Source organism: Candidatus Paracaedibacteraceae bacterium, from assembly GCA_019636055.1.
Classification (GTDB): Bacteria; Pseudomonadota; Alphaproteobacteria; order Paracaedibacterales; family Paracaedibacteraceae; genus Paracaedibacter.
In genome coordinates, this window is the sequence record JAHBYH010000001.1 from 1 (window position 1) to 57,671 (window position 57,671).

Here is a 57,671-nt window from a genome sequence, read left to right on the forward strand (position 1 = left end):
ATTGTAGCAAGAGACATCTGTCGTGCAACAATATCTCGATCATCAGAGATCTGTATAGATTCACTAGGGTTTTGTTCCATCGCCCAACTAAAAGTAAGGTACATGATATGTCTCAGCATTGATCTGCTCTCCTAAAATAAAAAATCCCCACCGATCGGCGGGGATTTTGTAAAGTCAGAAGTCACAAGACTATTATTTCTTGTGTTCTTCTTTTTTTGTTTCCTTTTCAGCGTGCTTTTCTTCTTTGTCAGCTTTTTTCTCTTCCTTAGCTGCTTTCTTTTCTTCAGCTTTAGCTTCTTTTTCTTCTTTTTTTGCTTCTTTTAGCTTTTCTTCAGCTTCTTTTTTATCAGCGTCAGCTTTTGCTTTATCGGCATCAGCCTTTGCTTTGTCAGCGTCAGCTTCTTTTTTATCAGCATCAGCTTTTGCTTTATCAGCATCAGCTTTTGTTTCAGCTTTGGTTTCTTCTTTTTTGGCATCGCCAGCAGCACCATGTTCAGAAGCATTAGCTGTTGCGAACAAAGCTAACAAAGCAGCAAGAGATAATTTTGTCATTTAAAAACTCCATAATATTGATCAATTTAATGGCATGAGGTATGTACCCATGATATATAAATCTAATAATATTAAAATTTTACCGTCAAGCCCTTTTGTTATTATTTTTTACAGGTTAACATAATATAAAATAGCAAACGGAATCCTTATAATGTTACAAGATTTACAAATGATGTACCTGATGTGTTCAAAATTATGCCATGACTTAGCCGCACCAATTGGCGCAATCTCCATTGGCCTTGAAATGCTCGATGAAAACCCGGAACCTGATAGCCCGCAAGCACTATTACTCCACAGTGTTCAATCCGCCATGAACAAACTTGAACTGATTCGATGCCTCAGTGGTTACGCAACTTATCAAAACAAACCAACCTTATCTGACATTAAAACTGTCCTCGATAAATGTATTGATCCCGACAAAACCAAAATTAATTGGCTCGCAGATAATATTGAGGCTGTTCAAGGTACACCTGCTCGACTTTACAATGCTCTTATGATTCTAGCGTCAGATGCTCTCCCACGGGGTGGCAGTATCACCTTAAACAAAGATTATACAATGACCGTGACAGGATCTTTGGTAAAATTCCCAGAAGCAACTCTAGAGGCAATCAAAGGGCGGGTCGCCTTGTCTGATATAGATTCACGTTCGGTCATAGGTTATTTTATTAAACAACTAGCTGATCAGTTAGATACGACTGTCATCATTGAGTTTACCCAACCAAACCTAGTGACGATCAAGTTTCACTAACTTATACCACCCCCAATTTTTAACTGATCCAAACAGTTTTATCGGGTCTCGGCCTGCGCACATATTTATAACGTGAGTTCGATATAAGAAAGATCAGAAACGCTCGTCATTTCCGACAATCAAAGCTAGGGGTTCGCCAGAAAACCTTAGCTTTGATTGATTGGAGATCTACGTTTTTTATGATTATATGGTTCCCCGATCAAAAAATCCTTGGCGTTTTCTTGCGAAAACTTAGAATTTCTAGTCGAGGATGACGGATTCTATTGCTGGATAGACCTTCTTATGTCGAACTCACGTTAATTATGTAGGATCCACGGGCCTTGCCTCAAAAACCATTCGCCTAAGTTAATTTGGGACTTGACCTTAAATTTACCAAACGTTTAACTAAAATTTCATCTTTATAGTTTATATTCACTAATAATTATGGTGTTTTAAGAGAAGTTATCGGATGTTACAGTCCCTATTTTTCTTATTATTTTTATTCTTTACACAATATACAAACGCATCTCCCATCCTTCAAATCGGTGATTTATCGACCCCTGTTGATAAACTTCGGAGCTGTAAATCTTTTGCCGGTTCACGAGCAACTGCACGCTGTGTTTGCTGCCTCTTAACAAGTAACCCAGATGGGTATTTCACAGACAAAGGTGTTACACATCTGTGCACAACTCAAAATGATTGCTCAGAGACTATTATAGAAAATTTAATCTCACAAACTAAGGCGAAAGATTTAGATGCTCTTGTTATAAAGCTAAAAGAACGACATATACAAAATCAAAATATTCCCGTTTCACCAAAAGCGCTATCTGATGGAGTATTTAACTCTCAAGGCCTTAAAGATTTCCTCGTATCAACATCCATGAACAATAAATTCAGGGCGCCTGATATCAACACTTATTTTAGAGAAGCAAAATGCCTTGAAATCAAACAACTTGGCGATGGAGGCAAACAAACTCTACAGATCTTTTTAATCTCGGCGATGAAAAGATGCGGATTAGGATTCAGACATGAACCACCACGATTCTGGGTTCTAAAAGAAACCAAGAAATTCGGTGAAGTTAAAAACCTTCAAACACTCATGGCATCGCCTGTTGCGGCTTTCGATATAAAAAAGACGAATAGAAACCCTCAATTCCCAGCCATAGCTTTTCCTGTAGAAACGTTCACTTATGTGGACATTAATCGTACACCCCACCATATGCTCTTGATGGATGCCGCCCCCGGCCTTCCGTTTGCAAAAATAATTCAAAGCAAGGATTTAGAAAAACTTAACCAGGCCAGCCAACTCATAGGTGAACGTCTTGGAGCTCTCCACAAAACCTTTATGCAACCAAGCAAAAATAAAATATTAGGACCAACGGTCGTTCATGGCGACTTACACAGCAATAATATATTCGTGGACCAGACATCAGGAATAGTAACCCTTATAGATGTTGAAACCTTCGTAAAATCATTTGATACGCTATCAACACCTGCGGTTGACTTGTTCATGCTCTATGGGTTTGCAACATCTCACATCCAAACAACTCAAAGGATTGCACATGGCCTAAGTCAAGAAGAATGGCATAACAATTTTTTCAAACCATTTTTACAAGGATACGTCTCGAATTGGCCCACGTCTAGTCGAAAGGAAATTTTGAAAGAGCTAAAATCCATGTTCAACTCAATTTTAACTCTTAATAAAATCTTTAAAAATCGCTTCATCGCAATTAGTTATCCTAATTTTATTTACGGTGTCAAACGATATGCGAACCCAGTCTTTGATCAGTTAATTCAACATCCCTCTCTCCCTTGAGCGAAGAGGGGTTTTGATAGATTTCTTGATAACCATCAGTTATGATGAGGCATGACATTACAATCAATACAATCCGGCGTTGCCATTATACAGAAAGTTGTCCGCAGTCTAACTGATCAGCCCGGTGTATACCGCATGTACAATGACCGTAACGACCCTCTGTATGTCGGTAAAGCAAAATCCCTTAAAAAACGAGTTGTCGCCTATACAAAACCGGATCAGCTTCCCATTCGTCTGCAGCGGATGATTGCAGAAACCGCACGCATGGAGATTGTTACCACTCACAGCGAGGTTGAAGCCCTCCTTCTTGAGAGCAACCTCATTAAAAAGCTACAGCCACGTTACAATATCCTTCTCAAGGATGATAAATCCTTCCCTTATATATTAGTAACACAAGATCACGAGTTTCCACGCGTTTTAAAACATCGCGGCCCCCAAGATATACCCGGCAAATATTTTGGACCTTTTGCTAGTAATGCCGCTGTTGACGAATCAATATTACTCTTGCAAAAGATTTTTCAAATTCGCAATTGTACAGACAGTTATTTTGCCTCACGCAAACGGCCTTGCCTGCAGTATCATATAAAACGTTGCTCTGCCCCCTGCGTTAACAAAATCTCCCCTGCCGACTATAAAGAGTCTGTTCAACAAGCATTTGATTTTATTGTTGGAAAATCATCAAAAGTTCAAGAGTTTCTATCCAAAAAAATGATGCAGGCAAGTGATGATCAAAACTATGAGCAGGCCGCTGAATATCGCGATAAAATTGCCATGATCACACGGCTCGTTGCCCGACAACGCATCAATATCGAGGGGATTAGTGATTGTGATGTTATTGCAATCCTGAATGATTCCGGACAAACCTGTATTCAAGTTTTCTTTTTCAGACATGGTCGAAACTTTGGAACAGAATCTTTTTTCCTCAGCCACAGTCAGGGAACAACTGAATCTGAGAAACTGGCAGCTTTCCTGAATCAGTTTTATGCAGATCGTGAACCACCTAAAATAGTTCTATTGAATAGCGAACCTGACGAATTTAACTTAATTAAGGCAAGTTGCCAGGAACATTACAATAAAACGATCAAGTGGGAGCTTCCAAAGCTTGGGAAAAAGCGAGAACTGATTGATCATGCCCTTGCTAATGCAAAAGATGCAATCAGTCGCAAACTCAATGACGCGCAAGCCATGACAAAAATCTATGACGAAATTGCCGCGTTATTTTCCATGGAGAACCGTCCGACACGCATTGAAATTTATGACAATAGCCATGTCCAGGGCACAAACCCTTATGGGGTCATGGTTGTTGCCGACGAGAATGGACTTAATAAAAAACTATATCGCAAATTCGCCATCAAGGCGGCACAACCGGGATTTGGCGGCGATGATTACGCCATGATGCGGGAAGTCATGAAACGCCGTTTTGCCCGAGCGAGCCAAGAAAACTGGACACTGCCCGACCTTATGTTAATTGATGGTGGATTGGGCCAGTTGAATGCTGTACTCAACGTTATGGACAACCTTGACATTCAAGGCGTGACTGTTGTTGGGATCGCCAAAGGAGAACAGCGCAATGCGGGGCGCGAGCGATTCTTTATGCCAGACCGTGAGGCTTTTACCCTGCCCCACAATTCCGCCGTTATGCACTTCCTGCAACGACTTCGGGATGAAGCTCACCGCTTTGCCATAGGATCCCACCGTGCCGGACGACAAAAATCTATGACCAAGTCAAAACTTGATGAGATCCCAGGTATCGGTCCAAAACGCAAAAAGGCCCTACTCCATCACTTTGGCAGTGTACGCAATATCACAGCTGCTAGCATTCAAGACCTCATGGCCGTCGAAGGAATTAGTGAGGCAGTGGCGACGATAATTTATAACGGATTGAGGGGGTAAACCTTACTTAGAAGATAAGGTTTTACACCTCTCCCCTTGTGGAAGGTCACCCTACGCCCTTAACTACGCGAAAGCTTTGTTAGCTAGGAAGGCTTTGGCGCAATTCAGTCGGTCAATGACTTGGTCAAGGGTAAATATTTTTCATTTAAATAAATTTTATTGAATTTTTAGGTAACATGTTTTAAGTCTGAAAAACAACTAACTTTAACTTCAGAATTAAACATGTCCTTATCTCTTATTCTTACAGAAATTATTGCAAAAAATTCCTCTGACCAACGTAAGAAAAAAATACAAGACACAATCCAGGATTTTACATATGGATTCTTTATTACCCTAATCGGTTATCTTGCAGCAATTGCGTTTTATACCCACCAATATCAGATTCCTATCGGGCTGATATACACGAATAATGGTTCAGGTGACTTTATACTATCATTAATAATAGTTCTCTGCTCAGGACTATTATTCCATTATATAAATAGCCGGACAATGATAGTTATAGAAAAACTAAAAGATTTTCAAGCTAGAAACAAAGGGCTAAAGGGATTCAAAAAGATAAAAAATTATTTTTATGGACTAGCTGTCAACACCTTGTTTTTACAGCTTATGATCCCTCTAATTATATCCCTTATATATATAATAATAATTAATATATTACTCTGTATCCCTACACACATTCAGGACTCATTTGATTCTAACGACATAAAAATACTTAATATTCTAGCGCTGGTTATAGCAATTATAATCACGATAGGAGTTGCATATAAAATCAATAAAGAATACACCATAGATATAGGAGATTCTATTGTTTTACTTTTTTTATACTTACTCCTAGCATCAATCCTAGCAATGAAATCTATATTCAATGTTTTCCAATTATTTATTACAGATAAGTCAGATCCACTCCTCTGGATGTTTACTTTTACCACACCAATAGTTCTATTCTGTATTATAGTATCAAATCGTAACCCGCAAAATCTCTCGACAAAAAAGATTAGATTGCAAAAAAAGATTGCTCTTGCAATATTATTATCCCTAACATTTTCAGCAATAATCCCTAATATATTATCGACATTTCAAATCATTCAAAAAAGACCAATTGTCCTTTTGAGTGCAATTGATAAAAAAATTATCTCTAGTAATCAGACTCTACTTGTTGATCACACAGATCACTTCGTCGCCTATGACCCCGTCGAAAAATACTCTAAAGTTTATCAGAAATCTCAATATGATTGGAAACCTGATCGGTCAGTTAAAACCACAGAATCTAAGTCAACGGAAAAATAGAAAAAATTATAAATACCCTAGTGCAAAAGGTTAAAAAGCATGGTACTGTTTGATAAAGTGGAGTTTTTCTAGGGTTTGAGGGAAATGGAAGGATATCTCCAAAATTATTTACCGATCCTCGTTTTTTTGGGGTTAGCAGCAGGTCTGTCTGTTGCTCTAATCCTTATTTCGTGGATTCGCGGTGTCAACAACCCTGACCCGGAAAAACTATCGTCCTATGAATGTGGCTTTGAACCTTTTGGGGAGTCTCGTAGCAAGTTTGATGTGCGATTTTATCTCGTCGCCATTCTCTTTATTATTTTTGATTTAGAAATAGCCTTTTTATTCCCATGGGCCATTACGTTGGGGAACATTGGTCTATTTGGTTTTCTATCAATGATGATCTTTTTAACGGTTCTGACTGTTGGATTTATCTATGAGTGGCGAAAGGGAGCGCTGGATTGGGAATGACAAATCCATCACAAGCAAATTTTGATGATTTTAAACAACATCTTCCGGCTGACATGCAGGATGAAAAACTCCTTTTTCAAACCCTAAACGACGAAATCAACAATAAGGGGTATATTCTGACTCAGGTTGATAAAGTTGTCGGTTGGGCCCAAGCCGGCTCCATATGGCCAATGACCTTTGGCTTGGCTTGCTGTGCTGTTGAAATGATGCATACCGCTGCCAGTCGTTATGATATGGATCGTTTTGGCATGCTGTTTCGCCCCTCTCCCCGTCAGTCAGATCTGATGATTGTCGCAGGAACATTAACAAACAAAATGGCTCCGGCTTTGCGTAAAGTTTATGACCAAATGCCGGAACCCCGTTGGGTTTTGTCCATGGGAAGCTGCGCAAATGGTGGCGGTTATTATCATTATTCCTATTCGGTAACGCGGGGATGCGATCGGATTGTTCCTGTTGATGTTTATGTCCCGGGATGCCCACCCACAGCCGAGGGATTGCTCTATGGCTTAATGCTGTTACAACAGAAAATCCGCCGTCGCGGCAACATTGTTCTATAGGGGAAATTAGACATATGGAAAATCTTGATAACCTTATAACAATAACACAAGAAGCCCTAGGCCCCGACCTTATTAGCGCTATCGTTCGACATGACGAATTAACCATCGAAACCTATGCCGGTTCTATCGTTCGCGTTCTGACAATCCTACGTGATCACCCAAAATGCCTGTTTCGTATTTTGTTAGATGTGTGTGGCGTTGATTACCCAGATGATTCTAAGCGTTTTCGCGTCGTCTATCATCTGATCAGTGTTGAGCTGAATCAACGAATTCGCGTCAAAGTTGCAATCCCTGACGGCATGGAAGTTCCAACCGTAACGGGTGTCTTTAATGCAGCAAATTGGTATGAACGTGAAACATTCGATCTGTATGGGATAGTATTTACAGACCACCCGGATCTTCGCCGAATTCTGACAGATTATAATTTCAAAGGCCATCCTCTTCGTAAAGATTTTCCGTTAACAGGGTATCTCGAGGTTTCCTATGACGCAGAACAACGAAAAGTTGTCGAAACACCTGTAAATCTGCCTCAAGACTTTCGTAAGTTTGATTATCTCAGCCCTTGGGAAGGGGCTTTGAGAAAATCCCATCCACTTCCTGGTGATGAAAAGGCCTCAGCATGAGCGATAAACGTACATATACCCTGAACTTTGGTCCACAGCACCCAGCAACCCACGGTGTTTTACGCCTTGTGCTTGACCTTGACGGTGAGCTCGTTGATAAAGCGGATCCTCATATTGGTTTCCTGCATCGCGGTACCGAAAAACTGATTGAGTACAAAACTTACCTTCAGGCCTTGCCGTATTTTGATCGACTTGACTATGTTGCGCCGATGAATCAAGAGCATGCGTATGTTCTGGCTGTTGAAAAATTAGCTCGGATCGATGTTCCCCGTCGTGCACAGTTTATCCGCGTCTTATTCTCAGAACTGGGCCGTTTGACAAACCACCTGTTGAATATCACCACATTTGCCATGGACGTCGGCGCGATCACCCCTCTTCTCTATGGGTTCGAAGAACGCGAAAAAATTATGGAATTTTATGAACGCGTTTGTGGTGCCCGTCTTCACGCTGCCTATTTGCGCCCAGGTGGTGTCCACCAGGATATGACGCCGGAACTCATTCAAGATATTTATGCTTTTACGGAAACTTGTCCTAAAATCATCGATGATATTGAGGAATTGCTGACTGAAAACCGCATCTTTAAACAACGTACAGTTGATATCGGGGTCATTTCAGCGCAAGACGCCCTTGACTGGGGCTTTACAGGACCAGTCCTCAGGGCTTCGGGTGTAGCATGGGATCTCCGCAAGGCTCAGCCCTATGAAGTCTATGATGAACTGGATTTTGATATTCCGACAGCAAAACACGGTGATTGTTATGATCGATACTTAGTTCGCATGGCTGAAATGCGTGAATCACTTAAGATTATTCGCCAATGTATAGAAAAAATGCCCGTAGGGGAGATTGTGACAACAGATCATAAGATATCCCCCCCTAAGCGCAGCGACATGAAGCATTCGATGGAATCGTTGATTCATCACTTTAAACTCTATACCGAAGGATTCAAAGTCCCGGCAGGTGAATGCTATACAGCAGTCGAAGCTCCTAAAGGGGAATTTGGAGTATACCTTATCTCTGATGATACTAATCGTCCTTATCGATGTAAAATCCGTGCACCGGGTTTTGCCTTCCTCCAAGCCACTGAATTTTTATCAAAGGGACATATGTTAGCTGACGTAACAGCAATTGTCGGATCCCTTGACATCGTATTCGGAGAAATTGACCGGTGACCAGTATGACTGCAAAGCACAAAGAACAAAAACAAGGATTTACTTTTACCAAAGAATATATGGAAAAAGTAAATTACCATATCGCAAAATATCCTCAAGGTCGTCAAGCCAGTGCTGTTATTCCCTTACTTGACCTCGGCCAACGACAAAACGGGGGCTGGGTATCACAAGACGTGATTGAAGAAATTGCTCGATTATTAGAAATGCCGGCTATTCGTGTTCATGAAGTAGCAGCATTCTACACAATGTTCAACCTTAAGCCTGTCGGGAAATACCATATACAGTTGTGCGGAACAACACCGTGTATGCTCAGAGGAGCCGAGGAATTAAAATCAGCCTGTATGAAAAAACTCAATATTGGTGAGGGCGGTGTATCGGCAGATGGTAAGTTCAGCCTTATGGAAGTTGAATGTTTAGGGGCTTGTGTCAATGCACCTGTTGTTCAAATTAACGATGACTATTTTGAAGATCTAACATCCGAGTCTTTCATCACAATCATTGATGATTTGGCAAATGGTAAAGACGTGAAAACAGGGTCAGCAATTGGCCGCCAGTGTTCAGCTCCGGCTCTCGTTCCGATGTCAAACACGAAGACAGAAGCGAAGCCAAAAGCACCGCGAGCCAAAAAGACAGATTCAAAAACATCAGACACCCCGAAAAAGCGCACAAGGAAGGTAAAAGATGCTGAGTGATAAGGATAGAATTTTCACGAATCTTTATGGTCAAGAACCAGCAGCTTTAACCGCAGCAAAAAAGCGCGGTGACTGGGATAAAACCAAAGATTTTATGGCCAAAGGACGAGAGTGGATCATCGAAGAAGTCAAAACCTCTGGTCTGCGCGGCCGTGGGGGTGCAGGCTTTTCAACCGGGATGAAATGGTCCTTCATGCCTAAAAATGATCCTCGCCCATCATACCTTGTTATTAATGCAGATGAGTCTGAGCCTGGAACCTGTAAGGATCGCGATATCATTCGTAATGAACCTCACAAGCTAATTGAAGGCGCATTAGTTGCAAGCTTTGCTATCGGTGCTCATGCCTGCTACATCTATATCCGCGGCGAATATTTCCGCGAAGCCGAAGCACTTCAAAAGGCCGTTGATGAAGCGTACGCAGCAGGACTTTTAGGTAAAAATGCAGCCAAAACAGGATGGGACTTTGATCTTTATGTCCACCGTGGAGCCGGTGCATACATCTGTGGTGAAGAGTCTGCTCTTCTTGAAAGTTTAGAAGGCCGAAAAGGCTTTCCAAGACTTAAGCCCCCCTTCCCTGCTATGGCTGGGTTATATGGCTGCCCCACAACAGTCAACAACGTGGAAAGTATTGCTGTTGTCCCGACAATCTTGCGTCGCGGTGCCAGTTGGTTTTCTGGTATTGGACGCCCGAACAACGCAGGAACAAAAGTATTCTGTATCTCCGGCCATGTGAATGCCCCCTGCAATGTTGAAGAAGCCATGAGCATTCCGCTGCGTGAACTTATTGAAAAGCATGCCGGTGGTGTACGCGGTGGCTGGGACAACCTCAAAGCCATTATCCCGGGCGGTTCTTCTGTCCCCCTTTTACCAAAAGATATTTGCGATACTGTCCTTATGGATTTTGATGCTTTAAAAGATGTTAGATCAGGCCTTGGAACCGCAGCCGTTATTGTCATGGACAAATCAACCGATGTGATCAAAGCAATTGCCCGTCTATCCAAATTTTATAAACACGAAAGTTGTGGTCAGTGCACACCTTGCCGAGAAGGAACAGGCTGGATGTGGCGCATGATGGAAAATCTGGTTATTGGTAAAGCAGATATTAGTGATATCGATAAGCTTGAACAAGTATCCAAGCAAATTGAAGGCCACACAATATGCGCACTGGGTGATGCAGCAGCTTGGCCAGTCCAAGGATTGATTCGTCATTTCCGTAGTGAACTTGAGGATCGGATTCACGCTTATGCAAAAAAGAACGCGGCTTAGAGGAACGAACCAATGCCAAAGATGACGATTAATGACATCGAACTAGAAGTTGAAAGCGGCCTTACCGTTTTACAGGCTTGTGAACAAGCCGGATTTGAAATCCCCTACTTTTGCTATCATCCAAAATTGTCCATTGCGGGTAATTGCCGTATGTGCTTAGTTGAGATGGAAAAATCCCCAAAACCTGTTGCCAGCTGCGCAATGCCAGTGGCTGATGGTATGGTCATTCGCACGAATACACCACTGGTTGAAAAAGCACGTAAAGGTGTATTAGAACTCTTGCTGATTAATCACCCCCTAGATTGCCCAATTTGCGACCAAGGTGGCGAGTGTGATCTTCAGGATATTACCGTTGGTTATGGGCCTGATTCAAGCCGTTTTGAGATGAACAAACGTGCTGTCTCGAACAAATATATGGGGCCCTTGATTAAAACCATTATGACGCGTTGCATTCACTGTACCCGCTGCGTCCGCTTTTCTAATGAAATTGCAGGGACACCAGAAATGGGTGGCATTCATCGCGGGGAACACACAGAAATCACATCCTACCTTGAATCAGCCCTGACATCTGAGTTATCAGGTAACTTGATTGATATTTGTCCTGTAGGCGCTTTGACCAACAAACCGTATACATTCCATGGTCGCCCATGGGAATTAACAAAAACAGATTCCATCGATGTGATGGACGCCGTTGGCTCAAACATTCGAATTGATACGCGTGGCCAAGAGGTCATGCGGATCTTGCCAAGGCTCAATGAAGATATTAATGAAGATTGGATTAGTGACAAGGCTCGTTTTTCTTACGATGGTCTATTCCGTCAACGTTTAGACAAAGCCTACGTTCGCAAAGAAGGAAAACTTGTTGCAGTCTCAATTGACGAAGCCTTAGAGACCACATCAAAAGTTCTAAAAACCTATAAACCAGAAGAAATTGCAGCCTTATCAGGCGACATGGCTGATTGTGAATCTGTTGCTGTCCTAAAAACATTGATGACTAAACTGGGCTCACCAAATATGGATTGCCGTATTGATGAATCTGTTCATGATGCTTCTAACCGATCAAGTTATCTGTTTAATACAACCATCAATGGTATTGAGGAATCTGATTATATCTTAATCGTTGCCTCAAATGTGCGTCATGAAGCCCCCCTCATTAATGCTCGTATTCGCAAGCGCTACCTGCAAAATGGGTTGCGTGTAGCCGTTGTTGGGCCTGATTATGATCTAACGTACCCTTATATTCATGCAGGCGACCAAGCCAGTGTTCTTAAAGAAATTGCGGATGGGTCACATCTAATCTCGAAAGAACTACAACACGCCCAACGCCCCATGATCATCATTGGCCAAGGCGCCTTAAATCGTCGGGATAGTCGCGAGATTCTTCGCTTATCCCAAGAAATTGCTAAAAAATACAACATGATTCAAGATGGCTGGAACGGCTTTAATGTCCTTCATTACGCAGCAGGTCGTGTTGGCGCTCTCGATTTAGGATTTGTGCCGGGTCAGAATGGTCTTGGAACCCATGAAATTGTCAGCGGATGCCAACGCGGACAGATTAAAGCGATCATTTTGAACGGTGTGGATACTATACCGGGCGGAAGTTTTGGTGAAGCGGCAGTTATTTACGTTGGCCATCATGGTGATGAAGGTGCCCATCGTGCGGACATTATCTTACCGGGATTAGCTTATACAGAAAAATTCGCTACTTATGTCAACACCGAAGGTCGTCCACAACAAACCCAAAAAGCCGTTGCGAACCCCGGAGATGCCCAAGAAGACTGGTGGCTGCTAGCAGAACTTGCTCGCAAGTGTGGGTTTAACTTGAACTTAAAAACACGCATAGATGTAATAGAATTAATGAAAGCGATTAATCCAATATTTGATCGAATGAATGAGATTGTGCCGACATCTTGGCAAATGATTACATCAAAATATCCGGAAACGTTAAGTCATATTGCCTTTAAGTCACCGATTGACAATTATTACATGTCCGATCCAATTAGTCGCCATTCATCAATAATGGCAGCATGTGTTAAGGAAATCGTCGGTCAATCTGGCTGTGGCAAGAAATGTGCATAGGGGGATAGAATGGACTTTACAGCTCTAACAAACCAACTCTTCCTTTACGGTTTAGATATGGCAATGATTGCTTTAAAAGCGCTGTTATTAGTGATTCCTTTGATACTCGGTGTTGCCTACCTAACCTATGCTGAACGACGTGTTATTGGCTTAATGCAAATGCGCAAAGGTCCAAATGTGACAGGCTGGTTTGGATTACTGCAACCGATTGCCGATGCGCTTAAGCTGATGCATAAGGAAACGATTATCCCTAACATGGCCAACAAATACTTGTTCATTTTGGCACCTGTCATCACATTTACCCTGTCTTTGGCCGCATGGGCTGTTATTCCCTTTGATTATGGCTGGGTTTTTGCTGATATTAACGTCGGAATTTTGTATTTGTTCGCCGTCTCTTCTTTAAGTGTTTACGGTATCATTATTGCAGGTTGGGCAACAAACTCACGATATGCTTTTTTAGGGGCAATGCGCTCTGCTGCACAAATGGTTTCCTATGAAGTCTCCATTGGCCTTGTCATTATCACGGTACTGCTGTGTGTTGGCTCTTTGAACCTGACGAAGATTGTCGAAGCTCAAAAGGGATTGTGGTTTGCCATTCCCCTATTTCCAATGTTTATCATTCATTTTATCTCAGCCTTAGCTGAAACCAACCGTAACCCGTTTGATTTACCCGAAGCGGAATCAGAACTGGTCGCAGGATATCACGTTGAATATTCATCATTGTCTTTCGCTCTATTCTTTTTAGGTGAATATGCAAATATGATCTTGCAAAGTGCGATTGCGACAATCCTATTCTTGGGCGGATGGTTACCCCCCCTCGATATTCCTCTATTTAATGCAATCCCTGGCGTTGTTTGGTTTGTCTTCAAAATCTGTGCCCTCTTGTTTGTCTTCCTTTGGGTACGTGCCACCTTACCGCGTTATCGGTATGACCAATTGATGAGATTGGGTTGGAAGGTATTCCTGCCTGTTACCTTGTTATGGGTTGTTCTTACATCTGGTTTCTTATTGTTTATGGGCTGGCTGCCAAAGTTTTAGGAGAATTACATGTCGGTCTTATTGAAAAGAATTCGCCACTGGGTCTTATTTGAAATTGCAAAGGGTATGTGGTTAACCCTGCGTTATTTATTCCGTCCAAAAGTAACCATCAACTATCCTTATGAAAAAGGAAGTCTGAGCCCGCGTTTTCGTGGGGAACACGCTCTTCGACGTTATCCTAATGGCGAAGAACGGTGTATCGCCTGTAAATTATGCGAAGCCATTTGTCCTGCTCAGGCTATTACCATAGAAGCAGAAGAACGTGAAGATGGTAGTCGTCGCACAACCCGTTATGATATTGACATGACAAAATGTATCTATTGTGGGTTCTGCCAAGAAGCTTGTCCGGTTGATGCCATTGTCGAAGGGCCAAATTTTGAATTCTCTACCTTCACCCACCAAGAACTTTATTATGATAAAGAAAGACTTCTTGCCAATGGTGAGCGTTGGGAACGTGAGATCGCTGAAAACTTAAAAAAAGATGCACCGTATAGATAAGAGGATTCATAAATGATTGGTGAAAGTATTTTATTCTACACATTTGCATTGACGCTTTTAGGATCTGCAAGCTGTGTAATCTTAGCCCGCAACCCTGTACATTCCGTCTTATTCCTAATTCTTGCCTTTATGAATGGGTCGGGATTGTTTTTACTTCTTAATGCAGAATTACTCGCCATGAGTCTTGCGATTGTGTATGTTGGTGCGGTTGCTGTTTTGTTCCTCTTTGTTGTTATGATGCTAGATGTTGACTTCACGACCTTACGCCAAGGCGCGAAACGTCATGCTTCCTTCTCGGTATTAATTGGGCTTATTCTTGGTGCAGAGTTATCAATGGTGGCCTATTTATGGAAACCAACGGGACACGCGACTCAAACAGTCAAAGTTGTAACCCAAAATATTACTAACACGCAAATGATTGGTTCTGTCCTGTACACAGATTATTTATTGCCCTTTCAAGTTTCAGGATTAATCTTGCTTGTGGCCATGATTGGTGCGATTACGCTCACCCTTCGCTTTAAACCTGAAACGCGTCGTCAGGATATCAACACCCAAATGCGTCGCACACCAGCAGACACCCTAACAATGAACACAGTTGAATCGGGTAAAGGAGTAAAAATCTAATGTTAGATCAAATCTTTACAATCACGCTGCATCATTATCTGATCTTATCCGGATTACTCTTTACAATCGGTGCAATGGGTATCTTTTTAAACCGGAAAAATATCATTTTGATGTTAATGTCAATTGAGTTAATCCTCTTGTCAGTCAATATCAATTTTGTTGCTTTTTCTAATTACTTGAATGATCTAGCAGGCCAAATCTTCACCATATTTGTCTTAACCGTCGCCGCCGCTGAAGCAGCCATTGGTCTTGCAATCCTTGTTGTTTTCTTCCGTAATAAGCAAACGATTCAGGTTGATGACGCAAGCGTGTTAAAGGGTTGAATCCTGTAAACTATAGTTATACCCCCCCCCCTATTCCTTGTTGGTTAATAAACTTAGATCACAATAAATTAGTAAAAAACATTATCGTTCAATCTAATAGGAAGAGTCAGTTTTTTTCAACCCACTCTCCTTGGGGATTTTTTTCATATTTTTGTTTTACGGCTGACCATGCCACTTTGTGAGCAACTTCTTCTTGACTCTCCGCTTCGTTCCTTCTTTGTTTTTTATCCTCATATTCTTTATAGGCATTATTGAAGGCTGATAAATAGATCTCCTGAGCATGAAGCGGCAAGACGTGGCGCACAGATTCAGGCAACTCTTTGGTATTATGATAGGGCATAAATATCTCCTTGGAAGTATAGTTATTCCAATCTTAAATTTGTTTGTAACTATAATTCGCACAATACTCTTGAAAAAGATAATTAGAACCGGAAAAAATAATTGGAAATAACTTTGCGTAGAGAGTCATCTAGTTTTATCAATCACAAAGTTTAATAGTGTGTGACGGTCCTGAACAGGAACGCCCCCCTCAATTGAAATTGTAATAGTCGAGAAGTACTGCGTAATAATACCAGGAGAGGTCAATAAAATTGAAACTATACCTTAACTTCCTCAATAGGAACGCCAGGAAGATGTTTTGATGTTCTGACAACCAATTTACTTTTGACATTACGAACATTCGGAAAGGATGTTAATTCATTTGATAGAAAACGTTGGTATTCATCCCAATTACGGGCAACAATCTTTAACAAAAAGTCTGCGTCACCAGCAACCATATGGCACTCACGAACCAAGGGCCACCCAGCAATTTGGGCCTCAAAGGCCCTTAAATCACTTTCATTTTGACTGTGCAAGCCCACTTGGGCAAAAACAGACACACCAAAGCCTAAAATAGAAGGGTTAACATCAGCATGGTAACCCTTGATAACCCCTAGTTCTTCTAAACTACGAACGCGACGAAGACAAGGTGGTGCAGAAATACCGGCACGACGAGCTAACTCCACATTTGTTAAGCGTCCATCTTCTTGAAGATCATTCAAAATTTGGAGATCAATTTCGTCTAAATTTGGCATAATAAAAATCTGCTACCCACTAAAAGAGTCATAACCTTTTATATTAATAGCATTATTAAGTAATTTTCGAAACGGATTTCTTTAAATTTTTTTTTTTATCTAAGCCAAGTGTTGCAGCCAAGACATATTAATACTTTACAAACCCTTTTGTTAACTCATGATTAACCAATGCTGGGCCACAATAAAATTATACAGACAATTAAATTCGGAGGAATCAATGGGAGCAAAAATCATGCTTGCCTATACGGCGATCATTAGCCTTGCAACAGCAACTAATTTTGAAAAACTAAGTGTCTCCCACACACAAGATTCCACCACCGTGACCCTACGTGCTCATATACCAACAGGATATCTCCAGCCGAGACTTATAAACTGCGTGAGTACGGGGACCAATTTAACGTGTGATTTAAAAGCACAAAAACCCGAAGCAGGGTTACCAAGCATGGGAAACCCTATTATTAGCCATGTTCTTGAAGCTAAATTACCGTATAAAACAGATATATGGTCAATAACAGTACAATATGATGGACAAAAATATAAAGCTTAGTCAACCGTTGATAATTCGCCTAAATAGCCAAAAGAAATTCCCTTTTTAATGCACCATGTTGAAAAGGGTATTGTCATCCAAGCATCCGGATCATTACGATAGTCATGAAAAAACTTCACAATATTATGGCGATCAACACTAAGTCTCAACTTCCATTCATGACCTTTTTTTACTTTTTTGCGTCCCAGATCAACCCCGCCAAGCAGTTTATGACGCTGTAAAATATCATCGACTGGTACTTTGGGGTTTTGAATAATATCAAACAATGTCATAAAAGTTGTCGTCCGACCTTTGCCGCCACGACATTTCATATGAATCCAAGCATCTTTTGGTAGATCCTTAACCCAGTCAACAAAATTATCAACATCTGTTGTTTGCGGTCTGAAATGATCGGTTACTGCCAATCGCTTATAGTTTGCCCCAAGACTTTTTACAGCCTCTTGCTCTCTCATCACAACGTTAACCGGCAGGATAAAAACTTGCTTAGATTCAGCGACACCCCTGTCAGATTTTGTGACCTTATAAATAAAGGCCATAGGAAACGCTCGAATTTGATTGACTCGCATCAACTCCGAATGAACAACATCTGTATCACTTTTATTCTGCTGATAGGACAAGGGGCCATAGTGCCAAGAAACCGCAGCATCATTAAAAAAACCATGGGGTTCTTCACGCAAATCTAAGACATAAATTTTATTAAAGGGAACCCTGTGACGTTTATGAATATGCTTAACCATTTCTTGCAATTCAGGCCAAGAGTACTGGGCGCTTCCTGAAATTGTCAATTGATTAAAACCAGCATTGTCAACGTCTTGTGATTTTGCCGGTTTATAAAAAATAGGACTTCTATAGTTTTTTGGAATTCCGGCAGGACGATCCGAGTCATAAACCATATCGTAAGGTGCCAAAACGTAGTCATCAATAACCCCACGCCCGATGTACCCTAGTAAGGATGACGGAGAGAAATTAACCTGACAATTCCCGTTTGTCACAAAGATTATAATCAGTAATAAATAACGCATAAGCAATAAGTCATAATATTATAATTGAGTCCAGTTTACCCCATAAATTATGGATAAAAAATTAATTATATATTCAATAGATTAGATTCAATTCCCCATTTAGCAAGAAAAAATACGGGAATTGTTAATATGGTCACCCACAAAAGTTTCTTTTTAACATTCGGATTAACAGGCGCACTCGTTGCCATTCCAATCTCAGTTTGTTCCGGAACACGGATCCCAATCGGTAGAATAATGAATAGCATCACCCACCAAATAACACTAAACGTAATAAACCCTGTATACAATCCCATGATATTTACCCCCGTTTCTTTAAAGGATATAAAAAAACGTCCGAAGATACGAGTATTTTATGCCACTAATCAGAAATAAACACTACAGATAAACTCAAATTCGAAGAAAGCCTTAGTTTTGCTTGATTGGAGGTCCACAATTTCCTCTGATTTCCAGGATCTTCCTGATCAAGAAACTCTTATTGCTTTCTTCGCAAACTGAGAGTTTCTAGCCGGTAATGACGGATCTTGCTGTCGACTTATAAAAAATCGGCTATAGATTTATCTACTTCTATGTCTTTTTAACCTTTTAGGGTTTGGCAATTTTCTTTTGATGTCCACAGCATGTCTAATGTTACCTTTAATTTTCTTCAATTGGAATGTAAGTATATCATGAGAACTTAGCTTAATTTCAGAAAGAACAAGATCCCATTCCCGCACATCAAAAGTGCTACAAAACTTGAGCAACGCTTTTAAATCGCTAGCATCAACGATATTCTTCGCTAAATTTAAATTTGCACTCAAATAGCCAAAAAACAATTTTACACTTTTCATGCTCCAGTGCTGAGTTACCTTGCATAGCATCGATAAATCTTCTACATTTCTAATTATGCTACTTACCACTTTATCCTGTAATAATAAAGATGCTAGATCTGGGTTCCAGCCTAAGCATAAAATGCTTTTTTGAACGTCCTCTACGAGCTGGTCTGCATATTGCTTTACTGTTTCCGGCGTCCCTAGCTCATCACGAAAATCAACCCAGAATAAATTTGTCCAAGATACCTTGATAAAGGACTCATATGGCAAAATCAAATCATGACGTCTCTTTATAACTTTTAGAATTTCCGAAACTATAAAATAATATCGTGCCGGTTTTATTATATGGTCCCTCATTAGTCTGACTGGTTCAGATACCTCACCAGTATAACGATCTAGATAATGTTGACCAATTACGCGTAAAGTATCATTGTTAGATTTGCACAAATATAAAGCTGCATACCATGTTTTGGGTGTTTCCCTTAACATGTCACCATCCAAAAATGCAAAAACCCATGGTACAATACAAACAGATTCATATTCAGATGGGCAACCAAATATTTTTTTTATGTTTTGTGAACTTACAAACAAATCACCCTCAGCCAAGGATAGCTGTTCGTGAAGGTAATTAAATAATATATCAATATTAATAATATCTGGATATTCAAGGACTGCAGATCTCAATCTTTGAGAAAAATTGGTATAGCTAAAATCAAATGAATAAAATAATAAGTGCGCAAAATCGTGCTTAAAAAACTTTGTGGCTGATACTTTTCCATGATCTCCTTCAATATTATCTTTTTCCAGGGGTAACCCCGCCAACCAAATATTATTTAGGGCCGCATAAAGAATTAGTCCTTTAGAAATTAGCCCTTTAGGTGTGGCTATTGCCAGGGGCAAAAACTGTTTTGTTTTACCTTGAGCTAACCTGCTGTACTCTATATAAAAAACCACTGAATTATATTTTATAGTTTGAGGATAGGTTACAAGCGATTGTAAATTATCTCGCTTCTTTAGCCATGTATAACATGATTCAATATATCCCCAAGCATCAGACAGATTTGCCTCCCACATTTGAGATTCCCTCAACGAGTCCGGCCCAAATAAAGGTCTCAACTCTAACTCTGAATGATCATACTCTGCAGATGGATCAAAGGATTTGAAATCAAGCCCTTCATAATCGGGATTTGCTTTAGAAACTCTCTCTCCAATAGTCTCATAGTATGCAGCGAGAACATCCCTAGTATCCAAATCTCTTTCAAGAATTCCGGCAATTTTCTGAACAACCAGAAAATCAGGATCATTTTGATCTACACCTAACTTTTGAGCTAATAAATCATTGGCAAAACAAAAACCTAAATCGGCGAAAGCCAAACAAATGAAGAACGTCTTAATCATTTAATCTCTAAACATTAAAAATACTTATATCAGAAATAGAATTCTCCCTCACCTTATTCAATACTTTTTTCTCTTGATTTATCATCGCTAATTCATACATAGTGTTTAGATGTATTAAGGAATAATAACAATGAAATTTCTCGACCAAGTTAAAATTTATGTAAAAGCTGGTAACGGTGGCAATGGCTGCTGCAGTTTTCGTCGTGAAAAATTCATTGAATATGGTGGACCTGATGGTGGTAATGGCGGTCGTGGCGGCAGTATTATCCTAGAGGCTGCAGATAACCTCAACACCCTTATTGATTATCGTTACCAACAACATTTCCGTGCCCAAGGGGGCCAAGGCGGATCCGGTCGTAACCGGACTGGTGCCGATGGCGAAGATACAATTCTTAAGGTTCCTGTTGGTACACAAATCCTAGATGATGATAAAGAAACACTTATTGCTGACTTAATTGAACCGGGACAGCGGTTTACTCTGGTTCGCGGTGGCGATGGTGGTTATGGTAATGCCCACTTTAAAACAGCAACAAACCAAGCTCCACGCAAAACAATTCCCGGTTGGGAAGGCCCTGAACTCTGGGTTTGGATGCGCTTAAAACTTATTGCAGATGCAGGGCTTGTTGGGTTGCCGAATGCCGGAAAGTCAACTTTTCTATCTTCAGTTTCACGAGCAAAAGCAAAAATCGCCGATTATCCGTTCACAACATTAGCTCCACAATTAGGGGTTGTCTATGTTCATGAAGAAGAATTTACTCTTGCTGATTTACCGGGCCTGATTGAAAATGCCCACCAAGGAGCAGGTCTTGGCACACGCTTTCTAGGGCACGTTGAACGGTGTGGTGTGATTCTCCACCTTATTGACGGAACCCAAGAAAATGTGGCCGAAGCCTATACAACTATTCGCCATGAACTTGAAGCCTATGGCTATGGCCTAGAAGATAAACCTGAAATTGTTGCCTTAAATAAGTGCGATGCTCTGACAGAAGACGATATCGCTGAAAAACTAGAACAACTTAAAAGCGTTGTTTCCCATCAAAATCTATACACAATTAGCGGTGCTTCCAAACAAGGAATTACCCCTGTATTGGCTAAAACACTTGATTACATTCATCAACACCGACGACGCGGCGACGCCGCTGTAATTGAAGATAAACCCTATCATCCATTAGGTTGAGCACATAGACTCAGACCCGTCACCGACGGGCTCTCCACTTAAATTTACGATTAAATCACAATAGGATTTTATGATGAAAAAACTACTAAGCATTGCTTGTACAGCATTGGCCGTCATTTCATGTAATGATGATACTAAAAAAACAGACTCTCAATTAACCGTTGGTGTATCAGCTGATTATCCACCCTTTGAATATTTCTCAAATGGAAAAATCGTTGGCTTTGACATTGAGCTTCTTGAAGAAATTGCCAAACGACTGCAATTAGCCATTGAGTTCAAAGACATGAATTTCGATGGTATTATTGCGGCCCTTCAATCGAAGAGAATTGATGCCGGCGTATCAGCTATTTCCGCAACAACAGAGCGTAAAAAGGCTGTGGATTTTAGTGATAATTATTTTGCCGGATCCATCGTAATGGTTTGTCAAAAAGATTCAGACATTAAACAAGCATCAGACTTATCAGGTAAAACTATCGGCCTTCAATCAGGATCAATATATGAACCTTATGCCAATTCGGACCTAAGTCAACAAGCGCCCAACTTGATTATAAAAACCTTACCAAAAGTACCAGATCTTATTCAAGATATGAAAAGTGGACGTTTATCTTGCCTAATTATGGGAAAAACCGAAGGCGATTTATTGGTCAAACAACAATCTGACTTCAAGGTTATCCCGCTTATTGGTTCTGAAATTGAAATTGCCATTGCCTTCCCCAAAGGATCAAACCTGCGCGATAAGATTAATACCGTCCTTAGCGACATGAAAAAAGATGGTTCTTTAGATCAATTAATTACAAAGTGGTTGAACTAAGATGCACTTAAATTTCGAGGCTATTCTGCCATCCTTACCAGTAATTCTTCAGGGATTATTGGTAACCCTTAAGTTTACAAGTTTATCCCTGTTATGTGGCCTGCCATTAGGGTTATTTCTAGCCTTAGCAAAACTAAGCAACAAAAATTGGTTACGTTGGCTTGCCAGCGCCTATACATCGGTTTTCCGTGGTACCCCCCTATTAGTTCAATTAGGTCTGATGTACTATGCAACACCCCAATTAACAGGCTATACAATATCAACATTCGAAGCAGGAATTTTAACTTTTGCTCTTAATTCAGCAGCCTATTCATCTGAAATTATCCGTGCAGGCATCCAATCTGTTGATCAAGGGCAGTGGGAAGCTGCACAAATGCTTGGTCTCAGCCGTACCCAGACCATCATTGGAATTATTATGCCACAAGCTATTCGGAATACGCTACCCGCATTAGTTAACGAGATGATTGATCTTTTAAAAGAGTCTACATTGGTCTCAACCATTGGCGAAGCTGACCTTTTAAGGCAAGCCCAAAAGGTGGCCAGTGAGAAATATTTATACTTTGAACCTTTAATCATTGCTGCGGCATGTTACTATGTAATTGTAATGATCATTGCTTTCGGGGCAAAACAACTCGAAAAGAGGCTTAGATATGCTTAAACTAAAAGAACTAACATTAACATCCAATGGCAATAAAATTCTTGATCAAATCACCTGCGAATTCAAAGCAGGTGAGATTACGGCTCTTCTCGGTCCATCTGGCAGCGGGAAAACATCCCTCATGCGCTGCATTGCACGTCTGGAACCCAGTGACCCTGGTGCAATTATCATGGACGATATTCCAATCCAAGCACTGAAACCAACGGATATTGGCATGGTTTTCCAACAGTTTCATCTGTTCCCACACCTGACTGTTCTGGAAAACCTATGCTATTCCCCAGAGCACCTTGGTTTAATGACAGACCAAACATGTAATCCAAAGGCAATAGAAATGTTACGCCGTTTTGGTCTTGAAGATAAAGCCAAGGTTCACCCCCACTTACTTTCAGGTGGTCAAAAACAACGGGTAGCGATCGCACGTGCATTGATGATGGAGCCAAAAATTCTGTTATTTGATGAACCTACTTCTGCCCTTGACCCCGAAATGGTTGACGACATAGCTGATTTGATTAATAGTTTACGAAGCCCTGATCGCATTATCATCATGGCAACGCACGAACTTAAGATCTGTAAAAAAATTGCAGACAGAGTCCTGTTCTTGGAACAAGGAAAGCTGATTGAGGATTCATCTGCCAAAGATTTCTTTGAATCTCCTAAGTCAGATCGAGCTCGCAGTTTCGTTGAACGCGTTGGATGATATTCCTTATAGTTGTATAGCATAACACCTCTTCCCAGAAAGGGAGAGGTACAATACAGGTTAGATATGAATTGCTTTGGCATAAGTTGCCATAGCCGCTTCTTTCAATGCTTCTGAATGGGTTGGGTGCGCATGACATGTCCGCGCAATATCTTCAGAAGATGCGCAGAATTCCATCGCCATAGCAGCCTCAGCAATCATATTTCCCGCTTGTTCACCAATAATATGAACACCCAAGACACGATCTGTTTTTGCATCTGCGATCACTTTGACAAAACCAATTGTATCTCCTGTCGATTTAGCACGACTATTTGCCAAAAACGGAAATTTACCAACTTTATAAGCATGACCATGCTCTTTGGCTTGTTCTTCTGTAATTCCGACGCTTGCAACCTCTGGTTGAGTATAAACCACCGCAGGAATAACGTCATAATTAACGTGCCCTGATTGACCGGCAAGAAATTCTGCCACTGCCACACCTTCTTCTTCGGCTTTGTGTGCTAACATTGGCCCTGGGATCACATCGCCAATTGCAAAGATATGAGGATGCTTTGTTTGAAGATGGTTGTTAACCTGAATAAAGCCTCGTTGATCTGTTTCAATTCCCACATTTTCAAGGCCAAGATCATGTGTGTTTGGTTTACGACCAGCTGCAACCAAAACCTTGTCACAGGTGATAATTTCCGGCATATCTTCCCCCCTAGATGCAGCTGGAATAACGTGCAACGCGAGTTCTTTACCCTGTTTGACAACATTAACAACTTTACGACCAAGACGGAAAACCATACCTTGAGATTCCAAAGACTTATGAAATGCCTTTGCAACTTCCTGATCCATCATCGGGACAATACGATCAGCATACTCAACAACGGTAACAGCAGTACCAAGACGACGCCAGACAGACCCGAGTTCCAAACCAATATACCCCGCCCCAATAACAACCAAATGTTTTGGTTCTTTGGAAAATTCTAATGCGCCTGTCGAGGATACAATCTGTTCTTCATCAATTTCAATGCCGGGTAATGGTGACGAGACCGATCCCGTTGCAATCAAAATATTCTTAGCTGTTAGTAAACCATGCCCATCAACATGCACTTCATGGGCAGACTGGATTTTTGCATGACCATTAATAAACGTGACACCGTTCTTCTTAAAAAGAAAACCAATCCCCTTAGTCAATTCAGTCACAACATTTTCTTTACGCAACATCATCTTCTTGACATCAATTTTGACATCCGCCGTAATCCCATGATTTTGAAAATGTTCTTGGGCTTCGTGAAATTTATGGGAAGATGTCAGCAATGCTTTTGATGGAATACACCCGACATTCAAGCAAGTCCCACCGGCAACTTCTCTTTTATCAACACAAGCAACTTTCAATCCCAATTGTGCAGCTTTAATCGCAGCTACATATCCACCAGGACCGGCACCAATCACAACTAAATCATATTCATGAGACATTTTTTACCCTTTTATCATTCACATTAAAGATTCTAAATCGACCTCTCCCTCATGGGGAGAAGTGGAAATTTACTACATATCCAGTAATAAGCGCTCTGGATTTTCGATACTCTCTTTGATGCGAACTAGGAAAGTTACCGCTTCTTTTCCGTCAATCAGACGATGATCATAAGACAAGGCAATATACATCATCGGTCGAATAACAACTTGTCCGTTGATTGCAACTGGACGCTCTTGTGTCTTATGCATCCCGAGAATCCCTGTTTGGGGTGAGTTAAGAATTGGTGTAGACATCAACGATCCAAAAATCCCGCCATTAGATACCGTAAACGTACCACCTGTCATCTCATCGATACTCAGCTTACCATCACGAGCCCGACCACCAAGACGCGCAATTTCTTTCTCAACTTCGGCAAAACTCATAGCATCTGCATCACGAACCACTGGAACAACGAGGCCTTGAGGGGCAGAAACAGCAACGCCAATATCATAATAATTTTTATAGATAATTTCGTCGCCATTGATTTCTGCATTGACTTCAGGGATTTCTTTAAGCGCTTGGATTGCAGCCTTAACGAAGAAAGACATAAAGCCAAGCTTAACACCATGTTTCTTTTCAAAAGATTCTTTATAACGATTACGCATTTCCATGACGTTGGTCATGTCAACTTCGTTAAATGTTGTTAGAATCGCTGCGGTATTTTGCGCCCCTTTAAGACGTTCTGCAATGCGCTGGCGCAAACGTGTCATCTTAACGCGCTCTTCCCGTACTTCGACTGTACGTGCTGGCGTCGCTGCTACAGGATTTTCCATATAGTTGATGACATCACCCTTTGTGACACGTCCATCTTTACCAGAAGAGGCAACAGCTGCAACATTGATGTTATTTTCTTCTGCCATCTTACGAACCGCAGGACCATGCTGAACACCGACATCAACATGTTTTTCCTCAGCAGCTTTTATTTCTTCTTGGATTTCTTCTTTAATTTCCTCAACGATTGCCTCAACCGTGGCTTCGCCACCGACCTCAACAAGCCCCAAGATTTGACCAACTTCGACATTGGTCCCCTCTGGATGGTGGATTTTAGACAACACACCAGATGCAGGGGAAGTAACCTCCAGGGTGACCTTATCTGTCTCTAACTCAACAAGGATTTCGTCCGCAACAACAGCTTGACCTTCCTTTTTAATCCAACGAGCAACAGTTCCCTCGCTAACAGACTCACCCAATGGCGGAACTTTAATCTCTTTATGTTCGGACATTCCCTCTACTCCTACTTAAATAACTTCTTTTAGTTTAGCTGACAGACCTAATGCTTGATGGACCAAGGCCTTTTGTTCAAATTCGTGACGTGCTGCATTCCCGGTAGCAGGTGATGCCGCCTCAGCACGTCCTGCATAACGAACCCGCGGTGACCTTGCGTTTAACCCCTCTAGGATTTTTTCTAATTTACGATCTAGGAACATCCATGCTCCCATGTTTTCCGGTTCCTCTTGGCACCAGATGAATTCTGCACGCCCAGCATAAGGTTTTAGAACATCAGATAGATACTTTTCTGGCAACGGATAGTATTGTTCCAGTCGAACAATTGCTACATCTTCTAATCCTTGCGCTTCTCGTTCTTGCAACAACTCGTAATAGACCTTACCACTGCATAGAACAACACGGTTGACCTTATCTTTTTTCACATCACTATCGTCAATAACCGGTTTAAACGTTGTTCCCTCAAACATATCTTCAATCTTTGAAACCGCTAGTTTGTGGCGAAGCAGCGTCTTTGGTGCTACAACGATTAAGGGCTTGCGGGTCTCCCCTAATACTTGGCGACGCAACGCGTGAAAGTAATTTGCAGGTGTTGTACAATTGATGACGCGCATATTGCCCTCACCACATAATTGTAGGTAACGCTCAACGCGACAAGACGAATGTTCCGGCCCCTGCCCTTCATAACCATGTGGCAGCAACATAACCAAGCCAGACAAACGTTGCCACTTATGTTCAGCTGCGGAAATAAATTGGTCGATAATAACCTGAGCCCCATTAGCAAAATCACCAAACTGAGCTTCCCAAAGAACCAACGCATGTGGATCAGCAAGACTATATCCGTATTCGAACCCAAGAACAGATGCCTCGGCCAATGGACTGTCAATCACATCAAATTTTGCTTGAGATTCGGACAGATGGTTCAATGCAACATATTTACGTTCTGTATTTTGATCTGTCCAAACGGCGTGGCGGTGCGAAAATGTCCCACGACCAACATCTTGTCCACTGAGGCGAACTTTTTTACCTTCCAGCAATAGCGTCCCGAAAGCCAGAGCTTCACCCGTGCCCCAATCAATATTTTCGCCTGACTCAAGCGCTTCCTGTTTAGGTTTTAAAACGCGTTGTAACCGAGAATTAATTATCAAACCATCAGGAACAAGCGTTAATTTTTCAGCAACACGCTCAAGATTTTCAACACTTGCTCCTGTTGATGGCGTCATATCACTCTCAGGCGTTACAAGTCGCGGTGATTTAATCCCAACCCAAGCGCCATCCAACCATTGTGGCTTAGAAATCAAGGCTTTTGTCTTATGCTCATCTAATGACTCTAACGTTTCACGAAGTTGATTCTCATAATGATCAACATGTTCCGTGACCTGACTGTCAGTCAGCACACCCGATTTTACTAAGTGTTGGGAATACAACTTAAAGGTTGACGGATGTTCAGCAATACGACGATACATAATCGGTTGCGTAAAACTTGGCTCATCAATTTCATTATGACCATGACGACGGTAACAAATAAGATCCAAAACCACATCAACAGAAAACTGACGATGAAAATCCACAGCAAGGCGCATTGCCCAAACAACTGATTCCGGATCATCCGCATTCACATGTAAAATCGGCGCTTGCACTGCCTTAGCAATATCAGAACTGTATGGTGAGCACCTTGAATGAGGGGGACTCGTTGTGAAACCAATCTGGTTATTAATAATGATATGAATCGTACCACCAGTTGTATAACCCTTTAACCCGGATAGATCCAGAGTCTCTGCAACCAAACCTTGACCTGCAAAAGCAGCATCACCGTGCATCAACACAGCAACTGTACGACGACGTTCTGTGTCACCGTGGGTATCTTGTTCAGCACGAACCTTTCCTAAGACAACAGGATCGACAGCTTCCAAGTGTGAGGGGTTAGGCATCAACGACAAGTGCATATCGCGGCCACGAACCTGACGCTTAATGGAATACCCTAAGTGATACTTAACATCACCGGACCCTTGGAATGACTCGGGGTCCACATCACCGCCTTGGAAATGCGCAAAGATTTCTTCGTTCGGTTTTTTCAAGATGTTCGACAAAACATTCAAACGACCGCGGTGTGCCGTACCGATCACAATTTTCTCAACGCCCTCATCAGCCAAGCGATCGACCATAGCTGCCATAGCCGGGATTAGGCTTTCACCACCTTCGAGACCGAAACGCTTTACCCCCGGGTATTTGACTTGCAAGAATCGTTCAAAAGAATCGCCAGAAATAAGATTTTTTAAGATCTCAATACGATCGGCATTATCCACGCGCAAGTGTGGCGGCGTATTTTCAACGCGTTCTTGAATCCAACTTTTTTGATCAGGTTCTTGGATATGCATAAATTCGACGCCAACAGTACCACAGTACACAGCGCGTAGTTTGTCATAGATTTCCTGTAATGTTGGATTATCCATCCCTAAAACTTTGTCAACAAACACATGCCGAGACATATCTGCAGGTGTAAAGCCATAACTTTGTGGTAATAATTCAGAATGATCGGCTCGGTTATCAAGCCCCAAAGGATCCAGCTTTGCCATTAAATGACCACGTACACGGAAAGAGCGAATCAACATCAAAGCCCGAATAGAATCACGCACAACTTCAGGTGTTATTGAAACAGTGCCTACAGCAGATGCACGGGCTGCTTTGGACTTGCTCCATTGTGGGGGGCGATCATCCTGAATTAAACCTTGGCGCAATGCCGGATCAAGTGTGTCAAAAAACTCACGCCAGCTCGCATCCACAGAAGCTGGATCATTAGCATAAGCTTGGAATAACTCCAAGATATATGGGGCATTTCCCCCACTTAAAAAGCTTTCTGGATCGATTGTACGCATCGTCATGATTCCTGTTTGGATTGAGTTAGTTGTTCTATAGCGATATTTTCTTTTTCTCTGCGATAGTCTGGCATGATTTTCTCAAGCGGCGACATTCCTTTGCGACGCTCGATATTTTCCCAGACAAATTTGGCTAGGATCGGTACAGAATCCGATGAAATAAGATCCTCATCCGCCATTATTTGAAAGGCCTTTTTAACATCGTCTTCTGACTTGAATTGAATATTTTGTTTTTTCTTAAGATTGAAAATAATATTCCTTGCCCAGTAATAGTAAGCATAGTTTGGCTTATCACCATCTTTAAAGGATTTCCAAACTCGTAAAGAATCATCATGTATTTTCTTAGATCTCAATGCAGATGCTTTGACTGCCATATCGATATCGGATTTTGTCAGCGTTTTGCCACTTGATGGAGACGGGGAACTTTCTGCATAAACAGAATTAACTGCTAAACAAGTAACAGCAATATACATAAATGTTAAAATTCCCCTGCCCCTCATTAGATCAATCCCTTATTATTATCCGTTCGCAGCCTGTGATAAATTGGGTGCTTTGCCGTTCTTCATGGCATTAAGCATTGTTTCCCCCAAAGTTGCAGGTGAATCAGCCACATCAACACCAACACGACGAAGTGCTTCCATTTTCTCAGCAGCACTTGCACCCGCACCGGCAATAATAGCACCAGCATGGCCCATACGACGCCCCGGAGGTGCAGTTACACCCGCAATAAAAGCAACAACTGGTTTATAACGACCCTTTGCATATTGATGAGCAATATATTCAGCCGCAGCCTGTTCGTCATTTCCACCAATTTCACCGATAAACAAGATTCCTTCTGTTTGTTTATCATCCCAAAACATCTCAAGAACGTCAGTAAAGTTCATCCCGCGCACAGGATCACCACCAATACCAACGCATGTGGATTGGCCAAGACCAACTGCTGTTGTCTGAGCAACAGCCTCGTACGTCAACGTTCCTGATCGGGAAACAATGCCTATTTTTCCAGCCTGATGAATAAAACCGGGCATAATACCAATCTTACATTGATCCGGTGTAATAACACCCGGGCAATTTGGACCAATTAGCTTAACATTTGTCCCTGATAAAGATCGCTTTACCTTGACCATATCGAGAACAGGAATTCCTTCAGTGATACAGACAATTAATTCAATGCCTGCGTCAGCTGCTTCCATAATAGAATCCGCAGCATAGGCTGCCGGTACGTAAATAACAGACGCATTTGCGCCTGTGGTTTTAACCGCATCACCAACTGTATTGAATACAGGCAACCCAAGATGCTCTGTCCCACCTTTACCGGGTGTCACACCACCTACCATCTTAGTTCCATAAGCAATTGCTTGCTCTGAGTGGAACGTACCGTTCTTTCCCGTAAACCCCTGACAAATAACTTTGGTATTTTTGTCGACTAGAATAGACATTACGCAGCCTCCTTGGATGCTGAAACAACCTTTGCGGCTGCCTGTGTTAGATCGCCTTCTGAAATGATTTTAAGCCCTGATTCATCAAGAATCTTACGCCCTTGATCCATATTTGTTCCGCGCAGACGAACAACCATCGGAACATTAAGTTGAATTTCTTTGGCTGCCGCGACAATACCTTCAGCGATCACATCACAACGCATGATGCCACCAAAAATATTAACAAGAACAGCATTAACGTTCTTGTCTGCTAAGATCAACTTAAATGCTTCGGCAACACGCTCTTTAGTTGCACCACCCCCAACATCCAAAAAGTTAGCAGGTTCCCCGCCGTGCAACTTAATAATATCCATGGTTGCCATAGCCAAACCCGCACCGTTGACCATACAACCAATCGTGCCATCTAACTTAACATAGTTCAGTTCATGTTTATGAGCTTCGGTTTCTGCCGGATCTTCTTCAGCCAAATCACGCAAGGCTTCGATTTCAGGATGGCGGTAAAGCGCATTATCATCAAACCCGACTTTGGCATCCAAAACAATCAGTGTTCCTTGTTTTGTCACAACAAGCGGATTGATTTCAATCTGCGTGCAATCAAGTTCAACATAGGCCTTAACTAAGGATTCTGTCAGTTTAACCATCTGCTTGTTAGTCTCACCCTCTAGCCCCAAGGCATACGCTAATTTGCGACCATGGAATGCCTGGTAACCCGCTGCCGGGTCAATAGAAAACTGAACGATTTTTTCAGGAGTTTTCTCAGCCACTTCCTCGATATCCATACCGCCGGCCTGAGATGCGATGATCGCTACCCGTCCGGTGTTACGATCAAGAACAAGACTGACATACAATTCACGATCAATATCACAACCAGATTCGATATATAGACGACGCACAACCTGACCTTTTGGACCTGTTTGATGCGTCACAAGAGTTGACCCAATCAACTTTGTTGCAGCTGTTGTCACCTCATCAATACTACGGCACAGAATAACACCACCAGCTTTACCACGACCTCCAGCATGAATTTGAGCTTTGACAACCCAAAGTGGCCCGCCCAGCTCTTGGGCAGCTTTGGTTGCTTCAGCTGCACTAAATGCGACCTTACCAGCCGAAACTGGAGCACCATATTTCTTCAGAACTTCTTTGGCTTGATATTCATGAATATTCATAACCTATACTTCCTTTAGCTTGCTTGAGATGTAATTTTTTGCACATCAGAGACGAGAGTTCTAACCGCAGTCACAGATTTAGTAAACCCGTCTTTTTCTTCGGGGGTTAACTCTAACTCAACAACTTTTTCAACACCATTCTGGCCAATCACTACAGGAACACCAACGTATAAATCTTTAACCCCATACTCCCCTGTCAACCAAGCAGCACATGGCAGAATACGTTTTTGATCATGAAGGTAAGATTCAGCCATCGCAATGGCTGATGCTGCCGGCGCATAAAAAGCAGAGCCCGTCTTAAGAAGATTCACGATTTCAGCCCCGCCATTACGAGTACGGTCAACGATTTCATCAACTTTAGCCTGAGAAATCGCCCCCCGTTCAACCCATGTAGTCAATGGAATTCCAGAAATCGTTGTATAGCGTGGCAACGGTACCATGGTGTCGCCATGTCCACCCAACACAAACGCTTGGATATCATGAGACGAAACACCCATAGCTTCGGAAATAAAGTGTTTGTAACGACCGCTATCTAAAATTCCCGCCATTCCCACAACTTTATTATGAGGCAAGCCAGATTCTTCACGCATAACCCAAACCATCACATCCAAAGGATTAGTCACTACAATAACAAAAGCGTTGGGGCAGTACTTTTTAATATTTGTTGCAACTGTACGAATAACACCGGAATTAATCAACAACAAGTCATCGCGACTCATACCCGGCTTACGAGCCACACCTGCTGTTACAATCACAACATCAGCATCTTTCATGGATGAATAGTCATTACTTCCCTCGATCCGAGCATCAATGCCATCGACAGCCATCGCCTGTGATAAATCAAGTGCTTTACCTTGAGGAATTCCTTCGGCAATGTCAATCAAGACAACATCACCTAATCCTTTAAACGCAGCTAAATGTGCCAACGTTCCACCAATGTTTCCGCTGCCAACTAGGGCTATTTTTTTACGTGACATGATTTGCCTTTCTTTCCTATTAAGCGATAATTACCGAGTCTGCCTTAGCATACCCATTTTTTAAGAACTGTGCCCCTGCTTGAAGTCCTTGCATATCAATGCTATGCCCAATACCTGAGCAGGTTAAACTTTCCGGGACCACATTATAATGACATAAATTCTTTAATGCTTCGTTAAATGCCATATAGGGAACAACCATATCCATATCCCCATGAATTAACATGACATTTGGTTTTGGATCTGCAAGGGTCTTTGCAACTGGCGGATAAAACGCTCCTGAATAACCCAATACATTTCTGACGCCATGCAAATGAAACATTAAATCAAGGGATAGCATTGTACCTTGTGAGAAACCAACTAGCGACAATGCTTCAAGTGGTAAAGATCTTTCCTGTAATTGGGCCTTAATCCACTTAGCAACAAGCGGAGTTACGCGGTCAAGACCAGCCCGTATATTAAAGGGAGTATAATCTTTGAGACCAAACCATTGGTAACCAATCCCAATCTCACAGGGTTCAATACCATTCGGCGCAATAAATTCGGCATCCGGCATACCTTCTGACCAATAATGGCCAAGGTCGATAAGATTTTCGCCATCCGCACCATATCCATGCAGAATAACAACAAGTTGCTTTGGCTGACCGCCATTTTTTGGCGGAATACTGGGACCCGATAACACTTAAGAAAATCCATTTAAAATCCAAGTTATCCTTACTTTACCTCTTTCATCAAACAGCTTCAACTTTATTGTGAATGCTTAGCGAGAAAAATATTTGAATATACCCTAGCCAATCGCTATCTTAAATATAATGTAATTTAACCTAGGCTTTATCATGTCTATTCAATTTTTCTCTTCATTATCTAACACAGCAAAATTAACAGCAAAAAAACTCAACGATATAAATGTCTTACGTGACACCCTCCCTCTATTCAATCATGTTCGCCATTTTAAAATTGATGAGCAGCTCTTAACATATTCAAAAAAACTAAAGTCTTTTAAAGACATTATTGTCTTGGGTACAGGCGGTTCAAGTCTTGGCGGAAAGTCCCTGTGCGAATTTGCAGCAAGCTCAGCACCAACGATGCACTTTTGCGACAACATTGACCCAAAAACATTCAAGAAACTCTTTGCAAAAATAACCCCCAAAACAACAGGGGTAATTGTCATTTCCAAATCAGGCAGCACAGCTGAAACACTCATGCAATTTATGGTATGCTTAGACCATTGGGAAAAGAATAACCTTGAGGTTGCGAATCATTTTATCGCAATCACAGAACCCACCAACAATATGCTGGGACAGTTAGCAAAAAAATACCATATTCTATGCCTAGATCACGCAACAGATATTGGCGGTCGTTTTGCTGTATTCACAAATGTCGGAATTCTTCCCGCACTTGTTTCCGGTGTTAATGTTGACAAGTTTATCAAAGGGGCTAAAAGCTGCCTCCATAAACTAGACGACAATATTCCGTCCAATCCGGCCGTCGAAGGCGCCCTAATTCAATACGAACTTCTCAACAACAATAAAACTGTGTCCGTGCTTATGCCTTATATTGACCAGCTCAACACATTTGCATTGTGGTATCGCCAGCTTTGGGCTGAAAGCCTTGGAAAAGATGGTAAAGGAACAACCCCTATCGCAGCCCTTGGAACAGTTGATCAACACTCTCAACTTCAACTCTTCCTAGACGGACCAAAAGATAAATTCTTTACAGTTATCACAACATCTTATGATACAAGTGATGATTTTAAAGTTAATCACGACATAGCCGGCCTTGAGTTATACCAAAATCATACCATGGGGGAGCTCATGGAAGCAGAGCAACAAGCAACAATTGACACCCTTAAAAACAATAACTGTCCAGTTCGCCATATTCATCTTGATATCGTCGACGAATATGCGTTGGGTTATATGATGATGCACTACGTCATTGAAACTCTAGCCATGGCAAGCATCCTTGGGGTAAACGCTTTTGACCAACCCGCTGTCGAGGAAGGCAAGGTCTTAACACGTCAATACTTGGCCGCATAAATAAAAATAAACCGTATAATACCAACTATCAGAACCAAACAATATTGCTATAATTTACGGTTTATTAACGTCCTTCCCTTAATATTACTATTACTAGTAATGAAATTTCGGGTATTAGTTATGCGTATTTTATTTTTATCCCTCTTGATGTCAAGTTTGGTTTTTGCCGAGCAAGGACAGTCTCTCGTACAATCTCAACCAGAAAAAATGCGTCGCGCGTCGATCCCCCTTCCGCCTCAAAAGCAACAACTCTCACAATATCAACCGCACGACCTTACCAAAGCCCGTCGAAAATCAGTTGTTCTGGTTCCAAAAGAAGTTGATGTTGGCACCTCTGATATCCGGACACTAAGACCATCTAACCCTGAAGTTGTCAAGAGATGTAACAAAGATGTTCTCCTGTTCGAAAACGGGATATCCGGAGTAAACCCTGGCGCGATCACAACTCAATCAGGGATTTCATGTGCCAATTTATCTTCAGGAAATCAAGTCATTCCATTAGGTGATATTTCAACGGTTCTTGACAGCATCAATAAATGGGCAACATACCTAAAGACAAAATCAGAAGCAGAATTAAAAGGTTTCTCTGAAACAGACCGAGGCATCATCCAAGCAGTAACAAATTTTGCCCTATCAGATAAAAAAATGCCGACACAAGGTATAGCAAATTTCTTTCCACGTGTTGATCCGCAAACCGTAAGATTAATGTTTGATCTAAGTTACTTAACCTATTACAACAAAGAAGACCGTAAATTCACGCCAAACTACGTATCAACCCCCTATGAACAAGAAATGTTAAAACTCAAAGGCCGAGTCGCAGCTTTGGAAAAGCGACTTCATAATTTGACACAATTCAGGCTAGATCTAGCCCGTATATTTGGTTCTGATGTTATTCGTTATGTTGAACAGCGACGCATTGAAAGCCAAGAAACCCGAGACCAACAACACCAAAGAGTCGATACAACTCAAGGTGAATACGATCAAAGATTTGGCCTACACAGTGACACAAAAGATAAAGTTGCATTTGATCAGCAATTCGGTGGGGGCAGTAAAAGTTCCGGCCTATCCCGAGGGAAAGATCAAGGACAAACAGATGTTCAGCGCACAGAAACAATGGATATAAAAGTCAAGAATCTGGCACCAGAAGTCCTTAGAGCACAAGCTGAAAACTTTAATCGTCTTGTTGCTGATGACGAAACAAAAATTGAAAATCCAAGCACAGCAACGCTAAACGACATTGAAAAACGCATTGGAATCGTCGAAGGAAAGATTAAATATGAACTTGTCGAAGCACGCCGATCAGTTACAATATTATCAGACCCCGTTGCCGGTGATTATTGGGTTAAAGTCGAACGCGTTTTCAGCCGTGAACTTGAAGGATTCACCCCTGTCGATATCCTATACCGCAACTTAACCTCTTATAAAAAATCATGGTTTGGTTCCGGCGTTGCAAAGTCAAAAAGCAGAGAAAGCAGCGATCTTGGTAACAAAGAAGTCTCAGGCGTCGTCCTTTATCGTGATTCTGAAGCATCCGATAACGACAAAAATGTTGACCAGATGATCATTGCTTTTTCCGGATCAAACTCAGAACAAGATTGGCTCCACAACTTCAACGTAAAACGATCACAAGGTAAGGCCAATCACTCCCTTGCAGTTGGCTATAGGGTCCACCAAGGAATCATGGACTCCCTTGATGAAACTCTAGACTATATGGGAACAAATCTAAAAAAATGGTTCCGTGATTATACCCAATCTCACCCTGTGGCCAATGGTCAAATCCCAACCCTAAGGATTGCCGTTACAGGACACAGTTTAGGGGGTGGGCTTGCTATGTTGATGGCATTATTGATTAAAGATCAAATTGCCCCTGTTTATGAAGGAAAAATCAATATCGATGTTGTTGTCTATACATTCGGAGCCCCTCCAATATTTGACAAAAATTTTGCCCAGAAAGCAGAAGATCGCCTTGGAAAACATAATGTTATTCGCGTTTGGAACGAAGGTGATCCTGTATCAACACTCAGTATTGTCTTAAAAAATGAAAAAGTGTTCAAACGTTCATTGCTTATGACGTTACTCGGTTATGCCCACATCGGGACAAGCATTCCATTGGTCGACCGCGAGGGAATTGCTAGTTTTTGGGATAAGTTTAGCCCTTGGAGTAATCACCTTGCTGATCGGTACGCCAATCTCCTTGCAACAAATTGGGACCAATTAGTCAATAGAAAAGCAAGTGATATTTACAGACTCTTACAATCAAAAGACTTACTCAAAACAAATATATTGCTAACAGCTCTCGATGACATAGGGCGCTTCCTAAGAGGTCGCGATACAGCTATTCTACCGTTAAAACCATTTCTCGTCGGCGATATCCTTGCAATGCTTAGAGATACAAGCGATAGATTTAATCAACAAAACTCAGGTGATAACACCATAAGAAACTATGACAGTATCCGTGATACACGCTATAGTGAAGGCAAAAAATCAGCACCAAAATTAGCAGGAGCTGATACAAAAGCACTAACCTATGCGCATGAATTACCGACAGGGCAAAAGGTGAAGATGAAAATTGATCGATCAACATCCTGTAGCACCAAAGATATTGTTAAATCAACCGGTATTAACCCTCAACAACTGGATAGGCTTGATGTCAGTGAGCTATCTTGTGGCTGCTGCTTGTCCAAGAATTTCTTCGTCAGTGCAGATGCGTCCCTTACCAGTAAGCTTAGGGGATTATTTGGCAAACGGATCAGCACTGTTGATCAAGTTTACAAACATTGTTCACGGTATTGTTCTCCGCTTGCAGGAACAGTATTTACTGACGCTAAAAAAGCCAACGTTATTGAAATTGGTGATCTCATGGATCGCATGGGACTTGGTGACATGTGGCGTGCAAAAAAACTAAAAGGGTAAACAGCGTAATTGTTTGTTGGCAGCTATGGTCTCCCTTGATGAGACTACAGCTGCCATACAAACAATCAACACAAATTAAATCGCACCGGATGAAGATGCCTGGGCCGGACTTACATATTGATCCAATTTTTCCTTGGTCAATTCAGTTTTGCGACCAAAGACCCGTTCATCACACAAAATTGACTTAATTCGTGCTTCATCATTCGACATCAAGAGTGAGAAAGCATAGAGTTTGGCTGCCTCGTTTGCTTTTTTATTGGATAAATTGCAATTCTTCAGTGTTTCTTTATCACGTAAGAATGCTATTTTTTTCACTACATCTGCAATATTGGTCGTTTTAATAAGACGAAAAACTACTCTCATAAAGTCTAATTTTGCATCAGACAAACCTGATGATTTTACACCGACAACCTTACTTTTGAAAAAATCCTGAATTTCGTTAATAACCAGATCAACCCCAGGCTCCGCGTGTTTGATATATAAAACTATCAAGTTACGCAGCATTTCCTCATCAATATTTTTCCCATAAATTGTCCGCAAATCTTTTAGCTTATCATCCTTGTGCGGTAAAAACGCTGAATTCTTAACGCCCTTGAGGATTAAATCAACAGGAAGATCAAGAGTTTTATCTGAAGAAAGAGAAAGCATATGTTCGATCCAGGAAGTAAATTCCTGTACAGCGGTTGCATCCAATTCATTTGTTGAAATATAGTTAAAAAATTTATCTCGTTCTGTTGCTACGTAGTTCAAAAGAGGAACAGCGTACTGTATTTTTGCGACCAACTTTTTGACCTCTTGTGATGATGAATACTTAATCCATTTATCTGGGTCGGACAATAAAACACCAATTAAATCAGGATTACATGCCCAAGACCTATTTTTATCATTAACTACATCAAGAATCCATGTGAAGCAGTCATTACTATACCAACCATGCCTTACCAAAGATACAGCAGACGATACAATGGCAGGAGTAATACTCATATGTTTTTGTATCTCAGAGAAAAAATGTACAAGATCTCGCTTATGATCCTCAGTAAAACCTCTTTCTCCCAATTTCTTTACGGTTTGGTAAGCTACTTGTGCCAATGAATCAGCATTTGCCAAGTTTTTTAATGGAGAAATTATCTGTGAAAATTGTTTTTCAAAAATATCATAAGAATAAGCAGGTGGTGGCGGTGGTGCCTGATAGGTATAAGTTTTTTGATTTGGATAGTAGTTTGGGCGATATTTATTATAATCTGCATAAGGCGTTCCACCGTAAGATGGAGCTGCCTGTGGTTGAGCATATACGGGGTGCTTTGGTGTCGAAGGCTGTGCCGCAACTTTCGCTTTATCAGACAAACGAAAATTAAAAACCATTTTAGGCCATCCATCACTGAATGCCGCCATAGAAGCATCTTTTTCAATTTGAGTTTTCTTTTGTCCAGTCAAGACTCCGTCTTCAAGAGCGTCTTGTTCTAATGTTCTGCACTTTCTATAAAAGCCAGCTAAACTCGCAGCACCTCTATTTTCCAATAGCGTATACGTAATTTGCCAAGAGCCATCAGCTTGCTTACTTGAAGAAATTTCTGCTCCTTCTAGCGTATCAGTCTTCCAATTCATCAGCATTTGCTGCAAAGCATAACTTTTATCTAAGAACGCAGCAAAACTTTCAATCCTTACATTCCAGGTTTTTTGCGTATCTAAACCATAAACTGCAATTATACCAGATCTAAAATCCCATATTTTACCACGAGCATCTCTTAAAACTGTATCCAGTCCACGAGCAACTAGTTTATCTTCACTCTGCCCTTGATTTTCTTTTGTACCCGCAAGATCACCACCCAAAACTTGCCTGTAAAAATCACTCAACGACGATATAGGGCACAAGTCCACAGCTGAAAGTTGTGAGGCCAAAAGTAGGAATAGAATATTTATTTTATACATAAGAACAATCTCTTTTTTTAATCTACTATTTATATAGAAATAAATCCTTATTATTGTAGTATTTTTTTACTTTGCATCATTTCCTTGTATTTTTTAGACAAAATAAAATTGTACGATCTAAAAGCCCACGCTTTATAGCTAGCAATCTTAATTCGGTTACAAAAATAAGGTACGAAGTGTGCACTCAGCATGTGAGTGACGCCATTTTGCATAGCCGATTTATAAAGAATCGGCTATATTGTCTTCCCCTATGGATGGTATGATGGTTCCCAACTAGCATTTACAGGAAGTTATCTATTTTAGAGAGACATACTGCTTGCTGCGTGTCAATTCAAATTCAATATAAGCAACCCGCGCTCGCGATGTTGTCATTGCAATTAGACGATCCAATAAAAGACGAATTGTTTCTTCATAGTGATGAAAATCTGTGATTTTTAGGTCCACTCGCTCATCACAAGACCAATCAACTAGTTCTTGAAACTTATTTTGAGTATCCCTATCATCCGGCAAAACATCGAGAACTAAATTCATAACTGAGCCAGCCCACAAGGTTGTATCTTCAGGCAATGTAAACCGCAAAAGTTTGCCAGAGACATTTATTTCTGCCGCCTTTAATCCAAGAAGCATTGAAATAATAGCGATGATTTTCATCCTATCCTCCGTTGTTACTCACCTATATTATAATAATTTTCTTAAAATTAAATATAATTGCGACATCCTATCATCTTTTATTCTTGAGTGGTCGTGTTAAGATTAAGACAACTTAGGAGGTCGACATGACAACACTGGAACAAAAAGCTGAATTCGAAAAATGGGTCATAAAATTACGCGATGATATTTGCGCGGAACTGGAAAAAATCGAGGAAGAATATGACCACGATTACCTGTTACCCGGTCAATTCCGCCGCGAATCATGGAAACGTAATGACCCAACTCAACCTGATAGCGACGGTGGTGGCGGAACCATGTCCGTCCTCAAAGGACGGGTTTTTGAAAAAGCTGGTGTTAACATTTCTTGCGTACACGGTCAGTTTGCGGAAAAATTTGCTAAAGAAATTCCTGGGGCCGCTGAAAATCCAAACTTTTGGGCCTGTGGAATATCTCTTGTTATCCACCCCTTAAACCCACTTGTGCCTGCTGTTCACATGAATACACGCCACATCGTAACCTCTAAATCCTGGTTTGGTGGGGGCGCTGACCTTACGCCGACATTCGAATATCCAGAGGATACAAAGGATTTTCACCAAGCCTTTCGAGATTGTTGCGATCGTCACCATCCAGATTATTATGCCAAGTTCAAACTGTGGTGCGATGAATATTTTTATCTACCTCACCGCAACGAAGCACGTGGTATTGGCGGGATTTTCTATGATTATGTGGACACCAGTTCTTTTGATGCCGACTATGCCTATACCCGCGATGTGGGCCTAACCTTCCTAAAAATCTATCCGGAACTTGTCCGTCGTCATTTCCAAAAGCCATGGACCGCCGAAGACAAGCAGAAACAACTTCAAAAACGCGGGCGATATGCTGAGTTCAATCTGCTGTATGATCGTGGCACCAAATTTGGCCTTCAAACCAATGGCAATACTGAAGCTATTCTGATGTCGCTGCCACCGGTTGCCGTATGGTAGGCTCGTACCCGAGACGCAGAACCTCGAGCGCGGGCAATGATGATGCATAAGCCATTATTTCCTGCGTCCTACCTTCGTATACATTTGTTCCGACTAAATCAAGTTCCCTTAAGGTTCCTAAATAGCGGGCTGACTGCAATGCGCCTCTAATATCATAATCCTGTTGCACTGGATGATGATAACGCCAATTCCAATATTTTTGCGACATGTTGTACAGGTCGATTCGGATTGAACGCCCCCCCCATGACCATTCGGGTTCAAAATTTGCTTTGCTGTTGTACCTGTATCTTTCAGTGACAAATACTTAAGATTCCTCAATTCACCATGCCTGATCAGATAGGCCAGATATCGGGAACTAATCTGGTTATCACTTAAGTCCAATCTCTTCAGTTGTTTTAGAAAACTACTCTGAACAAACGCATTAAACCATATTGAATTTAAATTATTGGAACTCAGATCAAGATTTTTAAGGACGGGAAAGTTTCCCGAATGACGTACAAAATTAAACAAGTCAATGCCCGTCATTTGAGTTCCACATAAAGTCAAGGCTTTTAACCTAGGAAACGCCGTTGAAAAAAATGTATTTAATAACGACTTGCGCCGATAGGGTTGCATAAAAAGTTTATGACCACATTGAATAGTCAACTCTCTAATAGTGCTGGCAGCCTGCCTAATCCAAAAAATAAACCCTGGCTCATCATAACTAAGCGTCATTTTAGTTATCGCAGGACAGTCACCTTGTTTTAAAACTTTTTTCAATTCAGCAGATAGCATACTCGGCGGATCAGGGTCATATAATTCGAGTTGACTTGATTCCCGCAACCCTTGAAGTCTTATTATTTTTTCAACACCTTGTCCCGTTAGCAAAACACTTAATGGTTTATAGTCATTAGTCAACCGCGCCAATCCCATTCGCAGAAGCTCACCAGAGCGATCTTTCCGCCTGGTCCGATGATCAGTTTCAACAGGCAAATCTAAATCGTATTGATCTAGATCCTTAAGCATACATTCTTAAAACCGCCTATCTACCTGCAAACAAGCATTAATATCTTTGTCTTCAACCATATACCCCATGATTTCGACCACTAATTCATTAGGGAGTTGATTAAATGGATTTTCCGGCAAGACTGGTTCTTGAGAAAAACAGAGTGAGGACAATAGCATTACAACGCACATAGAAACACCCTTTCATGTTTGAAAGAGAGCCACTCTGGCCGATGGTGTATATATGATCCTCTCGCGACCTGTTAACCAGGTTGGAGTCGTAATACTTTGACCACGGCCAAAGCAGGGACAACCCCATGAGATATCAATTGTGGTCCGGGGATTCATGAACCTGTCGAACCGAGCAGCTCTATTTAATTTAATACTACTTGATCTTAGTTTCAATAGTCTTAAGACGCTTTTGGATATCTTTCAAGACTTTTGTTTGCTCATCTTCTGTCGTTGCCTCTAAGTCTTCTTCGGCAGCTTGTAATGCCCCAACAACTACCCCAATAAACAAATTCAAGATGACAAACACCATAATAACATAAAACAGGTAAAAATAAACCCACGCATAAGCATAGACTTTTTGGACATCACGCAAAACATTATACCAATCGTCACCACTTAAAACCTGAAACAGTGTGTGCATTCCAACGCCTGCATCCGCAAAACGTTCTGATCCGGGAAACATCAGAACACCTAAAATACTAAAGGTCACAAAGATGATTATTAATAAGATCGTCACATTAGCAATACCTGGCAGAGATTTGTATAAACCTTGCAATATATGGCGCATTTTGGATGAGATTTCAATAAAGTAAAACAAACGAAGCACCCGCAACGACCGCATAATTTCAGCACTCAATCCTAGAGGCAAAGCCGATCCAAAAATAACAATGAAATCAAAAACATTCCAAGGCGACTTAAAAAACAAGCGACCATTGGCAATAAGTCTTAAAACAATTTCAAGAACAAACACACCAAGGATGATTTTATCTGCTGCAACTAAAATAGAGTGAATCTCTGATGGTGGCTGGTAATAAGTCAAAGCCAACAGAACTCCTGCATTTACAAGGATAAGAAGCCCTATAAAATAGTGAACTAGTTTACTTTCCATAAATCGAGCAAGCGCACTCTCAACGACATATAATCTTGGCATCTATTTTCTCAGCAGTTTAGAGTTTATACTTTAATTTGAACAAATTTTAGGAAACCAAACAACCCCTTGCGTTTTAAGTTAATTAATAGTATATTGTGGACAGAGTTTTTTATTTTCACTCGAATTTAAAATTCTCCTTGCCACCTAATAAGTTGGCTTTAGCTTGTTTTAACAATAAGTTTATATCCATAAGGAGTAACAATGAAACTGTACGAAACAGTATTTATCGTACGTCAAGATGCGACCCCAAATCAGGTCGAAACATTGACACAAGATTATACAAAAATTATCCGCGATAATGGCGGCGATGTTGCTAAGACTGAATTCTGTGGTCTTCGCACATTGGCATACCCAATTAAGAAAAACACAAAGGGTCACTACGTTTTAATGAACGTTAAAGCTGAATCCGATGTTGTAAAAGAAGTTGAACGTCAAATGAAATTGAATGAAAATGTTCTTCGTCACTTGACAGTTCGCGTTGAAGCACACGATCCAAATCCATCAGCTTTGATGCAACAAAAGAATTACAATCCAGACCGTAGCCGTAGCTATGATGATTCTGATGATGTCGTTACAGAAACAGCGGAGAATGCATAATGGCAAGAGATTTTGATAATAACCAAGACCGTTCTGCACCACAACGCCGTCAATTCTTCCGTCGCCGTAAATCGTGCCCATTCACAGGCGAAGGCGCGATGAAAATTGACTACAAAGATGCAAAAACATTGTTTAAGTTTGTATCCGAACGCGGAAAGATGATGCCAAGCCGCATCAGCGCCGTTTCCACAAAGAAACAACGCGAACTTGCAACAGCAATTAAGCGTGCCCGTTTCTTGGCAATTATGCCTTATGTAAACGACTAATCCAAACGGAGAGATATCAATGCAAATTATTCTATTACAACGAGTTGAAAAACTCGGTCAAATGGGTGATGTCGTCGAGGTTAAGAACGGTTATGCTCGTAACTATCTATTACCACAAAAAAAGGCTCTTCGCGCATCCAAAGCTAACCTAGAATTTTTCCAAAACCAAAAAACACATTTGGAAGCTGAAAATCTAAAGCGTCGTGATGAAGCGCAAGCTGTTGCTAAGAAAATGGACAATGTATCCGTTACATTAATCCGTCAAGCATCCGAAACAGGCCACCTATACGGTTCTGTTCGCAGCATGGACATCGCGGATATGCTTAAGACAAATGGATATGGCGTTGCTCGTAACCAAGTTCAATTGGATGCTCCGATTAAGACACTTGGTGTTCACAAAGCACGCATCGTTCTTCACCCAGAAGTTTCCATCTACGTTGGCGTTGTTGTTGCTCGCTCTGAAGAAGAAGCAGTTGTTGAAGTTGCAAAAGCAAAATCAGCAAATGCAAATGCTGATGCAGAACCAGTTGCAGCCGAAGCGTAAGTTCGCTTTTAAAGCAAAAAATGAAAGCCCCGATATTTGGGGCTTTTTTTATTGTCTGTTAATTTGCGTCCTTTAAAGTAAAGTGAATTCGATATGAGAGACACCAGGCACGCCCGTCATCTCCGACTAGCAAAGCTTGGGTTTCAACAGAAAGCCATAGATTTTATTGATTGGAGATCCAGTATCAGAGATGAGAGAGAAGAGCGTAGAGAGTAGAGAGTAGATAATACGTACACTACACCAACCAGATCCGCAAGTTGCTTTTGCGTAGCCCCCTTTTGAACCCTTAATTCCCTAAGCGCGCATGACCTAACTGTTTTGCATTACGCGCATAATGAAGCATATTCCCTCCGACATATGATCTACAGATCATAAAAAAGAGTTAACCAGACCCTTCTAGGTAATCAGCAACGACTGTCTTAATTCCAGAAGTTTCAAACTCAACCTTAATATTGTCACCATCGACATCTAGAACCGTTCCATATCCAAATTTCAAATGAAAGACACGCACGCCCTTTACAAAGGTATGAGTGGGTTCAACAGTAAATTCCGCATCAAATATACCAGCACGACTTTGAAGGCTTTTCTGCTGCCCAGATAAAGATCGTGGCCCATGCAATGCCTCTGCCCCACTCGCTTGGATTGAACGCACATGCTCAGCCGGCAATTCCGTTATAAACCGAGACGGCGTTGAATACTGCCAGCCTTGGAATGTACGTCGGTTATGGGCATAAGTGATGATCGCTTCCTGTCGCGCTCGAGTGATCCCCACATAAGCAAGCCGACGCTCTTCTTCTAAACCTTCGAGTCCGTTTTCATCAATCGCTCGTGCATTGGGAAAAATATTTTCTTCCCATCCCGGCAAAAAGACCGTACTAAATTCTAATCCTTTGGCTGCATGAAGGGTCATCAAGTTCACCATATCCGTATTAACAGTTGAGGTGGTATCCATCACCAACGTCACATGCTCAAGGAATGCTTGAACCGTCTCAAATTCACGAATGGCGCGAACAAGCTCTTTTAAGTTATCTAAACGCCCCGGTGCATCAGCTGATTTATCTTGACGCCACATGGCCGTATATCCAGATTCATCTAAAATCATCTCAAGGAAATTTGCCGGTTCCATATCCGGCAAACGATCTCGCCACGATTCAAGCTGTGTCAAAAAATCTTTCAGGGCATTTTTAGCAGTCCCCTTTAGCATCCCCTCATCCAAAAGCCCTTTGGTTGTCTCAACCAGTGATAAATTCGCTGCTCGTGATTCCCTGTGAATAACCTGTAACGTGGTTGCCCCTACTCCACGACGTGGTGTGTTGATGATCCGCTCAAAAGCCAATCCATCATTGGGTTGAGCAACCAAACGCAAATAGGCAAGTGCATCGCGAATTTCCATACGTTCATAAAACTTTTGCCCCCCAACCACCCGGTAAGGAACCCCCAAAACCAACAGACGATCTTCAAACTCACGGGTTTGGTAACCAGCACGGACAAGAATCGCCATGTCTGATAAGGAATGTCCTTGGCGTTGACGATGTTCGATTTCATCGCCGATAAAACGTGCTTCTTGGTCACTGTCATAGGTTCCACGGACAACAACCTTTTCACCTTGGTCAACATCCGTCCATAAAGTCTTATCAAAACGGCCGGAGTTGTTGGCAATTAAGCCAGCCGCAGCTCCCAAGATGTGGGGTGTGGAGCGGTAATTTTGCTCAAGGCGGACAACTGTAGCGCCAGGAAAGTCTTCTTCGAAACGCAAAATATTACCAACTTCTGCCCCGCGCCAAGCATAAATAGACTGGTCATCGTCTCCCACGCAACAAATATTACCGTGCCCCATGGCCAACATGCGCAACCACAAATACTGAGAAATGTTAGTATCTTGATACTCATCCACCAAGATATATCTAAATTGTTGCTGATAGGATTGCAAAACCTGCGGATGTGCCTGAAAAATAGTTAAATTATGAAGTAACAGATCACCAAAATCAGCTGCATTTAGAATGCGCAACCGTTCTTGATATTCTTTGTAAACAGCCAAAAGCATACGGTTTCCCGAGCTCTCAGAGGTACTTACCCGTTCGGGAAGCAAGCCCCTATCTTTCCACCGGCTAATGATACTGGCCACCATTTTCGGAGGATTCTTCTTATCATCAACCCCCTGAGCCTGCAATATTTGCTTTAAAAGACGTTGCTGATCATCTGTATCCAAAATTGTAAAATCACTCGTCAGACCAACTAAGTCTGCATGACGCCTGAGAATGCGCACAGCTAATGAGTGAAAGGTTCCTATCCAAAATCCCTCAATCGGTCTTGCAATCTGAGATGCCACACGTTCTTTCATCTCAGCTGCTGCTTTATTCGTAAACGTGACCGATAGAATTTGGTTGGGAAACGCTAAACCGCTGGCGATAATATGGGCGATTCGTGTCGTCAACACGCGCGTCTTGCCTGTTCCGGCGCCTGCCAAAACAAGAACAGCCCCCTCTGTCGTTTCAACAGCACGGCGTTGAGGGGTATTTAAATTATCAGCAATAAAATCATCTCGACGTTGGGGCAACACGTGTACACTCAATTCAGTTATGTTTTTATCAAGTGTACACGAATATAGGGCTAATTTTAAGCCTATTATTGGAGAGGAGCAACACCCGCTTCTTTATGAGCTTTTTCTAGGGATGCTAGCAACCTATCATAAGCCTCGCTAATTCGAGTACGCGGATCCTCAGAGGTTTGCTCTTCTTTAAAGACTTCCCGGGCTGCTTTAATATCAACATACTGTAAAATTGTCGTCACAGCATTCATTTCTTCTTTTGCAGCCTCAATTTGCGCCTTACGATCCTTTAAAGATTTCAACAAGAGTTGGTGCGCATATTCCAATAAATTACGAGGATCCTTTTCATCACGAACTTTTTGCTCAAATTCAAGCGAAGCTTCTGGCGATACATTTTTCATGACTTGATAAATTGCATGGAGTTCATCGACAGCATCAAGCATATCTTGCGATTCAATAGCTGTATTACTCCAGTCTGCCAAAACTTTTTCCTTATCTTTGCCGGCATGATAAGCTTGTTCAAATTCAGCAGCTTTTTTCGGATGTGTCGCTTGCATATTGGATAAAACCATGTCAAATTTTTCGTCAGTTTTTGCTGGCTTTTCAGGTTTGTCTGGCTCAATAGCAGGCGCATCATCTTCTACAGCAGTAGATGCATTACCTGCGTCAATCTCTGCTGGTTTCTCATCAACAGGCGAAGGATTACTAATATCGTCACCACCTGTTTGAGATTGATCAACCTCTGCTGGTGCGGGTGCATCTAATTCAACTGGCGCCGATTCAGCTTGAGTAACATCTTCAGCGTGAACAAAACTTGCAATACCCAATAACAGAAACAACTTATTCATGGCACTTCCTCAGACTATACAAATCTTAACTTACCTATGATTATAAATCCTTCTTATTAAAAAATACTTAAAGTTCGGTAAAATTTCCAATCTGATCAAGTATACTTCACTGATTCGCCCAAGCCCCTTTTTCATTTTGCTTCCAGTAGGCTAATTTATAGCTACCATCCTTATAGCTTTTATAACGTTCACGGGCTTTAGCAACTGAAGCATCGTCATTTCCATCAAACATGTCCATTACACGGGAAAACTGCCCCTCAGGGATCATAGCACCATTCAGGACAACAACGACATCCGCCTGGTTTACATTCTCAGATGCCAAGGATAACCAAACAGCATGGCGTTTCGGGTCCCCCTCAAAATTATGTGGAATAAAAGCACTTTGGGAAAAGGTCCACAAAACACTATTCAAGGAAACCATCCGTTCCTGATTATCACAGACAATAAGCGCCCTTAGCCCTGAAGAATAAATCTTTTCCACGAGCTTTGGCAAAGCCTTTTCAACAGGCATTGTGAGTAAGTGATAAAATGCAACTTCCATGATTATTCCTAATTATTGGTACAGCACTTGTAATTTTCTCTTCTCTCTTTGTCGAGAGGGATTGAGTGGGCTTTTAAAATATTCAGCATCTGAGTCGAATACTGTTGAAAATTGAGACCAAGAGCAGAGCGTGCATTAAGTACGTAAGCACCTGAAGCACAAATTTTCAACAGTAGGCGGCCATAGGATAGATGTTTACCTTTGCTCAATATGCTTTTTAACCCACATATTAAGCAACCGAACACCAAATCCCGTTGAGCCTGCTTGATACAAATCACCAGCTTTTTTATTCCAAGCTGTCCCAGCTATATCAAGGTGGGCCCATTTTGTTTCATTGACAAAACGTTGCAAGAACTGAGCTGCGGTAATGCTGCCAGCACTTCGTCCGTTTCCAATATTTTTCATATCGGCAATAACAGAATCAATCTGCTTGTCATAAGCCTTGGCCAGTGGCAAACGCCACAATTTTTCACCGACTGTTAAACCGGAATCATTCAAGCTTGATGCAAGCTCATCATTATTAGAGAACAACCCGGCGTATTCACCACCCAATGAGATAATGATTGCCCCTGTTAAGGTTGCAAGGTTAATCATGTGCGTTGGCTTAAAGCGATCTTGGGTATACCACAAGGCATCAGCCAAAACCAGGCGACCCTCGGCGTCTGTATTCAGAATTTCAATTGTTTGACCTGACATAGATTTGACAACATCTCCCGGACGTTGAGCATTTCCATCAGGCATATTTTCGACTAATCCCATAACACCAATAGCATTAACGGCTGCTTTACGACCGGCTAAGGCGCGCATCACACCAAGAACAGCAGCAGCCCCACCCATATCCCACTTCATATCATCCATATCTTGGGCCGGTTTTATGGAAATACCACCTGTGTCAAACGTTACCCCTTTACCAACAAAAGCAACCGGCGCATCCCCGGTCTTTCCACCGTTCCATTGCATGACAACGAGTTTAGACTCTTTAGAGCTCCCTTGACCAACCCCTAATAAGGAATAGCACCCTAGCTTTTCAAGTTCAGACTCACCGAGTACTTCTACCTTAAGCCCCAAGGATTCTAATTTTTTAGCTTCAGCAGCAAGAGTTTCAGGATAAATAACATTTGGTGGTTCTGAACAAACATGACGCGTCAGGAAAACACCTTCGGCAACTTGCTCAAGTTCCCTGAATTTCTTCTCTGCCTCTGCTGATTGTGATGTCATAACAGATACTGTTTTGACTTGGCAAAAATCAGTTGATTCTTTCTTGGTAAAATACTTAGGGAAATCCCATGATTTCAACAGAACGCCGCTTGCAACAATACCAGCCAAATCTGCGGATTGAAGTTCCGGAATGTATACAGTACAAGCATCGGACTGCTCTTTCCCCAAAGCAGAATAAATTTTACCGCCCAAAATTTCATAATCCAAATGACGATCAAGTTTTCCTGTTGCAATTAAATGCACTTTAGAAACAGACAAACTTACAGGCGCAGGAATTGATGCCATGCCCCCCTTATCAACATCCAAAGTCTTAGATGTGATCAATGCTGAAATCTGACCGTTGAGTTTTGTATCCAGATCACCCAGAAAAGAATCAAGTTTATTTGACGTTAGAACAGCAACCAAAATGCCAGAATTTGGCATGGTTGGGGTGGAAAATTTAATTTGCATAATATCCCCTCTTTCATATGATATGCCTCAAGTCTAAGGGATCAGGACTCTACATTCAAGGAATAATGAATTTAATTTCCGGCAGCACGTCACACGATCATTCAGACCATACTCCGAAAATGTCCGACATATTCGCAGTATGGTCCGGTTTTTGACCATGACATCCCCCTCGACATATGGCATTTATTTAAGTAGAGTGGAAAATAATATAAAGAATACTTAGATAATACTCATGACACGTGAACATGCCCATCGCTATGCGGCACAAAATCGCCGCGCAAGATTTGACTACTTCATTATCGAAGAAATGGAGGCAGGCATCGTATTGACTGGCAGTGAAGTTAAGTCACTGCGAGCAGGTCGTGCGTCCATCAATGAAACCTATGCGGGTGAGATGAATGGTGAGATCTTTTTATTTAATGCCAACCTTCCTGTATATGAACAAGCCAACCAATTCAATCACGAACCTAAACGCCCACGTAAATTATTGCTCCACAAGCGGCAAGTCAATAAACTAATTGGCGCGATCCAACGCAAAGGAATGACGTTAGTCGCTTTGTCCGTCTATTTTAATGACAAAGGACGCGCTAAAGTTCAGCTCGGTCTTGCAAAAGGTAAAAACGTCGTCGACAAACGCGAAACAATCAAAGAACGAGACTGGAACCGTGAGAAATCACGTATCCTAAAAGGATAGATCAATGCGGATTATTCGCAACATCGTAACAATAAGCGGTTTTACATTCATCAGTCGTATTTTTGGATTGATTCGAGAAAGTATGATCTCTCACCTTTTAGGCGCCAGCATTGTCACAGATGCGTTCTTTGTTGCATTTAAATTCCCCAATTTCTTTCGTAGAATCTTTGCCGAAGGGGCTTTTAATGCAGCTTTTGTTCCTCTCTTTTCACGTAAACTTGTTTCAGACGGCCGCGAGGGCGCCAAAGAACTCGCCGAACAGATTTTTTCTGTTATGATGGTTTTCTTGACGATCTTCGTGGCTTTAGTTGTTATCTTCACCCCCTCTATTATCCATATCTTGGCACCAGGATTTGCAACAACGCCAGAACGCATGGAACTGGCTATAACCTTTACAAGAATTACATTTCCTTACATCTTATTCATTTCACTGGCTGCTCATTTATCCGGCGTTTTAAATTCATTTGACCGATTTGCAGCAGCAGCCGGCATCCCTATTCTGTTAAATATCGTGATGATATCTGCCCTCCTAATCTGTCCCTACACCGGAATTACCTTTGGGGAAGGATTATCCATAGCCGTTGCCTTAGCAGGCATTATCCAGCTATCTTGGCTTTATGTCGCATGTTGGCGTATGGATTTCAGAATCCGCTTTCGGCGCCCTCGCATTACCCCCGAAGTCAAAGAACTACTCAGGCTTATGTTACCAGGTGCCATTGGAGCCGGCGTTATGAACATCAATATTTTTATTGATACGATTATCGCATCCTATTTACCAGAAAAATCAGTATCTTATATTTTTTATGCGGATCGCTTAAACCAACTCCCTCTATCAATCCTAGGGATCGCCATTGGAACAGCTCTCTTACCAATGCTATCAAGACAACTCAAATCAGGTGAGCATGAAAAAGCGTTAAAAAATAAACGCCTTGCAACAGAAGTCGCCCTTCAACTAACGCTACCATCTGCGGTTGGGCTGGCCATCTTAAGCTACCCCATCATCCACTTAATCTACGGTTTATCAGAGACAGATACCCAAGCAACAGCAATGGCTTTGGCAGCCTTTGCCCTAGGTATTCCAGCTTATGTCTTGAACAAAGTTTTAATTACTGGTTTTTTTGCTCGCCAAGACACAAAAACCCCTGTGAAAATTGCAGTCAGTTGTATTATTTTGAATCTTGCTCTCAATCTGATTTTTATTGAACACTTCGCCCACGTCGGCCTCGCCTTATCAACCTCGCTATCAGCTTGGGCTAATACGGTCATCCTCTATATCGTTTTGAAAAAAAGAAATTGGTTTAGCCTTGACGCCAGCTTTTATAAGAATATCTCAGTCATATCTTTGATTGCAGTAGTGATGGGACTGGCTTTGCGGGCAATTGATAGTAATTTTGTTATAGCTAATGCGTCATTCTTACAGCAATTAGTTTATGTCATAGCTCAAGTTTTGTGCGGAGCAAGTATTTACTTCATATTAGGTCTTGTGACACATCAGATTTCATTCAACCGTTTAAGATCTTTACTTGCAAAATAGACCCAAAATAAATACAGAAGCCAATTTTTAATCCGGTCATTTTGCTAGGATATAAAAGAACGCATATAGAGAAAACTGAATTCTTGACAATCTTAATAAACAGTGACATTGTTAACCTACAGAAGTTAATTCCTCTAAATTTGGTAATGTTGTGATCAGGTTTTTGCAAAAAAATCTTAATTTTTTGTTTTTCTCACAGCAGGACTATCTCGCCAAAAATTCATCACCCATACAACATATAGTCGTTCCGCTTCATTTTCTGACACGGCACAAAGAGCAGCGGCAAGGTGTACAGTTAGTACATAAGCAACGCGACACTATCAGAAAATCAAATCAAATGACTACATCAGGAATGCTACCATGAGCGCTCTTAACAACAATAATAATAATGACACTCCTCCTATTCCAAAAGATATCTGGGCTATTGGCTTAGCCGTCTTTTTTACAAATCTTTCGTCTGTAATGGTTCGCAGTATTTCCGCAATTTACATGAAGACCATTCTGGGTGCCGGATCTGGCATGATTGGTACTATTGAAGGCATCGTTGAGATGCTTTCTTTTTTGATGAAAATGATGTCAGGCGTTTATAGTGATTATTTACGTCGCCGTAAATTCATCATCATTTTAGGCTATTTCTTTATGTTTTTAAGTAGACCATTGATTGCAGCCTTCGGCAATCTACAGGCGGTCATCAGCGCACGTTTTCTAGATAGAATTGGCAACGGAATCCAAGCATCTCCTCGCGATGCCCTAGTCGGAGATTTAGCCCCTAAATCTATTCGTGGCGCCTGTTATGGCCTGCGCATTAGCCTCGGTACTGCAGGGTCATTTGCCGGCGCTGTTGTTGCTCTTGGATTAATGTTCTGGCATGGGGAAAATTACCAAATGGTCTTTTGGCTGGCATCTATCCCCGCACTTTTATCGGTCATTATTCTGGCAACACAAGTCAATGAGCCAAAAATAACCGAAAATCACGTTACTATAGCAACAACCGAAGAGAAAAAAGGTCGTCACCCAATGCACTTGAGTGATATCCCCCGATTAGGCAAACCTTTTTGGATGCTCATGATCGTTGTTGGTATTTTTATGATTGCACAGTTAGGTGAACCCATTTTAGTCCTTCATGCCCATGAAAGTTTCCAACTATCAGGCAAATTTATTCCGCTGATTCTAATTGTCTATAACTCCACATACTCCAGTGTTTCATACCCAGCGGGAAAAATGTCAGATAAGATTGGTCGCATCAACATGCTTATTGTTGGTTTTCTATGCCTGCTTATCGGTGATATCTTATTAAGTTCCGCTCAGGATCTATGGATAGTATTTATAGGAATTGCTATGTGTGGTGCTCAAATGGCAATTACCCAAAGCATATTTATGTCTTTGATTGCAGACAGCGTTCCTAAGGATCTAAGAGGAACAGGTTTTGGCGTTTTTTATCTCATTTGCGCTATCTCCGTCTTTATTTCAAATGCCGGATCAGGCTTCATCGCCGAAGCCATGGGTGAACGCTATGCCTTTATAGCTTCGCTCGTTATAGGCAGCATTTCTTTAATTGCTCTGTTAATGTTTGCAAAGAAAATTTCGCCCAAAGAGAAGTTGCCCATCTCAGCATAACGTGCAACCATAGTACTAGAAGATATTTATTTTCTGGTACTCTATATGGTTCAAGTCAAACACTATCGATGTATAGAATTACGCCAGTCATTTGTATTGTTATTATTTTTTAATAACACCTATGCCTTAGAACCGATAATTTCATCCTTTGCATTTACACGCCTGATACAACCTGAAGTCCGCCAGCTAAAAGATTATTTACACCAAATAGAAGATACAAGTAAAAGGCACCTCAAACCAAAACAAATTAAATCAATTATTCACCACTTTGATCGAGGACAAATCTATCGCAAACAATCCCAAGAATTAGTAAAAGCAAGACAAGCATTCCAACGCAGAAAAATTATGATTACCGCAGATTGGTGCTATTATACTCATGAAAAAATGCATGATCTAGCCCCTATCCCTCTGAACCATAACTTGGATGATATCCAAATAACTCCCGAAGACGCATGGGATTTACATCACATTGCATTTTTACGACTTAATGGGCAAAACGAATGGTGGAATATCATCCCAATTCCCTGGAAAGAACATCACTCGGTAATTCATGGAAAGGATCAACCCGGAGAAATTCTTCATAAAATGCTTGAGGAGAGGTTTCAGCACGACAATGAGCCACCTTTATAATTAATACCCCCTGAATTGAATAGTGAAGTACTCGATATGGCAGATCCTCTCACTTCTTTTCCTGTGGGAGAGACAGAAGCCTATTTTATTACTATCAGTTTGGAATGGCTATAATTTTAACTTACTGCGGTTTTCTTCTCAGTCTGATCAACGGTCAGATCTTGATCGACTTTTGATTTGATCATTTCTTTTACATCATCGGATTTTGCAGCAGCTTGACGGTTCTCATCTTGAATTCTGTCGTAAATTTCTTTACGAAGTATGCGGTTTGATTTTTCATAATCAAAACTTAGCTTTACAATACTACCACGGATTTCTGATACGGTTAGGGTAATATCATCGTTAATAATAATCGATTCCCCAACTTTTCGAGTTAAAAACAACATAATGAACCTCTTGTCCTACATCTTTACCCTAAATTTACCACAATTTTAAATAAATATTAAGATAATTATTTTATTCTGGAATTAAGTTAAGGAGAGTTTCATGCAACTACCAAACAATACCCTGAACAGTCTTGTCGGAAAAATGACGTGGAACATTGCGCGTGGGCAACGGATTTCTAGCAACATAGCAAACTATGATGTACCTAATTATCAGCGCTTAGATATAAAACCATTTAAACAATCAATTAGAACATCACCACTTCACAATGAAACACTCCTTTCTGTACAGAGTACACGTCATGGTCATGAAATGTCACGCGAAGAAGAAATGCTAAAGCTCAGTGAAAATACATCGAACTACCAAGCGAACCTCAATTTGTTAAAAAAATATTTTGGTTTACTAAAAACAGTTATTGGGAAGATGGGACAATAAAAAATGGCTAGCACCCTTTCTGAATCTCTAAGAGCATCAACTTCCGCTATCGTGGCACAGAATAAACGATTACTTGTTATCACCCAAAACCTTGCAAACTCTGATACAAAACCATCAACACCTGGGGGAGATCCTTACAAACGGAAAACGATTGTTTTATCACCCGAAACAGACTCAAAAACAGGGACTTCTATTGTTAAAGTCAAAAAAATTGGCACCGACCCAAAACCTTTTAAGGAAGTGTATGATCCGAAAGATCCAGCCGCAGATGCTAATGGATTTGTCAAAATGCCAAACATTACTCCTTTAATGGAAATGGTAGATATGCGGGAAGCAAGCCTAAACCATGAAGCGAATCTCAGGGCTTATGAAAAAGGCTTAAAGATGATGGAAGACACAATTGGATTATTACGTAGTAACTAAGGAAGATTAAAATGAGCATACTTGGAGCAACCTCAGCTGCTAGTCAATACAATAAGATTGCAGGATTCGGCCAACAAAACCAAAGTAAAGGCGTTGGTTTTCAAGATATCCTATCCAACACCCTCAAAGACACAGCAGAATCCGTCAGAACAAACGAAGGACTTGCCAAACAACATGTGGTGGATAATGTGGACTTAACAAAATTAACCACAGATACAGCCCAACTAGATGTTGCCATTACAACAATTACAGCCCTTCGCGATAAAGTTATTGGGGCTATCCAAGAACTTCAAAAAATGCCGATATAAAAAAAGAGCCTTTTAAAGGCTCTTTCTCTTAGACCATCGCCATACCACCGTTGACATGGAGCGTTTGGCCTGTCATATAAGATGACTCGGCAGATGCCAAGTAGACTGCTGCATTTGCAATATCTATAGACGTCCCCATTTTACCAGTTGGAATACCGGACAGAATTTTTGCCTTAGTTGCTTCAGGAAGCTCGTCTGTCATTGCTGACTCAATAAAACCAGGAGCAATACAATTAACAGTAATACCACGGCTTGCAAGTTCAATAGCCAAAGATTTTGTCATACCCACCAAGCCGGCTTTCGACGCACAATAATTAGCTTGACCAGGGTTGCCTGTAAAGCCAACAACGGATGAAATATTAATGATTCGACCATGACGACGCTTCATCATTCCCTTTGTCGCTGCACGAGTCAATCTAAAAGCAGCTGTCAAGTTAACTTCCAACACGGTATCCCAATCTTCATCTTTCATGCGCATGATCAGCGTATCGCGTGTGACACCGGCGTTATTCACAAGAATATCGAGCTTTCCAAGTTTTGCCTCAACAGCCGGAACCAAAGCCTCTACACTTTCAGCATCAGACAAATTGCATGGAAAAACGTGAACACGATCACCGAGTTCAGTCGCTAGCTCATTCAAAACAGCTTCACGAGTACCAGAAATCGCCACAATGGCACCTTGTTGATGGAGTTTAATCGCAATTTCACGGCCCAAACCACCTGTTGCTCCTGTTACCAAAGCGACTTGATCATTAAGTTGAAACATTCTTATATCCTTATTTACGCAACGAGCTTACGCCCTAAATCATCAATAAACGGGGTTAAATCCCCAACAGAGTTAATTGAAAGTGCTTGAACGTCAGGGGCTGATTTTTTCACCAATCCAGTAAGAACTTTACCCGCACCCACTTCAATACTATGAGTAATACCATGAAGTGGTAGAGAAATCATAGATTCCCGCCAACGAACACGGCCTGTCACTTGTTCAACCAAAAGTCTTTTTAAA

General features: G+C 41.4%; 59 protein-coding genes and 1 other RNA gene (1 of these 60 running past the window's edge). 33 read left to right on the plus strand and 27 right to left on the minus strand.

The window, feature by feature from the left end; all coding sequences use genetic code 11:
• Positions 1 to 192 precede the first annotated feature (192 nt).
• The gene (locus KF820_00005) at positions 193 to 552 is read right to left on the minus strand and encodes a hypothetical protein (GenBank protein MBX3456730.1); all 360 of its coding nucleotides are present in this window, start codon (positions 550 to 552) and stop codon (positions 193 to 195) included.
• Positions 553 to 703: 151 nt separating this feature from the next.
• On the opposite strand from KF820_00005, the gene KF820_00010 reads away from it, so the two are divergent.
• The 15 genes from KF820_00010 (at position 704) to nuoK (ending at position 15,595) form a co-directional block, all read left to right on the plus strand.
• A complete protein-coding gene (locus KF820_00010; protein ID MBX3456731.1) occupies positions 704 to 1,300 on the plus strand; it encodes a hypothetical protein in 597 nt (198 codons plus the stop codon).
• A 448-nt stretch (positions 1,301 to 1,748) separates the two neighbouring features.
• On the plus strand, positions 1,749 to 3,095 hold the full coding sequence (locus tag KF820_00015) for a phosphotransferase (protein MBX3456732.1): 1,347 nt from the start codon (positions 1,749 to 1,751) through the stop codon (positions 3,093 to 3,095).
• Positions 3,096 to 3,146: 51 nt separating this feature from the next.
• The gene (gene uvrC, locus KF820_00020) at positions 3,147 to 4,988 is read left to right on the plus strand and encodes an excinuclease ABC subunit UvrC (GenBank protein ID MBX3456733.1); all 1,842 of its coding nucleotides are present in this window, start codon (positions 3,147 to 3,149) and stop codon (positions 4,986 to 4,988) included.
• A gap of 222 nt (positions 4,989 to 5,210) precedes the next feature.
• The gene (locus KF820_00025) at positions 5,211 to 6,275 is read left to right on the plus strand and encodes a hypothetical protein (GenBank protein ID MBX3456734.1); all 1,065 of its coding nucleotides are present in this window, start codon (positions 5,211 to 5,213) and stop codon (positions 6,273 to 6,275) included.
• 84 nt (positions 6,276 to 6,359) lie between these two features.
• Positions 6,360 to 6,725, plus strand: a complete 366-nt coding sequence (locus KF820_00030; GenBank protein MBX3456735.1) for an NADH-quinone oxidoreductase subunit A — start codon at positions 6,360 to 6,362, stop codon at positions 6,723 to 6,725.
• 53 nt (positions 6,726 to 6,778) lie between these two features.
• A complete protein-coding gene (locus tag KF820_00035) occupies positions 6,779 to 7,282 on the plus strand; it encodes an NADH-quinone oxidoreductase subunit B (GenBank protein ID MBX3456736.1) in 504 nt (167 codons plus the stop codon).
• Between the two features lie 14 nt (positions 7,283 to 7,296).
• Positions 7,297 to 7,905 carry an NADH-quinone oxidoreductase subunit C gene (locus tag KF820_00040; protein ID MBX3456737.1) on the plus strand — a complete coding sequence of 203 codons (609 nt, stop codon included), beginning with the start codon at positions 7,297 to 7,299 and terminating at the stop codon, positions 7,903 to 7,905.
• A complete protein-coding gene (locus tag KF820_00045) occupies positions 7,902 to 9,074 on the plus strand; it encodes an NADH-quinone oxidoreductase subunit D (GenBank protein MBX3456738.1) in 1,173 nt (390 codons plus the stop codon). The genes KF820_00040 and KF820_00045 overlap by 4 nt, the downstream gene beginning before the upstream one ends.
• Positions 9,071 to 9,766 (plus strand): NADH-quinone oxidoreductase subunit NuoE, encoded by a 696-nt coding sequence (gene nuoE / locus KF820_00050; protein ID MBX3456739.1) that lies wholly within the window; start codon positions 9,071 to 9,073, stop codon positions 9,764 to 9,766. The genes KF820_00045 and nuoE overlap by 4 nt, the downstream gene beginning before the upstream one ends.
• Complete coding sequence (gene nuoF, locus KF820_00055; GenBank protein MBX3456740.1) at positions 9,756 to 11,033, plus strand: NADH-quinone oxidoreductase subunit NuoF; 1,278 nt, start codon at positions 9,756 to 9,758, stop codon at positions 11,031 to 11,033. The genes nuoE and nuoF overlap by 11 nt, the downstream gene beginning before the upstream one ends.
• A gap of 12 nt (positions 11,034 to 11,045) precedes the next feature.
• Positions 11,046 to 13,112, plus strand: a complete 2,067-nt coding sequence (gene nuoG, locus KF820_00060) for an NADH-quinone oxidoreductase subunit NuoG (GenBank protein ID MBX3456741.1) — start codon at positions 11,046 to 11,048, stop codon at positions 13,110 to 13,112.
• 9 nt (positions 13,113 to 13,121) lie between these two features.
• Positions 13,122 to 14,150, plus strand: a complete 1,029-nt coding sequence (nuoH, locus tag KF820_00065; GenBank protein ID MBX3456742.1) for an NADH-quinone oxidoreductase subunit NuoH — start codon at positions 13,122 to 13,124, stop codon at positions 14,148 to 14,150.
• A 9-nt stretch (positions 14,151 to 14,159) separates the two neighbouring features.
• Positions 14,160 to 14,648 (plus strand): NADH-quinone oxidoreductase subunit NuoI, encoded by a 489-nt coding sequence (gene nuoI / locus KF820_00070; protein MBX3456743.1) that lies wholly within the window; start codon positions 14,160 to 14,162, stop codon positions 14,646 to 14,648.
• 12 nt (positions 14,649 to 14,660) lie between these two features.
• Entirely contained in the window at positions 14,661 to 15,272 is a 612-nt protein-coding gene (locus KF820_00075; GenBank protein MBX3456744.1) for an NADH-quinone oxidoreductase subunit J, read from the plus strand.
• On the plus strand, positions 15,272 to 15,595 hold the full coding sequence (gene nuoK, locus KF820_00080; GenBank protein MBX3456745.1) for an NADH-quinone oxidoreductase subunit NuoK: 324 nt from the start codon (positions 15,272 to 15,274) through the stop codon (positions 15,593 to 15,595). Before KF820_00075 ends, nuoK begins: the two co-directional genes overlap by 1 nt.
• Positions 15,596 to 15,701: 106 nt before the next feature.
• Here the strand turns inward: nuoK and KF820_00085 are convergent, their stop codons facing one another.
• Positions 15,702 to 15,935 carry a ChaB family protein gene (locus tag KF820_00085; protein ID MBX3456746.1) on the minus strand — a complete coding sequence of 78 codons (234 nt, stop codon included), beginning with the start codon at positions 15,933 to 15,935 and terminating at the stop codon, positions 15,702 to 15,704.
• 256 nt (positions 15,936 to 16,191) lie between these two features.
• Positions 16,192 to 16,668 carry an Lrp/AsnC family transcriptional regulator gene (locus KF820_00090; GenBank protein ID MBX3456747.1) on the minus strand — a complete coding sequence of 159 codons (477 nt, stop codon included), beginning with the start codon at positions 16,666 to 16,668 and terminating at the stop codon, positions 16,192 to 16,194.
• A gap of 217 nt (positions 16,669 to 16,885) precedes the next feature.
• Between KF820_00090 and KF820_00095 the strand changes: the two genes are divergently transcribed.
• Positions 16,886 to 17,215 (plus strand): hypothetical protein, encoded by a 330-nt coding sequence (locus KF820_00095; GenBank protein ID MBX3456748.1) that lies wholly within the window; start codon positions 16,886 to 16,888, stop codon positions 17,213 to 17,215.
• On the opposite strand, the gene KF820_00100 is transcribed toward KF820_00095, so the two are convergent.
• The 3 genes from KF820_00100 to KF820_00110 form a co-directional block, all read right to left on the minus strand.
• On the minus strand, positions 17,212 to 18,237 hold the full coding sequence (locus KF820_00100; GenBank protein MBX3456749.1) for a hypothetical protein: 1,026 nt from the start codon (positions 18,235 to 18,237) through the stop codon (positions 17,212 to 17,214). The genes KF820_00095 and KF820_00100 overlap by 4 nt on opposite strands.
• A 65-nt stretch (positions 18,238 to 18,302) precedes the next feature.
• Complete coding sequence (locus tag KF820_00105) at positions 18,303 to 18,530, minus strand: DUF1467 family protein (protein MBX3456750.1); 228 nt, start codon at positions 18,528 to 18,530, stop codon at positions 18,303 to 18,305.
• 261 nt (positions 18,531 to 18,791) lie between these two features.
• On the minus strand, positions 18,792 to 20,444 hold the full coding sequence (locus tag KF820_00110; protein MBX3456751.1) for a hypothetical protein: 1,653 nt from the start codon (positions 20,442 to 20,444) through the stop codon (positions 18,792 to 18,794).
• Positions 20,445 to 20,574: 130 nt separating this feature from the next.
• Between KF820_00110 and obgE the strand changes: the two genes are divergently transcribed.
• The 4 genes from obgE to KF820_00130 all read left to right on the plus strand — a co-directional run bounded on the left by obgE (position 20,575) and on the right by KF820_00130 (position 23,787).
• On the plus strand, positions 20,575 to 21,621 hold the full coding sequence (gene obgE, locus KF820_00115; protein MBX3456752.1) for a GTPase ObgE: 1,047 nt from the start codon (positions 20,575 to 20,577) through the stop codon (positions 21,619 to 21,621).
• 73 nt (positions 21,622 to 21,694) lie between these two features.
• The gene (locus tag KF820_00120; GenBank protein ID MBX3456753.1) at positions 21,695 to 22,432 is read left to right on the plus strand and encodes an amino acid ABC transporter substrate-binding protein; all 738 of its coding nucleotides are present in this window, start codon (positions 21,695 to 21,697) and stop codon (positions 22,430 to 22,432) included.
• Between the two features lies 1 nt (position 22,433).
• Positions 22,434 to 23,090, plus strand: coding sequence for an amino acid ABC transporter permease (locus tag KF820_00125; protein ID MBX3456754.1), 657 nt, complete (start codon positions 22,434 to 22,436; stop codon positions 23,088 to 23,090).
• Positions 23,083 to 23,787 carry an amino acid ABC transporter ATP-binding protein gene (locus KF820_00130; protein MBX3456755.1) on the plus strand — a complete coding sequence of 235 codons (705 nt, stop codon included), beginning with the start codon at positions 23,083 to 23,085 and terminating at the stop codon, positions 23,785 to 23,787. The genes KF820_00125 and KF820_00130 overlap by 8 nt, the downstream gene beginning before the upstream one ends.
• Positions 23,788 to 23,847: 60 nt before the next feature.
• Here KF820_00130 and lpdA read toward each other — a convergent pair whose 3' ends face one another.
• The 8 genes from lpdA to KF820_00170 form a co-directional block, all read right to left on the minus strand.
• Positions 23,848 to 25,248 carry a dihydrolipoyl dehydrogenase gene (gene lpdA, locus KF820_00135; protein MBX3456756.1) on the minus strand — a complete coding sequence of 467 codons (1,401 nt, stop codon included), beginning with the start codon at positions 25,246 to 25,248 and terminating at the stop codon, positions 23,848 to 23,850.
• Between the two features lie 72 nt (positions 25,249 to 25,320).
• Positions 25,321 to 26,511 (minus strand): 2-oxoglutarate dehydrogenase complex dihydrolipoyllysine-residue succinyltransferase, encoded by a 1,191-nt coding sequence (odhB, locus tag KF820_00140; GenBank protein ID MBX3456757.1) that lies wholly within the window; start codon positions 26,509 to 26,511, stop codon positions 25,321 to 25,323.
• Positions 26,512 to 26,526: 15 nt separating this feature from the next.
• Positions 26,527 to 29,394, minus strand: a complete 2,868-nt coding sequence (locus KF820_00145) for a 2-oxoglutarate dehydrogenase E1 component (protein MBX3456758.1) — start codon at positions 29,392 to 29,394, stop codon at positions 26,527 to 26,529.
• The gene (locus KF820_00150; GenBank protein ID MBX3456759.1) at positions 29,391 to 29,888 is read right to left on the minus strand and encodes a hypothetical protein; all 498 of its coding nucleotides are present in this window, start codon (positions 29,886 to 29,888) and stop codon (positions 29,391 to 29,393) included. The genes KF820_00145 and KF820_00150 overlap by 4 nt, the downstream gene beginning before the upstream one ends.
• 18 nt (positions 29,889 to 29,906) lie before the next feature.
• Positions 29,907 to 30,827, minus strand: a complete 921-nt coding sequence (gene sucD / locus KF820_00155) for a succinate--CoA ligase subunit alpha (protein MBX3456760.1) — start codon at positions 30,825 to 30,827, stop codon at positions 29,907 to 29,909.
• Positions 30,827 to 31,996, minus strand: a complete 1,170-nt coding sequence (gene sucC / locus KF820_00160; protein MBX3456761.1) for an ADP-forming succinate--CoA ligase subunit beta — start codon at positions 31,994 to 31,996, stop codon at positions 30,827 to 30,829. Before sucC ends, sucD begins: the two co-directional genes overlap by 1 nt.
• Before the next feature lie 14 nt (positions 31,997 to 32,010).
• Positions 32,011 to 32,973: a malate dehydrogenase gene (gene mdh / locus KF820_00165; GenBank protein MBX3456762.1), complete on the minus strand. Its 963-nt coding sequence runs from the start codon at positions 32,971 to 32,973 to the stop codon at positions 32,011 to 32,013.
• A 19-nt stretch (positions 32,974 to 32,992) separates the two neighbouring features.
• Positions 32,993 to 33,652 (minus strand): hypothetical protein, encoded by a 660-nt coding sequence (locus KF820_00170; protein ID MBX3456763.1) that lies wholly within the window; start codon positions 33,650 to 33,652, stop codon positions 32,993 to 32,995.
• Positions 33,653 to 33,806: 154 nt separating this feature from the next.
• Here KF820_00170 and KF820_00175 point away from each other — a divergent pair, with 154 nt between their 5' ends.
• Positions 33,807 to 35,006, plus strand: coding sequence for a hypothetical protein (locus KF820_00175; protein ID MBX3456764.1), 1,200 nt, complete (start codon positions 33,807 to 33,809; stop codon positions 35,004 to 35,006).
• Positions 35,007 to 35,126: 120 nt separating this feature from the next.
• Positions 35,127 to 37,919, plus strand: a complete 2,793-nt coding sequence (locus tag KF820_00180) for a lipase family protein (GenBank protein MBX3456765.1) — start codon at positions 35,127 to 35,129, stop codon at positions 37,917 to 37,919.
• A 75-nt stretch (positions 37,920 to 37,994) separates the two neighbouring features.
• Here KF820_00180 and KF820_00185 read toward each other — a convergent pair whose 3' ends face one another.
• Entirely contained in the window at positions 37,995 to 39,848 is a 1,854-nt protein-coding gene (locus tag KF820_00185; GenBank protein MBX3456766.1) for a hypothetical protein, read from the minus strand.
• A 294-nt stretch (positions 39,849 to 40,142) separates the two neighbouring features.
• Positions 40,143 to 40,499, minus strand: coding sequence for a hypothetical protein (locus KF820_00190; GenBank protein ID MBX3456767.1), 357 nt, complete (start codon positions 40,497 to 40,499; stop codon positions 40,143 to 40,145).
• A gap of 125 nt (positions 40,500 to 40,624) precedes the next feature.
• On the opposite strand from KF820_00190, the gene hemF reads away from it, so the two are divergent.
• Positions 40,625 to 41,482, plus strand: a complete 858-nt coding sequence (gene hemF, locus KF820_00195; protein MBX3456768.1) for an oxygen-dependent coproporphyrinogen oxidase — start codon at positions 40,625 to 40,627, stop codon at positions 41,480 to 41,482.
• 117 nt (positions 41,483 to 41,599) lie between these two features.
• Here hemF and KF820_00200 read toward each other — a convergent pair whose 3' ends face one another.
• The 4 genes from KF820_00200 to KF820_00215 all read right to left on the minus strand — a co-directional run bounded on the left by KF820_00200 (position 41,600) and on the right by KF820_00215 (position 43,628).
• Complete coding sequence (locus KF820_00200; GenBank protein MBX3456769.1) at positions 41,600 to 42,487, minus strand: leucine-rich repeat domain-containing protein; 888 nt, start codon at positions 42,485 to 42,487, stop codon at positions 41,600 to 41,602.
• Between the two features lie 6 nt (positions 42,488 to 42,493).
• Positions 42,494 to 42,658, minus strand: coding sequence for a hypothetical protein (locus tag KF820_00205; protein ID MBX3456770.1), 165 nt, complete (start codon positions 42,656 to 42,658; stop codon positions 42,494 to 42,496).
• A gap of 22 nt (positions 42,659 to 42,680) precedes the next feature.
• Positions 42,681 to 42,840: non-coding RNA, 6S RNA (gene ssrS, locus KF820_00210), on the minus strand.
• Positions 42,841 to 42,851: 11 nt separating this feature from the next.
• Positions 42,852 to 43,628 carry an ion transporter gene (locus KF820_00215; protein MBX3456771.1) on the minus strand — a complete coding sequence of 259 codons (777 nt, stop codon included), beginning with the start codon at positions 43,626 to 43,628 and terminating at the stop codon, positions 42,852 to 42,854.
• A gap of 201 nt (positions 43,629 to 43,829) precedes the next feature.
• Here KF820_00215 and rpsF point away from each other — a divergent pair, with 201 nt between their 5' ends.
• From rpsF to rplI, 3 genes are read left to right on the plus strand one after another with little or no spacing between them, the layout of a single operon-like run.
• Entirely contained in the window at positions 43,830 to 44,225 is a 396-nt protein-coding gene (gene rpsF, locus KF820_00220) for a 30S ribosomal protein S6 (GenBank protein MBX3456772.1), read from the plus strand.
• The gene (gene rpsR / locus KF820_00225) at positions 44,225 to 44,491 is read left to right on the plus strand and encodes a 30S ribosomal protein S18 (protein ID MBX3456773.1); all 267 of its coding nucleotides are present in this window, start codon (positions 44,225 to 44,227) and stop codon (positions 44,489 to 44,491) included. The genes rpsF and rpsR overlap by 1 nt, the downstream gene beginning before the upstream one ends.
• Before the next feature lie 19 nt (positions 44,492 to 44,510).
• Positions 44,511 to 45,035, plus strand: coding sequence for a 50S ribosomal protein L9 (gene rplI / locus KF820_00230; GenBank protein ID MBX3456774.1), 525 nt, complete (start codon positions 44,511 to 44,513; stop codon positions 45,033 to 45,035).
• A gap of 382 nt (positions 45,036 to 45,417) precedes the next feature.
• Here the strand turns inward: rplI and KF820_00235 are convergent, their stop codons facing one another.
• The 4 genes from KF820_00235 to KF820_00250 all read right to left on the minus strand — a co-directional run bounded on the left by KF820_00235 (position 45,418) and on the right by KF820_00250 (position 50,640).
• Positions 45,418 to 47,595: a UvrD-helicase domain-containing protein gene (locus tag KF820_00235; GenBank protein MBX3456775.1), complete on the minus strand. Its 2,178-nt coding sequence runs from the start codon at positions 47,593 to 47,595 to the stop codon at positions 45,418 to 45,420.
• Positions 47,596 to 47,660: 65 nt separating this feature from the next.
• Positions 47,661 to 48,431, minus strand: a complete 771-nt coding sequence (locus tag KF820_00240; protein ID MBX3456776.1) for a hypothetical protein — start codon at positions 48,429 to 48,431, stop codon at positions 47,661 to 47,663.
• A gap of 106 nt (positions 48,432 to 48,537) precedes the next feature.
• On the minus strand, positions 48,538 to 48,972 hold the full coding sequence (locus tag KF820_00245; GenBank protein ID MBX3456777.1) for a DNA polymerase III subunit chi: 435 nt from the start codon (positions 48,970 to 48,972) through the stop codon (positions 48,538 to 48,540).
• Positions 48,973 to 49,167: 195 nt separating this feature from the next.
• Positions 49,168 to 50,640, minus strand: coding sequence for a leucyl aminopeptidase (locus KF820_00250; GenBank protein MBX3456778.1), 1,473 nt, complete (start codon positions 50,638 to 50,640; stop codon positions 49,168 to 49,170).
• 232 nt (positions 50,641 to 50,872) lie between these two features.
• Here KF820_00250 and smpB point away from each other — a divergent pair, with 232 nt between their 5' ends.
• The 4 genes from smpB to KF820_00270 all read left to right on the plus strand — a co-directional run bounded on the left by smpB (position 50,873) and on the right by KF820_00270 (position 55,115).
• On the plus strand, positions 50,873 to 51,334 hold the full coding sequence (gene smpB / locus KF820_00255; protein ID MBX3456779.1) for an SsrA-binding protein SmpB: 462 nt from the start codon (positions 50,873 to 50,875) through the stop codon (positions 51,332 to 51,334).
• A gap of 4 nt (positions 51,335 to 51,338) precedes the next feature.
• Positions 51,339 to 52,868, plus strand: a complete 1,530-nt coding sequence (murJ, locus tag KF820_00260; protein MBX3456780.1) for a murein biosynthesis integral membrane protein MurJ — start codon at positions 51,339 to 51,341, stop codon at positions 52,866 to 52,868.
• 360 nt (positions 52,869 to 53,228) lie between these two features.
• Positions 53,229 to 54,485, plus strand: coding sequence for an MFS transporter (locus KF820_00265; protein MBX3456781.1), 1,257 nt, complete (start codon positions 53,229 to 53,231; stop codon positions 54,483 to 54,485).
• 45 nt (positions 54,486 to 54,530) lie between these two features.
• Positions 54,531 to 55,115 carry a hypothetical protein gene (locus KF820_00270; GenBank protein MBX3456782.1) on the plus strand — a complete coding sequence of 195 codons (585 nt, stop codon included), beginning with the start codon at positions 54,531 to 54,533 and terminating at the stop codon, positions 55,113 to 55,115.
• 116 nt (positions 55,116 to 55,231) lie between these two features.
• Here KF820_00270 and csrA read toward each other — a convergent pair whose 3' ends face one another.
• Positions 55,232 to 55,501 (minus strand): carbon storage regulator CsrA, encoded by a 270-nt coding sequence (csrA, locus tag KF820_00275; protein ID MBX3456783.1) that lies wholly within the window; start codon positions 55,499 to 55,501, stop codon positions 55,232 to 55,234.
• 100 nt (positions 55,502 to 55,601) lie between these two features.
• Between csrA and KF820_00280 the strand changes: the two genes are divergently transcribed.
• From KF820_00280 to KF820_00290, 3 genes are read left to right on the plus strand one after another with little or no spacing between them, the layout of a single operon-like run.
• On the plus strand, positions 55,602 to 55,934 hold the full coding sequence (locus KF820_00280; protein MBX3456784.1) for a hypothetical protein: 333 nt from the start codon (positions 55,602 to 55,604) through the stop codon (positions 55,932 to 55,934).
• A 3-nt stretch (positions 55,935 to 55,937) separates the two neighbouring features.
• Positions 55,938 to 56,357: a flagellar basal body rod protein FlgC gene (flgC, locus tag KF820_00285; GenBank protein ID MBX3456785.1), complete on the plus strand. Its 420-nt coding sequence runs from the start codon at positions 55,938 to 55,940 to the stop codon at positions 56,355 to 56,357.
• An 11-nt stretch (positions 56,358 to 56,368) separates the two neighbouring features.
• Positions 56,369 to 56,665, plus strand: coding sequence for a flagellar hook-basal body complex protein FliE (locus KF820_00290; protein MBX3456786.1), 297 nt, complete (start codon positions 56,369 to 56,371; stop codon positions 56,663 to 56,665).
• Positions 56,666 to 56,693: 28 nt separating this feature from the next.
• On the opposite strand, the gene fabG is transcribed toward KF820_00290, so the two are convergent.
• Positions 56,694 to 57,431: a 3-oxoacyl-[acyl-carrier-protein] reductase gene (gene fabG, locus KF820_00295; GenBank protein MBX3456787.1), complete on the minus strand. Its 738-nt coding sequence runs from the start codon at positions 57,429 to 57,431 to the stop codon at positions 56,694 to 56,696.
• Between the two features lie 14 nt (positions 57,432 to 57,445).
• Positions 57,446 to 57,671, minus strand: partial view of an ACP S-malonyltransferase gene (gene fabD, locus KF820_00300; protein ID MBX3456788.1) — the end only. It continues 734 nt past the right edge of the window; 226 of the gene's 960 nt are visible here — the last part of the coding sequence; its start codon lies off the right edge, out of view — the gene reads right to left on this strand; it ends in the stop codon at positions 57,446 to 57,448.

What these genes read in the sequence shown, in the direction of transcription:
- KF820_00005 (MBX3456730.1), bottom strand. Translation starts at nt 552, where the DNA reads ATGACAAAATTATCTCTTGCTGCTTTGTTAGCTTTGTTCGCAACAGCT.
- KF820_00010 (MBX3456731.1), top strand. Translation starts at nt 704, where the DNA reads ATGTTACAAGATTTACAAATGATGTACCTGATGTGTTCAAAATTATGC.
- KF820_00015 (MBX3456732.1), top strand. Translation starts at nt 1,749, where the DNA reads ATGTTACAGTCCCTATTTTTCTTATTATTTTTATTCTTTACACAATAT.
- uvrC (MBX3456733.1), top strand. Translation starts at nt 3,147, where the DNA reads ATGACATTACAATCAATACAATCCGGCGTTGCCATTATACAGAAAGTT.
- KF820_00025 (MBX3456734.1), top strand. Translation starts at nt 5,211, where the DNA reads ATGTCCTTATCTCTTATTCTTACAGAAATTATTGCAAAAAATTCCTCT.
- KF820_00030 (MBX3456735.1), top strand. Translation starts at nt 6,360, where the DNA reads ATGGAAGGATATCTCCAAAATTATTTACCGATCCTCGTTTTTTTGGGG.
- KF820_00035 (MBX3456736.1), top strand. Translation starts at nt 6,779, where the DNA reads ATGCAGGATGAAAAACTCCTTTTTCAAACCCTAAACGACGAAATCAAC.
- KF820_00040 (MBX3456737.1), top strand. Translation starts at nt 7,297, where the DNA reads ATGGAAAATCTTGATAACCTTATAACAATAACACAAGAAGCCCTAGGC.
- KF820_00045 (MBX3456738.1), top strand. Translation starts at nt 7,902, where the DNA reads ATGAGCGATAAACGTACATATACCCTGAACTTTGGTCCACAGCACCCA.
- nuoF (MBX3456740.1), top strand. Translation starts at nt 9,756, where the DNA reads ATGCTGAGTGATAAGGATAGAATTTTCACGAATCTTTATGGTCAAGAA.
- nuoG (MBX3456741.1), top strand. Translation starts at nt 11,046, where the DNA reads ATGCCAAAGATGACGATTAATGACATCGAACTAGAAGTTGAAAGCGGC.
- nuoH (MBX3456742.1), top strand. Translation starts at nt 13,122, where the DNA reads ATGGACTTTACAGCTCTAACAAACCAACTCTTCCTTTACGGTTTAGAT.
- nuoI (MBX3456743.1), top strand. Translation starts at nt 14,160, where the DNA reads ATGTCGGTCTTATTGAAAAGAATTCGCCACTGGGTCTTATTTGAAATT.
- KF820_00075 (MBX3456744.1), top strand. Translation starts at nt 14,661, where the DNA reads ATGATTGGTGAAAGTATTTTATTCTACACATTTGCATTGACGCTTTTA.
- nuoK (MBX3456745.1), top strand. Translation starts at nt 15,272, where the DNA reads ATGTTAGATCAAATCTTTACAATCACGCTGCATCATTATCTGATCTTA.
- KF820_00085 (MBX3456746.1), bottom strand. Translation starts at nt 15,935, where the DNA reads ATGCCCTATCATAATACCAAAGAGTTGCCTGAATCTGTGCGCCACGTC.
- KF820_00090 (MBX3456747.1), bottom strand. Translation starts at nt 16,668, where the DNA reads ATGCCAAATTTAGACGAAATTGATCTCCAAATTTTGAATGATCTTCAA.
- KF820_00095 (MBX3456748.1), top strand. Translation starts at nt 16,886, where the DNA reads ATGGGAGCAAAAATCATGCTTGCCTATACGGCGATCATTAGCCTTGCA.
- KF820_00100 (MBX3456749.1), bottom strand. Translation starts at nt 18,237, where the DNA reads ATGCGTTATTTATTACTGATTATAATCTTTGTGACAAACGGGAATTGT.
- KF820_00105 (MBX3456750.1), bottom strand. Translation starts at nt 18,530, where the DNA reads ATGGGATTGTATACAGGGTTTATTACGTTTAGTGTTATTTGGTGGGTG.
- KF820_00110 (MBX3456751.1), bottom strand. Translation starts at nt 20,444, where the DNA reads ATGATTAAGACGTTCTTCATTTGTTTGGCTTTCGCCGATTTAGGTTTT.
- obgE (MBX3456752.1), top strand. Translation starts at nt 20,575, where the DNA reads ATGAAATTTCTCGACCAAGTTAAAATTTATGTAAAAGCTGGTAACGGT.
- KF820_00120 (MBX3456753.1), top strand. Translation starts at nt 21,695, where the DNA reads ATGAAAAAACTACTAAGCATTGCTTGTACAGCATTGGCCGTCATTTCA.
- KF820_00125 (MBX3456754.1), top strand. Translation starts at nt 22,434, where the DNA reads ATGCACTTAAATTTCGAGGCTATTCTGCCATCCTTACCAGTAATTCTT.
- KF820_00130 (MBX3456755.1), top strand. Translation starts at nt 23,083, where the DNA reads ATGCTTAAACTAAAAGAACTAACATTAACATCCAATGGCAATAAAATT.
- lpdA (MBX3456756.1), bottom strand. Translation starts at nt 25,248, where the DNA reads ATGTCTCATGAATATGATTTAGTTGTGATTGGTGCCGGTCCTGGTGGA.
- odhB (MBX3456757.1), bottom strand. Translation starts at nt 26,511, where the DNA reads ATGTCCGAACATAAAGAGATTAAAGTTCCGCCATTGGGTGAGTCTGTT.
- KF820_00145 (MBX3456758.1), bottom strand. Translation starts at nt 29,394, where the DNA reads ATGACGATGCGTACAATCGATCCAGAAAGCTTTTTAAGTGGGGGAAAT.
- KF820_00150 (MBX3456759.1), bottom strand. Translation starts at nt 29,888, where the DNA reads ATGAGGGGCAGGGGAATTTTAACATTTATGTATATTGCTGTTACTTGT.
- sucD (MBX3456760.1), bottom strand. Translation starts at nt 30,827, where the DNA reads ATGTCTATTCTAGTCGACAAAAATACCAAAGTTATTTGTCAGGGGTTT.
- sucC (MBX3456761.1), bottom strand. Translation starts at nt 31,996, where the DNA reads ATGAATATTCATGAATATCAAGCCAAAGAAGTTCTGAAGAAATATGGT.
- mdh (MBX3456762.1), bottom strand. Translation starts at nt 32,973, where the DNA reads ATGTCACGTAAAAAAATAGCCCTAGTTGGCAGCGGAAACATTGGTGGA.
- KF820_00175 (MBX3456764.1), top strand. Translation starts at nt 33,807, where the DNA reads ATGTCTATTCAATTTTTCTCTTCATTATCTAACACAGCAAAATTAACA.
- KF820_00180 (MBX3456765.1), top strand. Translation starts at nt 35,127, where the DNA reads ATGCGTATTTTATTTTTATCCCTCTTGATGTCAAGTTTGGTTTTTGCC.
- KF820_00185 (MBX3456766.1), bottom strand. Translation starts at nt 39,848, where the DNA reads ATGTATAAAATAAATATTCTATTCCTACTTTTGGCCTCACAACTTTCA.
- KF820_00190 (MBX3456767.1), bottom strand. Translation starts at nt 40,499, where the DNA reads ATGAAAATCATCGCTATTATTTCAATGCTTCTTGGATTAAAGGCGGCA.
- hemF (MBX3456768.1), top strand. Translation starts at nt 40,625, where the DNA reads ATGACAACACTGGAACAAAAAGCTGAATTCGAAAAATGGGTCATAAAA.
- KF820_00200 (MBX3456769.1), bottom strand. Translation starts at nt 42,487, where the DNA reads ATGCTTAAGGATCTAGATCAATACGATTTAGATTTGCCTGTTGAAACT.
- KF820_00205 (MBX3456770.1), bottom strand. Translation starts at nt 42,658, where the DNA reads ATGTGCGTTGTAATGCTATTGTCCTCACTCTGTTTTTCTCAAGAACCA.
- KF820_00215 (MBX3456771.1), bottom strand. Translation starts at nt 43,628, where the DNA reads ATGCCAAGATTATATGTCGTTGAGAGTGCGCTTGCTCGATTTATGGAA.
- rpsF (MBX3456772.1), top strand. Translation starts at nt 43,830, where the DNA reads ATGAAACTGTACGAAACAGTATTTATCGTACGTCAAGATGCGACCCCA.
- rpsR (MBX3456773.1), top strand. Translation starts at nt 44,225, where the DNA reads ATGGCAAGAGATTTTGATAATAACCAAGACCGTTCTGCACCACAACGC.
- rplI (MBX3456774.1), top strand. Translation starts at nt 44,511, where the DNA reads ATGCAAATTATTCTATTACAACGAGTTGAAAAACTCGGTCAAATGGGT.
- KF820_00240 (MBX3456776.1), bottom strand. Translation starts at nt 48,431, where the DNA reads ATGAATAAGTTGTTTCTGTTATTGGGTATTGCAAGTTTTGTTCACGCT.
- KF820_00245 (MBX3456777.1), bottom strand. Translation starts at nt 48,972, where the DNA reads ATGGAAGTTGCATTTTATCACTTACTCACAATGCCTGTTGAAAAGGCT.
- KF820_00250 (MBX3456778.1), bottom strand. Translation starts at nt 50,640, where the DNA reads ATGCAAATTAAATTTTCCACCCCAACCATGCCAAATTCTGGCATTTTG.
- smpB (MBX3456779.1), top strand. Translation starts at nt 50,873, where the DNA reads ATGACACGTGAACATGCCCATCGCTATGCGGCACAAAATCGCCGCGCA.
- murJ (MBX3456780.1), top strand. Translation starts at nt 51,339, where the DNA reads ATGCGGATTATTCGCAACATCGTAACAATAAGCGGTTTTACATTCATC.
- KF820_00265 (MBX3456781.1), top strand. Translation starts at nt 53,229, where the DNA reads ATGAGCGCTCTTAACAACAATAATAATAATGACACTCCTCCTATTCCA.
- KF820_00270 (MBX3456782.1), top strand. Translation starts at nt 54,531, where the DNA reads ATGGTTCAAGTCAAACACTATCGATGTATAGAATTACGCCAGTCATTT.
- csrA (MBX3456783.1), bottom strand. Translation starts at nt 55,501, where the DNA reads ATGTTGTTTTTAACTCGAAAAGTTGGGGAATCGATTATTATTAACGAT.
- KF820_00280 (MBX3456784.1), top strand. Translation starts at nt 55,602, where the DNA reads ATGCAACTACCAAACAATACCCTGAACAGTCTTGTCGGAAAAATGACG.
- flgC (MBX3456785.1), top strand. Translation starts at nt 55,938, where the DNA reads ATGGCTAGCACCCTTTCTGAATCTCTAAGAGCATCAACTTCCGCTATC.
- KF820_00290 (MBX3456786.1), top strand. Translation starts at nt 56,369, where the DNA reads ATGAGCATACTTGGAGCAACCTCAGCTGCTAGTCAATACAATAAGATT.
- fabG (MBX3456787.1), bottom strand. Translation starts at nt 57,431, where the DNA reads ATGTTTCAACTTAATGATCAAGTCGCTTTGGTAACAGGAGCAACAGGT.